Raw genomic sequence first — 55,624 nt, forward strand, 5'->3', positions numbered from 1 at the left:
TGGTTATGCGCGCCCGGCAGGCCCTTGATGGGGCGCAGGTCGATGCTGCCCGCCTGCCGACCCTTGCGATATTCCGACAAGAAGCCCTTGCGCGCGAAGACCTGCCAGCCGGGGCCGGTGAGCTTTTCCGCCACGGAGACGCGAATGACGCGGTCATCCGCCGCACCCTCGCTGAGCTGACCGGCGAGGAAGCGGCCCTCGGGCTCGTCCACGCCGATGATCGCACGGTCCGGCCCGCCCTCGGCGAAAAGGCGGCGCTTGGCCGCGAAATAGCCGCCGAAGCCCGCATGCCGGTCCAGATGGTCGGGCGTGAGATTGGTGAAGACCGCGATATCGGGCGTGAGCGCGCGCGCGAGTTCGGTCTGATAGCTCGACAGCTCCAGCACCACGGCGCCGCCATCCTCGGGCGGCTCGATATCGAGCACGCCGCGGCCGATATTGCCTGCAAGCTGGCTCGGGCGCCCCGCCTCGGTCAGGATGTGATGAATGAGCGCCGAGGTGGTCGATTTGCCGTTCGAGCCGGTGACCGCGATGACGCGCGGCGGCTGGTCGTGCTCGGCCCAGTCCGATCCGGCGAGCGAGCGGAAGAAGAGCCCGATATCGTTGTCCACCGGCACGCCCGCCGCCTGCGCCGCCGCGACGACGCGGTTCGGCGCGGGGTAGAGATGCGGAATGCCGGGGCTGACGACGAGGCAGGCGATGCCGTGAAAGGCGCCGTCGCGCGCAAGGTCCAGCACTTCCAGCCCGTATTCCTCGGCCTTGGCGCGCGCGGCCTCGTTGTCGTCCCAGCAGACCGGATGCGCGCCCCCGGCCTCGAGGCTGCGCGCCGCCGAGAGGCCCGAGCGGCCGAGGCCCAGAACGGCGACGCGCGCGCCTTCGAAACCGCGGGTGGGGATCATGGCCTAGCGCACCTTCAGCGTCGCGAGACCGATCATCGCGAGGATGAGCGCGATGATCCAGAAGCGGATGACGATCTGCGGCTCGGCCCAGCCCTTTTTCTCGTAATGATGGTGGATGGGCGCCATCAGGAAGACGCGCTTGCCCGTGCGCTTGAAGTAGAGCACCTGAATGATGACCGAGAGCGCCTCGACCACGAAGAGGCCGCCGACGATCGCCAGCACGATCTCGTGCTTCGTCGCCACGGCGATCGCGCCCAATGCGCCGCCGAGCGCGAGCGAGCCGGTATCGCCCATGAAGACCGCGGCGGGCGGGGCGTTATACCACAAAAAGCCCAGCCCCCCGCCGATGAGGCCCGCAACGAAGATCAGGATCTCGCCCGTGCCGTCGACGTAATGCACCTCGAGATATTCGGTGAAATCGACGCGGCCCACGACATAGGCGATCACGCCCAGCGTGGCGGCGGCAATCATCACCGGCATGATGGCGAGCCCGTCAAGCCCGTCGGTCAGGTTCACCGCATTTGCGGCCCCCACGATCACGATCATCGAGAAGGGCACGAAGAAGATGCCGAGATTGATGAGCAGATCCTTGAAAACCGGCAGGGCGAGCTGGTTCTGCAACTCGGCGGGATGATAGGCCGCCGCCCAATAGGCCGCGATCCCGGCGATCAGGAAACCGAGCGCGAGACGCAGCTTGCCCGGCACGCCCTTGTGGTTCTGCTTGGAGACCTTGGCGTAGTCATCGGCAAAGCCGATGGCGCCGAAGGCCATCGTCACGAAAAGGACGATCCAGACGAACGCATTGTCGAGCCGCGCCCAGAGGAGGGTCGAGGTCAGCAGCGCGCCCACGATCAGCAAGCCGCCCATCGTCGGCGTTCCGGCCTTCGAAAGATGCCCCTCGGGGCCGTCCGAGCGGATCGGCTGGCCCTTGCCCTGCCGTTTGCGCAGCACGTTGATGAGCGGCGGGCCGAAGAGGAAGCCGAAGATCAGCGCCGTCAGGAACGCGCCGCCGGTGCGAAAGGTGATGTAGCGGAACAGATTGAAGAAATCGCCGCCATCGGACAGGGCGGTCAGCCAGTAGAACATTCAATCATCCCTATTCTGCGGGCGGACGCTCCGCCCCGATTTGCGCAGCGCATCGACGATGACGCTCACCTTGCTGCCCTTCGATCCCTTGACCAGCAGCACGTCGCCCGCGTCTATCATGCCATGCACCTTGTGCGCCAGATCCTCGGCGCGCTCGGCCCACTGGCCGCGCTGCGCGCGCGGCAGCGCTTCCCAGAGCGCCTTCATGCGCCGCCCGACGCAATGCACAGTGGTCACGCCCGCCATATGCGGCAGCTCTACCAGCGCGCGGTGCATCTCGATCTCGTCCTCGCCGAGCTCCAGCATGTCGCCCAGGATGGCGATGCGCCGTCCCTTGGCGACGCGCCCTATATTGTCGCGCGGCGTGCTCGCGGCCAGCACCTCGAGGGCGGCGGCCATGGAGGTGGGGTTGGCGTTGAACGCGTCGTCGATCAGATCGAGCGTCCAGTCCTCGTCGCCGCTGTCGAGGATCAGCACCTCGCGCGTGCCGCGCCCCGCCGGCGGCTGCCAAAGCGCCAGATCCGGCGCGGCAAGACCGGTATCGGCGCCCAGCGCCTCGCAGGCCGCCAGAACGGCAAGGCCGTTCATCGCGAAATGGCGCCCGGCGGAGCTGATCTTGAAGATGACCGGAGTGCCGCCCAGATCGGCGCGCACGATCGTGCTGTCATTGGCGAGGCTCACACCGTCGAGCCGGTAGAGATCGCTCGCGGTGCCGAAGGGCACGATGCGCGCGCCCGCGCGCTTCGCCGCCTCGACGAGGATGGGCGTCGTCGGCAGATCCGCGTTGAGAATGGCCGTCCCGCCCGGCTCCAGCCCCTCGAAGATCGACGCCTTTTCATGCGCGATGCCCTCGATGCTCTCGAAGGCCTCGAGATGCGCCGCCGCGACGGTAGTGACCATGGCGACATGCGGGCGCGCCATCCGCGCGAGCGGGGCGATCTCGCCGGGGTGGTTCATGCCGATCTCGATCACGGCGAATTCGGTGTCGCGCGGCATCCGCGCCAGCGTGAGCGGCACGCCCCAGTGATTGTTGTAGCTTGCCTCGGCGGCGTGGGTGCGGCCCTGACCCGAGAGAACGACCTTCAGCATTTCCTTGGTCGATGTCTTGCCGACCGAGCCGGTGACGGCGACGACACGCGCGCCCGTGCGCGCCCGCGCCGCGCGGCCGAGCGCGCCCAGCGCCTCGAGAACGTCCTCTACAACCAGAAGCGGCGCATCGGGCGCGACGCCCTCGGGAATGCGGCTCACCAGCGCGGCGGCGGCGCCCGCCGCGAGCGCTGCGGCCACGAAGTCGTGCCCGTCGCGCGCCGCGCTCAGCGCAACGAACAGATCGCCCGGCGCCAGCGTGCGCGTGTCGATGGAGACGCCGCTCGCCATCCAATCCCCTTGCGCTTTGCCGCCGGTCGCGGCGGCGGCCTCGGCGGCGGTCCAGAGGCTCACGCCCCTTCCCCCGCCTCGGCGGCGTCGAGCGCCATGACCGCGACGCTCGCCTGTTCGGCATCGTCGAAGGGAAGCACATCGCTGCCGATGGTCTGCCCGGTCTCGTGCCCCTTGCCCAGAACCAGAAGCGCGTCCCCCGGCCCAAGCGCGGCGACGCCCCGCAGGATCGCCTCGGCGCGGTCACCCACGTTCGAGGCATCGGGGCAGCCTTCCATCACCGCCTCGCGGATCGCGGCCGGATCTTCGCTGCGCGGGTTGTCGTCGGTGACGATCACCAGATCCGCATGCGCGGCGGCGGCCTGCCCCATGAGCGGCCGTTTCTTCGTGTCCCGGTCACCGCCCGCGCCGATGATGGCGACGAGGCGGCCCATCACATGCGGGCGGAGCGCCTCGATCGCGGTCGAGATCGCATCGGGCGTATGGGCGAAATCGACGAAGACGGCGGCGCCGTTCCGGCGCGTCGCGGCAAGCTGCATGCGCCCGCGCACCGTCTCCATTTCGGGCAGGAGCTGGAACACGCGCTCGGCATCCGCGCCCGCGCCGATCACCAGCCCCGCCGCGACGAGGAGATTCTCGGCCTGAAAGCCGCCGATCAGCGGCAGATCGACCTGGTGCACATCGCCCAGCCAGGAAAACCGCAGGCTCTGCCCGGTGGGATTGAAACGCTGGTCGAGCAGGCGCAGCTGCGCGGCCTCGCTGCGCCCGACGCGCAGCACGTCCTGCCCGCGCCCCTCGGCCAGCGCCGCCATCTGCGGCCCCTTGGGATCGTCCATGTTGATGACGGCGACGCCGCCCTCGGGCAGAACGCGGGTGAAGAGCGCGGCCTTGGCCTCGAAATAGGCCTCGAACGTCTCGTGATAGTCGAGATGGTCTTGACTGAAATTGGTGAAGCCCGCCGCGACGAGCTGCACCCCGTCGAGGCGGCGCTGGTCGAGCCCGTGGCTCGACGCCTCCATCGCGGCATGGCTCACGCCCGCGCGGGCGGCCTCGGCCAGCACCTTGTGGAGCGTGATCGCATCGGGCGTCGTATGCGCGAGCGGCGCGGCGAAGCTGCCCTCGACGCCCGTCGTGCCGACATTGATCGCCTCGTGCCCCATCGCCAGCCAGATCTGCCGCGCGAAACTCGCGACGGAGGTCTTGCCGTTGGTGCCGGTCACCGCGACCATCGTCTCGGGCTGCGCGCCGAACCAGAGCGCGGCGGCGCAGGAGAGGGCGGCGCGCGCATCCTCGGTCACCACGAGCGCGGCATCGCTGCCCGAGAGCGCGTCACGCGCGATGCGCGCCCCCTCGGCATCGGTCAGGATCGCGGCGGCGCCGTCGGCCAGCGCCTTTTCGATGAAGGACGCGCCATGGACCCGCGTGCCGGGCAGCGCGGCGAAAAGCATGCCCTCGCGCACCTCGCGGCTGTCGATGGTAAGCCCCGTCACCTTCGCCTGCGCGCCGCGCGTCGGCGCGAGGCCAAGCTGCGCCAATGTCCTTGCCTGCCCGCCGCTCATGCCGTGCCTCGCCCCAGTCCCAATTCGTTCAGTCGCCATCCGCAGATGTGAGCGTTATATCAGCCAGCGGCGTCTGTTCAATCTCGGGACGCAGGCCCAGAAGGGGCGCCACGCGCGCGACGATCTCGGAGGAGACGGGCACCGCCGTCCAGCCCGCCGTGCGGCGCGGCTTGTCGCCCGATGTCTCGACCGGCTCGTCCAGCGTCACGATCAGCACGTATTTCGGATCGTCTGCCGGGAACATGGAGGCGAAGGTCGCGATCACCTTGTCCTCGTAGTACCCGCCACCATTGGCCTTCGGCTTGTCCGCCGTGCCGGTCTTGCCGCCCACCTTGTAGCCGGGCACCTCACCCATGGAGGCGGTGCCGCTGGTGACGACCTCGCGCAGCATCTTGCGCGAGTCGGCGGCGACGGCGGCGGACATGACGCGCACACCCTCCTGCGGGCCGCTTTGCTTGAGCAGCGTCGGCCTGACATAGCGCCCGCCATTGGCGATGGCCGCATACCCGGCTGCGAGGTGCAGCGGCGAGGACGACAGGCCATGCCCGTAGGAGATCGTCACGGTCGAAAGCTCGGTCCAGCGCTTGGGCATCAGCGGCTGGCCGCCCGACGCCTCGATCATCTCGAAATCCACCGGCTTGAAGAAGCCGAGCGCCTTGAGGAATTCCTGCTGCCGCTCGGCGCCGATCCCGAGCGCGATGCGCCCGGTGCCCCGGTTCGAGCTGTGCACGATCACGTCCGAGACGCTGATCTTGCCGTAATTCTTGCGGTTGAACTCGCCGATGGGAAAGCCCCCCACCCGCATGGGCGGCGAGGCGTCGATGATGGTCGAGGCGCTGACCAGCCCCAGCTCCATCGCTTGCGCGGTCGTGAAGATCTTGAAGGTCGAGCCAAGCTCGTAGACCCCCTGCACCGCGCGGTTGAACAGCGGGCTGTCGGCGGCATTGCCCTGCGCCAGGGGGCGCGGGCGATCGTTCGGGTCGAAATCGGGGAGCGACGCGATCGAGAGGACCTCGCCCGTCTGCACGTCCATCAGAACGGCGGCGGCGCCCTTGGCATTCATGATGCTCATCCCGCCCGCCAGAACGCGCTCGACAGCGGCCTGCACTGGCAGATCGAGCGAGAGCGTCAGCGGCTCGTGGTTCTGCGCCGGATCGCGCAGACGCTCGTCGAAATATTTCTCGATGCCCGCGACGCCGATCACCTCGGCGGCGTGCACCCCCTCGCGGCCGAAGCCCGCGCCGCCCAGCACATGCGCGGCCAGCGTGCCGTTGGGATAGAGCCGCATCTCGCGCGGCCCGAACAGAAGCCCAGGCTCGCCGATATCATGCACGGCCTGCATCTGCTCGGGGCTGATTTTTTTCTTGATCCAGAGGAACTTGCGTTTGCCCGAGAAATCCTTGAGCAGACGCTCCTCCTTCAGGTCCGGGAAAATCTGCACGAGCGCTTTGGCGGCCTTCTCGGGCTCGATCATCTGCTGGGGCTGCGCATAGAGGCTGTGCGTGTCGAAATTCGTGGCGAGGATGCGCCCGTTGCGATCCACGATATCGGCCCGCTGCGCGAGAATGCCCGCGCCCGCCGCGCTCGTGCGCGGCTCGGCGGGTTCGGTCTGGGCGAGGATGCCCATGCGAAGCCCGATCACGGCGAAGGCGCAGAAGAACGTGGCGCCCAGCACCAGAAGGCGGCCCTCGGCGCGGCGACGGTCCTTGTCGCGCATCGCCTCGTGGCGCAGGCGGATGTTCTCGCGCTCGATCGCGTCGGGGTTCTCGCCCTTGGCGCGGGCGGGCAGGATGCGCGCCAGCGGGCGCAGCGGCGTGCGGATCATTGTGCCACCTCTTCGGAGGGCTGGTTGGCGACCTCGACCGAGCCGGTGAAATCGATGCGCAGATCCACTTCGGGCGGGTAGCCCACATCGTCGATCTTGCCGAATTGCTGCGCCTCGAGCGGCATGAGCTTCAGCCGGTCGAAATTGATGTCCGCAAGCTCGCGCAGGCGCGAGGGGCGGTTGAGATAGGCCCATTCGGCATTAAGCACGCGCAGACGCTGGCGCGCGGTGGCGATCTGCCCCTCCAGACGCTCGGCATGGCTGATCGCGGCCTGCGTGCGGTAATTCTCGTGATAGGCCCAATAGGCGAGGCCGATCACGGCCAAGGCGCTCACGACATAGAAAAAGCTTCGCATCACTTGCCCCCCTTGAGCAACGGCATTCCCAGTGCCTTGCGGTCCGTCACGCCCGGCGCGGCATCGGTGCGGATCGCGACCCGCAGCTTGGCGCTCCGGCTGCGCGGATTCGCGGCCAGCTCGGCCTTGCCTGCGGTGATCGCCTTGCGGCTCGCCTGCGTGAACTGGCGCGGGCGCTCGGCCTCGGCGGGCGCGTGGCGGCTGCCGCCCCCGCCCCCGTCAGAGCGGTCCTGCAGAAAACGTTTGACCATGCGGTCCTCGATCGAATGAAAGGTCACCACAGCCAGCGCGCCGCCAGGGCGCAGCGCGCGCTCCGCCGCCTCCAGACCGCCGATCAGCTCGCCGTATTCGTCGTTCACCGCGATGCGGATGGCCTGAAAGCTGCGCGTCGCGGGATGCGCCTGGCCGGGTTTCGGGCGCGGCAGGCAGCCTTCGACGATGGACGCGAGCTGCCCCGTGGTGGTGATCGGCGCCGCCTCGCGGGCGCGGATGATGGCCCGGGCGATGCGGCGGCTCGCCCGCTCCTCGCCATAGAGATAAAGGATATCGGCCAGCGCGCCCTCCTCCGCGCTGTTGACCAGATCCGCCGCCGAGGGGCCATGCTGGCTCATCCGCATGTCGAGCGGGCCGTCGCGCATGAAGGAAAACCCGCGCTCCGCCTGATCGAGCTGCATCGAGCTGACCCCGAGATCCAGCACGACCCCGTCCAGATCCTCTGCGTAATCGTCCAGTTTCGAGAAGACCCCCTCGACAAGCTCGACCCGCTCGCCATAGGGCGCGGCCCAGTCCTCGGCCATCCGAAGCGCCGCCGGATCGCGGTCCACGCCGATGACCTTGGCCGCCCCGGCCTCGAGCAGCGCGCGCGTATAGCCGCCCGCGCCCAGCGTCCCGTCGAGCCAGACGCCTTCAATGGGAGATGCGGCCGCGATGAGCGGCTCGATCAGGACGGGAATATGAGGGGCATCGTCGGGATGGGCAGCACCGGACATCGCCTATTCTCCCCTGGCGCCATCCAGGAGGATCAACGGATCGAAGTCCTCGGGCTGCTCGTCCAGCCATTCCTCGGTCTCGGCGGCCTCTTCGGTCTCATAGGTCTCGGGGTTCCAGATCTGGAACGTATCGCCCGCGGCGATGAAGAACGCCTCGTTCTCCAGCCCGATCTTGGCGCGCAGCTTGGCGGGCAGCACGAGCCGCCCGGTGTCGTCGATCGTCGTCGGGAAGGACTGGCCGTGAAAGAGGCGCTGCAGGATCTTGCGATCCTTCGAGCCGCGCGGGAGCGCGTCGATCTTGGCATCGACCTCTTCGATGGCCTCGATGGTGTAGCATTCGAGATAATTGCGGCGATGATCGCCGTAGACGATGACCAGTTCGGGCGCGAGACCCTCTTTCCAGTTGGGGTCCGAGGCTTCGATCACACGGCGGAAAAGGGCCGGGATCGAGACCCTGCCCTTCGCATCCACCTTGTGATGGCTTTCGCCTCTGAACCTGCGTGCCACGCTGGCGCCTCTCGCCCTGCCTCGTTCGTCGTCTCTGCCGCTCAAACGAAAACGACGGATCGAGCTGCTGCCACTGCTCGATCCGCCGCCCTCGTCCCGCATCTGCGGGGTGTCCAGCTACGCGCGCCACCTGGGGGGATGTCTGCTCGCTGCGCGCCGGATCTCTTCGTTTCGGATGAAGGCGGATGCCTGTATGAAACCTGACTTTGGTTGTTTTATGCGGGATCGTTCGATGTCCCTTGTCGTCGTCCCGTCCTCATCACCCTTATAGGGATGGCATGGGAATTCATGGGAAGCAATAAAAAAATCGCGCCTCCAGCCACAGGATATAGTTATCCACAAGGGTACAAAACAAGATCATGTGACACGGAAACGTGAGGCGACGCTTTACCTAGATGGCAAGATAGGCAAATACACCATATTTAGCGTCACACCTTGTGACCCATATTTTTCCCACGAAATCCCGATTTTTTTACCGCCCGCCGCAAATCCGCCCGGTTTTCTCCCAATCCGGCCCTGTCGGACACTGCGCCGACACGATCGAGACAGGTTGATTCCTCAGGATTCGCGTGAATCAGCACCGACCAGAGGCACACGCCTCACGCCGTTTCCCCAGCCGGTCCCATGAAATCCCGTCCCGCCTATGAATTCCCATCCCGCACGCGATCTCGCGCCTCAGGCGATGTCATCCGGCATGGCGAAGAGGTCCGATGGCGCGGTGCGCGCGCCCGCGGCGGTCAGCATGGCGTGGATCTGGCCACGGTGATGGGTCTGGTGATTGAAGAAATGCGCGATGCAGAGCCCGATCGGGCGCGTCACCTGCCGCTCCAGGGCGCCCGAGTACCAAACGAGATCGCCCGCCAGAGCTTGCTGGCCGAGACCGTTTGCCCAGCCCAGGATGCGCTGATCCGTTTCGTCCCGTGCGGTGACGAACTGGTCCCAATCGGTAGAGTAGTGCGCGCTCTCCGCGATTCCGCACTCGGGCGCCGTGCCGCCGTCGAACCGGCTCATCCACATCAGATCACCCCAGAGCAGATGGCTGAACGTGCCTTGAAGCGAGCCGAAGAAGGCGCCACGCTCCCGGCGGCGTTCCGCATCGCCCAGATCACCGGCCGCGCGGATCGCCACGCCATTTTGCCAGCGATTGTAGCGCGCCATCATCTTGCAATATTCCGGTGTCACCACGCGCCGCGCCCCCCGCTTCATCTTGGCATAAATACTCGTCTGCGCCTCAGCGCGGATCGTCCTCGGGATGGGGCGCATCGGGATCCGCCTGTCCGATCCCGAGGAAGACGAATTTGAGAGGCACCATCCAGGCGAAGCCGAGGATCACGTAGACGAAGAACTCGACCCATCCGGGCAGCTCCGGCAGCCATGCGACGAGGCTGACGGCGGCGACGATATAGGCCGGCAGCCCGATCAGCAGGATCACCAGCGACCAGCGTCGCCGCGCCTTGTAGCTCAAACGTGTCTCGGCCATGCCGCCTCCTCAGATCAATCCGCGAAGGGGTCGGTCACGAGGATCGTGTCCTCCCGTTCGGGCGAGGTAGAGAGTAGGGCGACGGGGCAGTCGATCAATTCCTCGACGCGGCGCACGTATTTGATCGCGCCCGCGGGCAGATCGGCCCAGCTGCGCGCGCCCTCGGTCGACTCGGACCATCCGGGCATCTCCTCGTAGATCGGCTTGCAGCGGCTCTGCTGATCGGCGGCGGTCGGCAGGTAGTCCAGCGTCTTGCCGTCAAGCTCGTAGCCCGTGCAGATGCGCAGCGTCTCGAACCCGTCGAGCACGTCGAGCTTCGTGAGCGCGATGCCCTTGACGCCCGACGTGGCGCAGGTCTGGCGCACGAGCGCGGCGTCGAACCAGCCGCAGCGCCGCTTGCGCCCCGTGACGGTGCCGAATTCATGGCCCCGCTCGCCGAGGCGCTGGCCGTTCTCGTCATCGAGCTCGGTCGGGAACGGCCCCTCGCCCACGCGGGTCGTGTAGGCCTTGACGATGCCGAGCACGTAATTGATGGCCCCCGGCCCCACGCCGACGCCCGTCGCCGCCTGACCCGCGATCACGTTGGACGAGGTGACGAAGGGATAGGTGCCGAAATCGATGTCGAGAAGCGCGCCCTGCGCCCCTTCGAAAAGGATGCGCTTGCCGGCCTTGCGCTGATCGTTCAGCACCTTCCAGACCGGCGCGGCATATTCGAGGATCGCCGGCGCGATTTCCTGCAGTTGCGCGATCAGCGCGTCGCGGTCCACCGGCTCGATCCCGAGACCCTTGCGCAGCGGATCGTGATGCTGGAGCGCGCGGTCCACCCGCGCCTCGAGCGTCGCCGCGTCCGCCAGATCCGCCACCCGGACCGACCGGCGCCCCACCTTGTCCTCATAGGCCGGCCCGATGCCGCGCCCGGTGGTACCGATCTTCGTCCCCTTGCTGGCCGCTTCCTCGCGGGCGCGGTCGAGCTCGCCATGGATCGGCAGGATCAGCGGCGTGTTCTCGGCGATCATCAGCGTGGCGGGACTGATCTCGACGCCCTGCTCGCGGATCTTCTCGATCTCGGCCACGAGGTGCCACGGATCGAGCACGACGCCGTTGCCGATCACGCTGAGCTTGCCGCCCCGCACCACGCCCGAGGGCAGCGCGTTCAGTTTGTAGACCTTGCCATCCACGACCAGCGTGTGCCCGGCATTGTGCCCGCCCTGAAAGCGCGCGATGACATCGGCGCGCTCGCTGAGCCAATCGACGATCTTGCCTTTGCCTTCGTCGCCCCACTGGGCGCCCACGACGACCACGTTTGCCATGCCGGACCTCTCTGCCTGCTTCGGTGAAACCCGCGCCGGTATAACGGCGCGCCGGGGCGGGCGAAACCTCTAAATCGGGGGCGCCGCCGCGGGCCGGTCGCCGGACTTGCGCGGGCCCCGCACTGGACAGGGCGGGCGCATCATGCCCCTATCGCCCGCGCTGCATATGCAAGGAGAAAGGCCCTTGGGATTCGCGCTGCGCTGGCTGATCGCCTTCGCACTGCTCGCACTCACCTTCAACCCGACGCCCTGGAACTACGTCCGCTGGGCGCTGGCCAACCACACCGAGCAATTGCCGCTCGTGGTTCTCGCGGGGCTGATCCTCTCGGTCGTCTATATCGTCTATCTGCGCGCGACGCTGCGCTCCATCGGGGCGTTCGGCATGGCGATGGTGCTGGCGATCACGGCGGCTTGTCTCTGGGTGCTTCATGATTATGGCCTGCTCACGCTGCGCGGCAGCTCGCACCTGATCTGGCTCGCCATTCTCGCGCTCTCGCTGATGCTCGGGATCGGGCTGAGCTGGAGCCACCTGCGCCGGCGCCTGTCCGGGCAGTCGGACATGGATGACGTGAGCGAATGAGCCGCCGGGTGCGCCCCCCGTGCCGTCATGGGGCGCCGTATACGAGCCGCGCCGATGGCGGGTTGCGGCAGGTGCGGAAATTCCATAGATAGCGAGGCAGATTTTCAGATTTCCCCATCCGTCAGGCCGCCTCCATGGAAAACGTCGTTCTCATCATCCACCTCCTGCTCGCGCTGTCGCTGATCGGCGTCGTGCTGCTGCAACGCTCCGAAGGGGGCGGGCTCGGCATGGGCGGTGGCGGCGCGGCGGGCGGCCGCGTGGCGGGCCGCTCCTCGGGGACCGCGATGGGCAAGCTGACCTGGATCCTCGCGGGCGCCTTCATCTGCACCTCGATGGTCCTCACGGTGATCGCCGCCAGCAACTCGGCCGGCTCCTCGGTTCTCGACCGTCTGACCGACGCGCCCGCGCGCGAGGAGGCGCCGCTATCGGACGATCTGACAGCGCCGCTCGCGCCCGCCGCGGACGACACCGCGCCGGTCCTTCCCAGCGCCGACTGACCCGACATGATGATCCGGGCGCCAAGGCGCCCGCAAGATGCTGCGGCGCGGTTGCGCGCCGCGTCCGAATCCTCTATGGCTCAAGTCCCGTGGTGCAGCGGTTTCTTGAGACCTGACTCGCACGATTTCCGGCCCGCGATTCGAGGCCCAAAACACGGGGGACCGCCGCCCAATGGCTCGTTACATCTTCATCACCGGCGGCGTCGTCTCCTCGCTCGGCAAGGGGCTCGCCTCGGCCGCGCTCGGCGCGCTCCTGCAGGCGCGCGGCTTCTCGGTGCGGCTGCGCAAGCTCGACCCCTATCTCAACGTCGATCCCGGAACGATGAGCCCCTTCGAGCATGGCGAGGTCTTCGTCACCGATGACGGCGCCGAGACCGATCTCGATCTGGGACATTACGAGCGCTTCACCGGCGTGCCCGCCCGCATGACGGATTCGGTCAGCTCCGGGCGCATCTATTCCAACGTGCTCGAGAAGGAGCGGCGCGGCGACTATCTCGGCAAGACGATCCAGGTGGTTCCGCATGTCACGAACGAGATCAAGGACTTCCTCCATATCGGCGAGGACGAGGTCGACTTCATGCTCTGCGAGATCGGCGGCACGGTGGGCGATATCGAGGGCCTGCCCTTTTTCGAGGCGATCCGCCAGTTCAGCCACGACCAGCCGCGCGGGCAATGCATCTTCATGCACCTGACCCTCCTGCCCTATCTGGCGGCGTCCGGCGAGCTCAAGACCAAGCCGACGCAGCACAGCGTCAAGGAATTGCAGTCGATCGGCATCGCGCCCGACATCCTCGTCTGCCGGTCCGAGCATCCGATCCCCGAAAAGGAGCGCGAGAAGATCGCCCTTTTCTGCAACGTGCGCAAGGAAGCGGTAGTCGCCGCCTACGATCTGAGCTCGATCTACGAGGCCCCGCTCGCCTATCACCGCGAGGGGCTGGATCAGGCCGTGCTCGACGCGTTCCAGATCGCGCCCGCGCCGCGTCCCGATCTGGGTATCTGGCAGGACGTCTCGGACCGCATCCACAACACCGACGGCGCGGTCAGCATCGCCATCGTCGGCAAATACACCCAGCTCGAGGATGCCTATAAATCCATCAAGGAGGCGCTCACCCATGGCGGCATGGCCAACCGCGTCAAGGTGAAGGTCGAGTGGGTCGACGCCGAGGTCTTCGACACCGAGGAGCCGGCCCTTCATCTCGAGGGCTTCCACGCCATCCTCGTGCCCGGCGGCTTCGGCGAGCGCGGCACGGAAGGCAAGATCAAGGCCGCGCAATTCGCGCGCGAGCGCAAGATCCCCTATATGGGTATCTGCCTCGGCATGCAGCTCGCGGTGATCGAGGCCGCGCGCAATGTCGCGGGGATCAAGACCGCGGGCTCGGAGGAATTCGATCACGAGGCCGGCGCGCGCCGCTTCGAGCCGGTGATCTATCACCTCAAGGAATGGGTGCAGGGCAACGAGAAGGTCAAGCGGAAGGTCACCGACGACAAGGGCGGCACGATGCGCCTCGGCGCCTATGACGCGAGCCTGAAGGAAGGCAGCCGCGTCGCCGAGATCTACGGCGCCACCGCCATCGAGGAACGCCACCGCCACCGCTACGAGGTCGATATCAAGTATCGCGATCAGCTCGAGGAATGCGGCCTGCGCTTTTCGGGCATGTCCCCCGATGGCCGCCTGCCCGAGATCGTCGAATGGGCGGACCATCCGTGGTTCATCGGCGTTCAGTTCCACCCCGAGCTGAAATCCAAGCCCTTCGCGCCGCATCCCCTGTTCAGCGATTTCGTGCGCGCCGCCGTCGAGACCTCGCGCCTCGTCTGAGGCGCGGCGCTTGGGGCGATCGGCGGGATCGGAGTATTTTCGCCAAGATGAAGCCGGGCGCGCGCGCCCTTTCTTCTTGCCGGAAATATCCCCGCCGGAGGCTCCCGCCCTCTCGGCGCGCGCCACGTCTCGCGCGGCTCAGCCCGCCATCAACGCCTCGGCTGCGGCGCGCGCGGCCGGCGTGATCGTATCGCCCGAGAGCATCCGCGCGATCTCGTCCACGCGCTGATCGGGGCCGAGCGGCGTCACGGTCGAGAGGGTCATGCCGTCCTCGACGCGCTTTTCCACGCGCCAATGATGCGCCGCGAGCGCCGCCACTTGCGGGCTGTGCGTGACCACCAGCACCTGGCCGCCCGACGCGAGGCTGGCGAGGCGGCGGCCCACCGCATCGGCGGTCGCGCCGCCCACGCCCCGGTCGATCTCGTCGAAGATCATCGTGAGGCCCGGCTGCGCACCGGTGAGGCACACTTTCAGCGCCAGAAGAAAGCGGCTGAGCTCGCCGCCCGAGGCGATCTTGGCGAGGGGGCCAGAAGGCGCGCCGGGGTTCGTCGCGACGCGAAAGGCCACCTCGTCGATGCCGTCGGGGCCGGGAGGGATCTCGCTCATCTCGGTCTCGAAGACCGCGCGCTCCATCTTGAGCGGCGCAAGCTCGGCCATGACGGCGGCGTCGAGCCGCCCCGCCGCCTCGGCCCGCGCGGCGCTGAGCGCGCTGGCCGCGTCGTCATAGAGCTTGCCCGCATGTTTCAGGGCGGCGCGCAGGCCCTTGAGTTCGGCATCCCCGGCATCGAGCGCGGCGAGGCGCGTCTCGAGCCCTTCGGCGAAGCTGCCGAGCTCGTCGGGCATCACGTCATGCTTGCGGGCGAGCGCGCGGATCGCGAAGAGCCGCTCTTCGACCTCCTCGAGTTCCGATGGGTTGAAGGCCAGCACCTCGAGACATTCCTCGGCGCCGCGCGCGGCCTCATCGAGTTCGATCATGGCGCGGTTCAGCGCGGCGATCACCGGCTCGAGCTGGCCGTCGAGCTGCGCGCCCGCATCCTCGAGCCAGCGCAGCGCGTCACCCGCCGCCCCCTCGGCGCCGTCGCCGCCCAGGGCCTGCGCGGCCTTTGCGATGTCGGCGCGCACGCGCTCGGACGCCTGCATCATGCGCCGCCGCGCATCGAGCGCCGCATCCTCGCCCGGCTCGGGCGCTAGGGCGCGCATCTCGGCGACGGCGTGGCGCAGATACTCCTCCTCGCTGCGCACGGCCTCGAGCGCCGCCTCGGCGCGCTCCAGCGCCTTCTGCGCCGCCTGCCGCCCGCTCCAGGCGCTGCGCAGCTCGGCGCGCAGATCGGCGAGCCGGCCGTACTCGTCCAGAAGCATCCGGTGTCCGCGCGGGTTGAGAAGGCCGCGATCGTCATGCTGACCGTGAAGCTCGACCAGCGTGTCGCTGAGGCTGCGCAGCACCTCGCCCGAGCAGCGGCGGTCGTTGACCCACGCGGTCTTGCGCCCATCGGCGCTGTTGACGCGGCGCAGGATCAACTCGTCCGTCGCGGGCAGCCCCGCCTCCTCGAGCACGGCATGCGCGGCATGGCCCTCGGGCAGATCGAACACCGCCGTCACCTCGCCCTGCTCGGCGCCGCTGCGCACCAGCTCGGCGCGCCCGCGCCAGCCGAGGACGAAGCCGAGGCTGTCGAGCAGGATCGACTTGCCCGCTCCTGTCTCGCCGGTGAGCGCATTGAGGCCAGGCTGGAAGGCGAGTTCCAGCCGGTCGATGATCAGCATGTCGCGAATGTCCAGACTGCGCAGCATCGCCTCAAACCCGCCGGGAGGGCATACGCCCCCCGCCCCGTGTTACAGCCACTCGCCCTTGATCATCTGGCGATAGACCTGCGCGAGCCAATTGTCGCCCCGCGCCTCGAGCGCGAGACCCCGGCGGGTGAGCAGCTCGTAGCTGTCCTCGTACCAGCTGGTCGAGCGGAAATTGTAGCCGAGGATCGCGCCCGCCGTCTGCGCCTCGTCCGTGAGGCCGAGCGACAGATACGCCTCGACGAGGCGGTGAAGCGCCTCGGCGGTATGCGAGGTGGTCTGGAAATCCTCGACCACGACGCGGAAGCGGTTGATCGCAGAGGTGAAGTGATCGCGGCGCAGATAGTAGCGCCCCACTTCCATTTCCTTGGCGGCCAGATGGTCGAAGGCAAGATCGAATTTCAGCATCGAGGTGCGGGCGTATTCGCTCTCGGGATAGACCTCGATCACGCGGCGCAGCGATTGCAGCGCCTGGAAGGTCAGCCCCTGGTCGCGGCCCACCTCGTCGATCTGGTCATAATAGCTGAGCGCGAGCAGGTATTGCGCGTAGGCCGCATCCTCGTCGGTCGGGTAGAAGTCGATATAGCGCTGCGCGGCGCTGCGGCTGGCCTCGTAATCGGCGTCGCGGTGATAGGCGTAGGCCTGCATGATGACCGCGCGCTTGGTGAGGTCCGAATAGGGATAGAGCCGCTCGATCTCGGCGAAGCTCTGCGCCGCGAGGGCGGGCCGGTTCGACGCAAGGTCGTACTCACCCCGCTCGAAGATCTGCTGCGCGGTGAAATTCTCGTAATCCACATCGCCGCGCTCGACCTGGCCGTTGACGCCGGTACAGGCCGCGACGGCCGCTGTCAGAAGAAGGGCGCCTGCCGTCTTGATGGTCAGAACCCGCGCCTGTTTTGCCGCCAGTCTTGCGCGCCGTGTTGCGCCCTGTCTGCCAAACGTCATGCTAGATAAGCCCTTCTTCGCCTCTGATCGGTTTGTAGCCCAATCACCACGCCGGTGCCAGCACGGAATCCGGCGCGCGGGGGCGCTGCGGCGGCGCAAATCCATGCATGAGGGGAGGGTCAGGCGACCTGCGGAATCTCGGCCCAATGCACACCTGCGCCGGGAAGCTTGGCGGCGAGGGACGCGTCGCACGTGACCCATTCGAGCGCGCCGGGCTGATCGAAAAGCGCGTGCAGCAGATCGTTGGTGAGCGCGTGGCCCGCCTTGTGGCCCCGGTAATGGGCCAGAAGCGGCGCACCGGCGAGCGCAAGATCGCCGAGCGCGTCGAGCATCTTGTGGCGCACCGCCTCGTCGCGGTGACGCAGACCGCCGGGGCTGAGCACCTGCGCGCCATCCACCACCACCGCGTTCTCGAGCGAGCCGCCGAGCGCGAGACCATTGGCGCGCATCAGGTCCACATCGGCCTTGCGGCAGAAGGTGCGGCTGTTGCTCAGCTCGCGCACGAAGCTGCCATTGGCCATGTTCAGCACCTTTTTCTGGGTGCCGATCGCGGCGTCGTCGAAGGCGATGTCGAACTCGATGGTGAGCGTATCGCTCGGGCTGAGGCTCGCCCAAGCATCGCCGCGCTGGACGCGCACGTCGCGCAGCACGCGGAGCGCGCGCACCGGCGCGGACTGGCGGCGAAGACCGGCGGCGAGAATGCCGCGCACGAAACCGATGGAGCTGCCGTCGAGAATGGGCACTTCGGGCCCGTCCACCGTCACCAGCGCGTTATGCACGCCGCAGCCCATGAGGGCCGCCATGACATGCTCGACCGTCGACAGCTCGAGCCCGCCTTCGCCGCGCAGCCGGGTGCAGAGCGGCGACTGGTGCACGAGGTTCCAGCGCGCGGGGATATCGGCCGCGGTACCGGCGCTGCCGCCATCCGTATCGAGCCGGCGGAAGGTGATCCCGCTGCCTTCCTCCGCCGGATGGATGACCAGCCGCGCGGGACGGCCGGAATGCAGTCCGACGCCGTCGAAGGTGATGGGGCTGGAGACGGTATGTTGCAACGCGAAGTCCTTGGATCGGGAAGCCGGATCGCTCCGGCGAAGATGCAGATGGACAGTTTGGGGCCATCCGCGGAAGTTAACGGAGGGTTTAAGCGCCACGTTCCTCCGCCTCAACTCAATCTTTGCAACGGATTGAAACATGCCGTTGCCCGCATTGGGCAGCTATCCGCCGAGCCGGGATTCCACCATTTTCGTCAATGGGTTGAAGACAGGATTTCAGGCGCATTTTCACAAAAAAAGACCGCCCTCGGGGCGGTCTTTTCATCTCATTGCGTCAGTTTCGTGACGGCCGCTCAGTTCGCCTGGCGGCGCAGGAAGGCCGGAATCTCGATCTGCTCGTCGCGCTCTTCCTCAGGCTCGTGGCGCGCGGAGGTCTGCGGCGCGTGCTGTGCCGAAGGCTGGCCCTGGACGCTGGGCTGCTGGCGCGGCTGGCGGGGCGCCTCGGCCTCCTGGCCGTGGCCGGTCATGCGATTGAGGAGCGAATTGATCCCGAAGCGCGGACGCTCGGCGGGGCGCTCGGCCTGGGGCTGCTGCTCGCGCGGCTGGGGCTGCGCTGCGCGCGACTGGGGCGCGGGCGCGCCGCCCGGACGGCGCGAGGCGGCGTTGCCGACCGCACTGTGAAGGCGGGCCAGCGCCTCGGGCGACGGCGTGCCGGGCGCCGGAGCGCGCGGCGCGACATAGGCGTCGAGATCCTCTTCCTCCTCGTCCATCGCGCGGGGGCGATAGGCGGGGGGCGGCAGGTCGTCATCGGCGCGCGCGGCAGGGCGCGGCGCGGGCGCACCTTCCTCGCGCGGCTCGAAGATGTCTTCCATCTGGTCCTCGGCGGCGGCGCGCTCGGCCTCGACCTGGCTGAAGAGCGACGGCTCGGAGGCTTCCTCGGCGCGGGCCTGAACGGGCTCGGCCTTGGGCGCCGGTGCGGGGGCCGCGGGCTTGGCCGCCACCTCTTCGCGCTCTTCCTCGATGCTCGAGATCTGGCGCAGCGGCTCGGCCAGCGAGCGGCGCGGCACCGGGATGTCGTTCACCGCGGGCGATGCGTCGATGCCCGTCGCGACGACGCTGACGCGCATCATGCCTTCCATCGAGGGGTCCATGGTCGAGCCGACGATGATATTCGCCTCGGCGTCCACTTCTTCGCGGATCCGGTTAGCGGCCTCGTCCAGCTCGAAGAGGGTCAGATCGTGCCCGCCGGTGATGTTGATGAGAACGCCCTTGGCGCCCTTGAGGCTGATCTCGTCCAGAAGCGGGTTGGCGATCGCCTTCTCGGCGGCCTGGATCGCGCGATCCTCGCCCTCGGCCTCGCCGGTGCCCATCATGGCCTTGCCCATCTCGTCCATGACGGCGCGCACATCCGCGAAGTCAAGGTTGATGAGGCCCGGACGGACCATCAGATCGGTCACGCCCTTCACGCCCTGATACAGGACATCGTCGGCCATCGAGAAGGCCTCGGTGAAGGTCGTCTTCTCGTTGGCGAGGCGGAAGAGGTTCTGGTTCGGAATTATGATGAGCGTATCGACGACCTTCTGGAGCGCCTCGACGCCCTCCTCGGCCTGTTTCATGCGCTTGGCGCCTTCGAACTGGAAGGGCTTGGTCACGACGCCGACGGTCAGAACGCCCAGCTCGCGCGCGGCCTGCGCGATGATCGGCGCGGCGCCCGTGCCGGTGCCGCCGCCCATGCCGGCGGTGATGAAGCACATATGCGCGCCCGCCAGGTGATCGACGATCTGCTCGATGCTCTCTTCGGCGGCGGCGGCCCCGACCGAGGCGCGGGCACCCGCACCCAGACCCTCGGTGACCTTGACGCCCAACTGAACGCGGCTTTCGGCGTTCGATTGCTGGAGCGCTTGGGCGTCCGTGTTCGCAACGACGAAATCGACCCCATCCAGCTGCTTTTCGATCATGTTGTTGACCGCGTTGCCGCCTGCTCCGCCGACACCGAAAACGGTGATGCGGGGCTTGAGCTCTTCGCGTCCGGGCATGGTGAGATTCAATGTCATTGCTCTGTCCGCCTGTGTTTTTAGCTTGCGCTTGCGCCCACATTCGCGGGCCATTTTTCTGCCTTAATCGCCATTATTACCGAGCCGCGCCCGGATCGTCACCTAAAAAACGCCTTTTTGCCACCAAATATAGTCACTTTTTCATCCCTTTTCGCGGGATTTCGCCGATGACACCCGATATTGCGGTCACCAATTGTCCTTGAACCATTTCACCGCCCGCTTGAGCGACCGCTGCGGGTAGCGATCGACCGGCAATTCGAAGTCCCACCACTCGTCCTGCGGATTGGCCGCGAAGAGGCACATGCCCACGGCGCTCGCGAAGCCCGCGCCCGTCGCGGCCTGAGGCAGGCCATGCACGCGCAGGGGCCGCCCGAGGCGCACCTGCTGGCCGAGAATGCGCGAGGCGAGCCCGTCGAGACCGGGGATCTGGCTGCCGCCGCCCGTCAACACGATCTGCTGGCTGGGCAGGCAATCGAAGCCCGCCGCATCGAGCCGCGCGCGCACCTCCTCGAGAATTTCCTCGACGCGCGGGCGCATGATGCCGATGAGCTCGGCGCGGCTGACGCTGCGGCGGTCGTGATCCCAATCGCCGGTATCGCCGTGGATCTCAATCATCTCGCGGTCGTCCATGCCCGTGGCGACGACGCCGCCGTAGAAAGTCTTGATCCGCTCGGCCGTGGCCGTGGGCACCGAAAGGCCCATGGAAATGTCGGAGGTCACATGCTCGCCGCCCATGCGCACGCTGTCGCAGTAGATCATGTGCTTCTTGATGAAGATCGAGATGCCGGCCGTGCCGCCGCCCAGATCGATGCAGGCCGCGCCCAGCTCCTGCTCGTCCTCGACGAGGCTCGAGATGCCCGACACATAGGCCGAGCTGGCGACGCCCGCCAGTTCCAGATCGCAGCGCTTGACGCAATGGGCGAGGTTCTGGATCGCCGCGCCATCGACGGTCAGCATGTGCAGATCGGTGCTGAGCGTGTTGCCGATCTGGCCGCGCGGGTCGATCAGACCCGAGCGGTGATCGAGCGCGAAATTGACGGGCTGGGCATGCAGCACCTCGCGGCCCTCGCCGAAATCGGGAACCTCGCAGGAGGACAGAACGCGGCTCACATCCTGCTCGGAGACCATGTGCCCCTCGAGCTCGACCTGGCCGGCCAGACCATAGCTGCGCGGCGCCGCGCCCGAGAAACAGGCGATGACGTGATCGACGCGCATGTTGGCCATCTTCTGCGCGGCCTGAACCGAGGTGCGGATCGCGCGCTCGGTCTCGGCCATCGCGTCGATCTCGCCGAAGCGGACCCCGCGCGAGCGGGTGGTGGCCGCGCCGATCACCCGGAACCCCGCCTGCCCCGCCATCGCGCCGATACCGTCGTCGCGGCGCGGGCTGGTGCCGTCGAAGCGCAGCACGAGGCATGCGATCTTGGACGTGCCCACGTCCAGAACCGCCACCACGCCCCGCTGCATCGCCGCGCGGCGCATGTTGCGCATCGCGCGCTGGGATTCATAAAGTTCGATCATTCTGCGCTCGTCCCCACCTGTTCGTTCCTCACGCGCCACCATTCGGCGTTCGCGCTTTCCTTCATCCGCAGCGTCGGGCGATCCGACAGCCGCATGTCCACCACCGCGATATCGCGCTCCAGCATGTCCTGCGCCTCGTTCAGCACGATCACGCGCTCGAGCGCGCGCACCGGCTCGTCTTCGGGCAGCATGATGCGCTGATCGCGGTCCAGCACGACGTCCCAGCGCCGCTCGCCCATCCGCACGAGGCCCCGCAGCCGCCCCGCGAGCGGCGCTGCGGCGGCGCGCACGGCCAGCGCCTCGCTCACCGCGTTCTCGGCGCCCGCGCCGGTCAGCACCGGAAGATGCGGACGCTCGCCGCGATGGGCGGCGGCGTCGATCGCGACGCCCGCCTCATCCACCACGATCAGCCCGCCCGGCACGCGGATCATCGCGGCGGGCTGGCGCTCGCTGATGCGTATCTCGAGAACGCCGCCCTGCCGCACGCGCACGGCGGCGGCGGCCACGGCGGGAATGTCCTCGACCGCGGCGCGCACCGCGTCGAGATCCATGTCGAAGGAGCTGGCGGGCAGCGTATAGGTGAAGCTGTCGCGCACCTCCTCGGCCACGCGGTCGCTCGCGCCCTCGACGGCCAGGAGCTTGACCATGAATTCCGGGCGCGTCTGGATCTGGTGGCGGATCTCGGTGACGGCCACCTGGAGGCGCTGCTGAACCGCCGGATCGGACAGGTACCACGTCCCGATGCCGAAGCTGACGCAGAAGGGAATGCCGAAGCGCAGAAGACGCCGGTAGAGCGGCGTCAGCAACACGCGCTGCATGCGGTAGGACCAGCGCGACGGCGCTGGATCGGATTTCATGCCTACCTGTCGCATGATGCATCCTCCACCATCCAGCGGCAGAGAGCGCCGAAGCTCATGCCCGCCGCCTGCGCCTGCTCGGGGCTGAGCGAGGTGGGCGTCATGCCCGGCTGCGTGTTCGTCTCGAGCAGGATGAGGCCCTCCGTCCCCTTGCTCTCGTCCCAACGGAAATCGGTGCGGCTCACGCCCCGGCAGCCGAGCACCTCATGCGCGCGGAGCGCGTAGTCCATGCACAGATCGAAGATGTCTTGCGGGATCTCGGCCGGCACGACATGGCGCGAGCCGCCGATTTCGTATTTCGCCGAATAGTCATACCAACCATCGGTGAGTATATCCGTCACCGTCAGCGCGCGGTCGCCGACAACCGTGGTCGTGAGCTCGCGGCCCGGCGCATACGCCTCGACCATCACCCGCTCGGGCATGTCGTCCGAAAGCTGCGCGGGCCCGTTGGCGGCCTCGTGCACGATATAGACGCCGACCGAAGAGCCTTCGTTGTAAGGCTTCACGACATAGGGCGGCGCCATCGGATGGGCCGCGCGCACATCGTCGCGGCGCGCGATGATGCTGGGCACCACGGGCAGCCCTGCGGCGCGGTAGGCGGCCTTGGTCGCCTCCTTGTCCATGGCGAGCGCCGAGGACAAAACGCCCGAGTGCGTGTAGGGGATGCGCAGCCATTCCAGGAGGCCCTGCACGCAGCCATCTTCGCCCAAGCGGCCATGCAGGGCGTTGAAGGCGATGTCTGGGGAGATGTCGGACAGCTTTTGCGCGAGGTCCGCGCCAGCGTCCACCTCGACGACGTCATAGCCCTCGTCCCGCAGCGCGGCGGCGCATTCGCGCCCGCTCGAGAGGGACACGTCGCGCTCCGCCGACATGCCGCCCATCAGTACCGCAACCTTGGGGTTTGTTCTGCTCGAACGAACCACCGATCTGCCTCAATGTCCCGGGCCTTTTGCGACCCTGCTTGTTATTACGAACCTTTAAGATTCTGTTTTACTGGTCTTTTTTTCGTATCCGTCGCGGGGGCCTGACCCGCGGGGGCCGGCTCGCCGACCCTCATGATTTCCCACTCTAACTCTATTGCGCTGGTTTGAAAAACCTTTTTTCTGACATCTTCGCCCAGCCCCTCGAGATCGGCCGCTGTCGCGCCCCCGGTATTCACGAGAAAGTTCGAATGCATCGGGCTCATCTGCGCGCCGCCGCGCCGCGCGCCGCGCATGCCGGCCTCGTCGATCACCTTCCAGGCCTTGAGATCGTGCACATCGTCCGCCTGCCCCGTGCTGCTGTATCCGGCCGGATTGCGGAAGGTGCTTCCGGCGGTGCGCTCCTTGGTGGGCTGCGTCTCGTCGCGCTTCTCGATCTGCGCGTCCATCTTGGCGGCGAGCGCCTCGGGATCGCACTCAGGGCCGGTGAAGGTGCCGGAAATCAGGACCCAGCCTTCCGGCAGATCGGTCTGGCGGTAGCGAAAGTTCAGATCCTCCGCGCTCAGCGTGACGATCTCGCCCCGGCGTGTGACGGCGCGGGCCGAGACGAAGGCATCCGCCGTGTAGGTGCCATAGCAGCCCGCATTCATGCGCAGCGCGCCGCCGATGGCGCCTGGAATGGTGCGCAGGAACGTGAGGTCGATCCCCGCCTCGGCGGCCCGGCGCGCCACATGCGCATCGAGCGCGGCGGCGCCCGCCGTCACTTCGCGCCCATCGATTTCAATGGCGTTGAAGCCTCGGCCCAGCCGGATCACCACCGCGCGCAGCCCCCCGTCCCGCACGATGAGATTGCTGCCCACGCCCATGGGAAAAACCGGAATGGACGGATCGAGATCCGCGAGGAACGCGGCCAGATCCGCCTCGTCGGCGGGCTGAAAGAGCCAATCGGCAGGCCCGCCCACGCGTAGCCAGGTCAGATCCGCAAGGCTGCGCTGCGGCGTGAGGCGCCCGCGCGTTTTGGGCATCGCACCGCTCATTTGCGCGCCGCGCGCCGGATCAGCCCGACGATCAGCCCGAGAAGGCCGCCCGCGAGCCAGATCGGCAGGATGAGCCCGGTGAAGATCGCCGCCGCCCGCCCCGCGTCGATGCTGAACGCGGCCCAGGCCAGCGCCATGATGGCGAGGCCGCAAACGCCCCAGCCGATCAGCACCGCGTGGCTGCTGCGGCGCATCGCGACCCCGTGAAAGACGCCCGCGCCGACGCAGAAGGCCGCGATCGCGCCGAACGCGAGAACGGGAGGCAGTCCGAGAAGGAGTGCCGTTCCGACATATGCCGTGCCGCCGGTCACTTCTCGGCCAGTTCGGGGGTCATCTCGGGCGTCATTTCGGACGCGGCGCCGCCCGCCTTGTCGCCCCGCAGCCAGCGCCACAGATAGACCACCGGCCAGCGCAGGATCGAGACCGCCGCCAAGAGGCAGATGAAGCCCATGAAAGGCCCGGTCTGCCACGTCACGTAGCCGACGATGGGAATGCCTACCGCGATCAGCCCGTAAGCCGCGCGCCAATGCCGGTCACGGCTCGGGGTCATCGCCAGGATGTTGGCGGAAAGAGCCCAGAGGCAGGCCAGTATCAGCGACGTGGGCATGGGGCTATCCTTCCTGCATTTCCGTCTCTCTGAGCGCGTCTGGCAGGCGATTGGCCCAGCCGCTGATGGTGCCCGCCCCGAGGCAGACCACCATGTCGCCCGGCCGCGCACGGGCGCGCACGAGACGGGCCAGATCCTCCTCGCCCTCGATGGCATGCGCATCGCGGTGGCCACGGTCTCTGAGGCCCGCCACCAGATCCTCGCGCGTCGCGCCCTCGATCGGGTCCTCTCCCGCCGCATAGACGGGCGCGATGGCCACGACGTCGGCCTCGTTGAAGCAGGCGCAGAATTCCTCGAAATGATGGTGCAGGCGCGTGAAGCGATGCGGCTGATGCACGGCGATCACGCGGCCCTCGGTCGCGTGGCGCGCGGCCTTCAGCACCGCCGAAATCTCGGTCGGGTGGTGGCCGTAATCGTCGATGATGGTCACGCCGTCCACCTCGCCCACGCGGGTGAAGCGGCGATTGACGCCGCCGAAGCTGGCCAGCGCATCGCGGATCTCGGCGGTCTTCATGCCCAGATGACGCGCGACGGCCACGGCGCTCAGCGCGTTCGAGACATTGTGATCGCCCGGCATGGGCAGGGTGCAGCCCTCGATCATCTTGCCCTCGGCCTGAAGCGCGATGTCGAAATGCGCGATCCCGCGGGCATAGCGCAGGTTCACCGCACGCACGTCGGCCTGCGCATTGAAGCCGTAGGTCACGACGCGCCGGTCGGTGATCTTGCCCACCAGCGTCTGCACATCGACATCGTCGGTGCAGCAGACCGCGAGGCCGTAGAAGGGGATATTGCTGACGAAATCCTCGAACCCCTTGTGGAGCGCGGCGACGGTGCCCCAATGCTCCATATGCTCGGGGTCGATATTGGTCACGATGGCGATGGTCGCGGGCAGCCGGTTGAAGGTGCCGTCGCTCTCGTCGGCCTCGACCACCATCCACTCGCCGCCACCGACGCGCGCATTGCTGCCATAGGCGTGGATCACGCCGCCATTCACGACCGTGGGATCGAATTGCCCGTGATCGAGCAGCGCGGCGACCATCGTGGTCGTCGTCGTCTTGCCATGCGTTCCGGCCACGGCGATGTTCGACTTGAGGCGCATCAGCTCGGCCAGCATCTCGGCGCGGCGCACAACGGGAAGACCCCGGCGGCGCGCCTCGTCCAGTTCGGGATTGCCCGGCTTGATCGCCGAGGAAATCACGACGACCTCCGCATCCTCGAGATTTTCCGCGCGCTGGCCTTCGAAGATCAGCGCGCCATTGGCCTCGAGCCGGTCGGTCAACGGCGTGCGCTTGAGATCGGAGCCCTGCACGACATAGCCGTGATTCAGAAGCACCTCCGCGATGCCCGACATGCCGATGCCGCCGATGCCGACGAAATGAATGGGGCCGACATCGCCGGGAAGTTTCGTGGCTGCGTTCATTTAGCCTTTGCCTTTCTGAGCGATGTGTTCGACCAGCTGCGCAAGCTGGAGGGTCGCGTCCGGAATGCCGCATCCGAGGGCCGCCTGCGCCATCTGGGCCGCGCCGTCGGGATGGGTCATCACCGTTTCGATCTGCTGCGCGAGCGCGGTGTGATCGAGACGGCTCTCGGGCACGATAATGGCCGCGCCCGCCTCTTTCAAACCCTTGGCATTGGCGGTCTGATGATCGCCCGCCGCCGCGGCATAGGGGATGAGGATCGACGGGCGCCCGATGACCGACAGATCGGCGATGCTCGACGCGCCGGCGCGGCTGATGACGAGCTGCGCCTCGCTCATCCGGGCGGGCACGTCGCGGAAGAATTCCTGAACGTCGGCGTCGATGCCGTTCTCCGCGTAATAGGCGCCGACGCGCTCGAGATCCTCGGCGCGGGCCTGATGCGACACGCGGATGTTGCGCAGGATCGCCATCGGCAGGCTGGCGATGGCGGGCGGCACCACGTCCGACAGGATGCGCGCGCCCTGGCTGCCGCCGATCACGAGGATCGACATGGGGTAGTCGCCCGGCGGGATATAGCCTGCGCCCGCGCGCTCGGCCACGGCGCCGCGCACCGGATTGCCGACGTGATAGCCCTCGATCCCTTCGGGCAGATCGGTGGGCCAGGTGCCGCAGGCCACGGCATCGACGCGGGAAGCGAAGGCGCGGTTCACGCGTCCCAGAACGCCGTTCTGCTCGTGCACGGCGCGCGGAATGCGCAGGATCCACGCCGCCGCGAGAGCCGGGATCGTCGGATAGCCGCCGAAGCCGATCACCACATCGGGCCGGTCGCGGATCATGCGCCACATGGCCGCGATCACGCCGCCCGCGATGCGCAAGGGGGCCGCGATCTTGGCCACAACACCGCCCCGCGCGAAGCTGGCGCTGGCGATCTGCTCGATCCGGGTCGTATGGGGAAAACCGCCGGTGTAGCGCGCGCCGCGCGCATCGGTGCTCAGCTTGACGCGCCAGCCCTCGCGCAGCATGTGCTCGGCCAGCGATTGCGCTGGGAACATGTGCCCGCCGGTGCCGCCGGCGGCCATCACGATGAGAGGCTGGCGACGGCTCATCGCGCGCGCCCTCGCAGGATGTCTCCGATCTCGCCCTGGGGGCGCGAGCGGGTGAAGGCGAAAAGCATGCCGACAGCGATGCCCCCCGCGATCAGCGACGAGCCGCCATAGCTGACGAAGGGCAGCGTCATGCCCTTGGCAGGCAGCAGGCGCACCGCGACGCCCATGTTGATCATGGCCTGAACGCCGAAGATGCAGGCAAGGCCGGTGCCGGCGAGGCGGATGAAGGGATCGCGCTCGCGCATCAACCGCAGGAGCGAGCGCACGACCACCGTGCCGTAGAGCGCGAGGATGCACAGCACCAGAACAAGGCCGTATTCCTCGGCGGCGACGGCGATAATGAAATCGGTATGCGCGTCGGGCAGCGACCATTTCACGGTCCCCTCGCCCACACCGACCCCGAAGAAGCCGCCCTCCTGAATGGCGTTGGTGGCGAAGCCGAGCTGCGTCGTCGGGTCCACGTCCGGCGACAGGAACCCGTCGATGCGGCGCGCGAAATGCTCGGAGTTGGAATAGGCGAGCGTGCCAACCATCACGACCGCGCCGGCCATGAGACCGAGCAGCAGGATCGGCGCGCCCGCGATGAAATACATCACGCCCCAGGCGAAGAGAACGAGCGAGGCCTGCCCGAAATCGGGCTGAAGCGCGAGAAAGGCGACGATGATGATCGTGAGGATGAAGGACCAGCTCAGACCCGGAGGCCCGCCGATCTCTCGGCTCGCCGCCATCATCCATGCGGCGACGACGACGAAACCGGGCTTGAGGAATTCCGAAGGCTGGATCGACGCGAAGCCGAGCGAATACCAGCGCACCGCGCCCTTGCCGAAATCCGTGCCGAGGACGGGCAGCATCATCAGCGCCAGAAGCGAGACAAGAAAGCCGATGACGGCGAGACGGCGCACCAGAAGCGGCGACATCATGGATGTCAGCAGCATCGCCACCATCGCCAGCCCGCCGAAGAACATCTGCCGCTGGACGTAATGGAAAGGGGCGAAGCCGTTCTTCTCGGCCAAAGGCGGCGAGGCCGCAAAGCCGAGCAGAAGGCCGATGCAGAAGAGCATCAGCACGCATGACATCGACCATTTGTCGATCGTCCGCCACCACTTGGGAAGGATCGGCTCGACATCCCGCACGGGTGCCGATCCGTAGACCATCTCTGTCATCTGAGCTGCCGCCTCGTGCCTCGAACATCGCCCCTTTACGGGGTCTATCCGCCTAGTCTAGCAGCAATGCGGTCTTGAGGAAAGCCTCGTTTGAGCCGGCCCGCCAAGGCTGCGGGCCGGCGCGGCGTTCAGGCGGCGGCATGCGTGCCGCGGATCGGATAGCCCTTCTCGCGCACGAAGGCGAGGCCCTTGGCGAGGCCGCCCAGATCGGGCCGCGCGAAAGGCGCGTTCGAGATATCGACGATCTGGAGCCTGCCCTCAGCATTGACCACGAAAAGGCCCGGCTCGGGGAAGGGCCTGTCCGTCTCCTCGGGACTGCGCGGGTCCGACACGAAAAGGCCGAGAGCGCGCATCTGCGCGATGTCGAGACCGTAGCCCATCGGAACGCTCGAGCCGGTCTCTTCGGCCATCGCGAGCGCCTTCTCCTCGGGATCGCCCGAGACGGTCACCACATCGACGCCGATCTCGTGAAACGCGCCTTTCACCTCTTCGAGCTTTTTCAGATAGCTCTTGCAGATCGGGCAATGGAGCCCGCGATAGACCACGATCATCTGCCAGTCCCGGCCCTCTGCCGGCGCCCCGAGCGTGAGCGTGTCGCCGCCGAGCCGTGCGACCTGCTGACGTGGAAATTCCTGTCCTGCATCGAGCGTCTTCATGTCGTCTCTCCTTTCGCGTTCGCATCCTCGCCGACACCTGGTCCCGCCCTGCCCCGGACCACAAGCCGCAGCGCCGCGCCCTCACGCGATCTTGACCGCGCCGCATTCCTCGGGCAGGGCACGCGGCATGCAATTCGATACGCTGATCCTCGGCGCCGGGGCCGCCGGCATGATGTGCGCGGCGCGGGCGGCGGGCCGAACGCTCGTGATCGACCATGCCAAGGCGCCGGGCGAGAAGATCCGCATCTCTGGCGGCGGGCGCTGCAACTTCACCAATATACACACCGAGCCCGCGAATTTCCTCTCCGGCAATCCGCATTTCTGCAAATCCGCGCTCGGGCGCTATTCGCCCTGGGATTTCGTCGCGCTGGTAGATGCGCACAACATCGCATGGCACGAAAAGACGCTGGGCCAGCTCTTCTGCGACGTGACCGCCAAGGACATCATCACCATGCTGCGCGCCGAGATGACCCGCGCGGGCTCGGAGCTGTGGCTGCGCACCGAGATCGGCGAGATTTCGCATGATGGAAGCGCTTTTCGCGTGACGCTCTCGCGCGAAGGGCGGACGCAGGACATTACGGCGCGCAACCTCGTTCTGGCGACGGGCGGCAAGTCGATCCCCAAGATGGGCGCGACCGGCATCGCCTACGACATCGCGCGCCGGTTCGGCCTGAAGGTGACGCCGACCCGCGCGGGCCTCGTGCCCTTCACCTTCCCCGAGGGCCGTTTCGCCGCACTTTCGGGCACCGCCCTGCCCGTGCGCGCGGCGGCGGGCGGCGCGACCTTCGACGAGGCGATGCTCTTCACCCATCGTGGCCTTTCGGGGCCCGCGATGCTCCAGATCTCCTCCTATTGGAGCGAGGGCACGCCCATCGCGCTCGATCTCGACCCCGAGGGCCGCCTTTACGAGACGCTGCGCGCGCAGCGCACCGCCTCGGGCCGCCACAAGCTGACGACCGAACTTGCGCGCCATCTGCCCGCGCGCCTCGTCGCCGCCCTGCCCGAGCAGCTCGGCATGCCCCTTGAGGGCAATCTCGCCGATCAGAACGACGCGCGGCTGGCCACGCTATGCGCCGCGCTGCGCGACTGGCAATTGACGCCGGGCGGCACCGAGGGCTACCGCACCGCCGAGGTGACGCTGGGCGGGATCGACACGGACGGCATCGCCTCGAAGACGATGGAGGCGCGCAGCCAGCCGGGGCTCTACGCCATCGGCGAGGCGCTCGACGTCACGGGCTGGCTCGGGGGCTACAATTTTCAATGGGCCTGGGCCTCGGGCGTCGCCGCCGGCCAGGCGATCAGCGCGCGCCTCGGTGCGCCGCGCCCGTCTTCATCTTGGTGAAAATACTCGGCGGCGGACCGCTCAGCTCCAGGCGTCCGGCTGCGTCGGATGAAAGCGCCCGCCTGGCGAGAGGGTGAAGATCTCGGCGCCATCGGCGGTGACGCCCACCGAGTGCTCGAACTGGGCCGAGAGCGACTTGTCGCGCGTGACGGCAGTCCAGTCGTCCGACAGCGTCTCCGTCTGGTAGTTTCCGAGGTTGAGCATCGGCTCGATGGTGAAGAACATGCCTTCCTCGAGTTTCGGCCCTGATCCGGGCGTTCCGAAATGCACCACATTGGGCGGCGCGTGAAAGACGCGCCCGAGGCCGTGACCGCAGAAGTCGCGCACCACCGACATGCGATGCGCTTCGGCATAGGCCTGAATGGCGTGGCCGATATCGCCGAACGTGTTACCGGGGCGCACCGCCTCGATCCCCTTCATCAGCGCATCATGCGTGACCTGGATCAGGCGCTGCGCGCGCGGCTTGGCGCGGCCCGCGACATACATCCGGCTCGTGTCGCCGAACCAGCCGTCCACGACGACCGTCACATCCACGTTGAGGATATCGCCGTCCTTGAGCGTGTCGTCCTTGCGCCGCTTCTCCAGATCCTTGCTGACCGTGGTCAGCTTGGGGATCGGCGCGCCGGGAATGCCGTGGCAGACGACGTGATTGACGCTGATGCAGCTCGCATGGCGATAGCCCTTGTAGCCGATCGTGGCCGAGGTCGCGCCCGCCTCGCTCACCATGTCCTCGATCATCGCGTCGATCGCGCCCGTGCCCTGGCCCGGAACCACGTGCGGTGCGATCTCATCGAGGATGCGCGCGGCGAGCGCGCCCGCCTTGCGCATGCCGTCGAAATCGGCCGCCTCATGGATGCGGATGCCGTGCCGGGTCGTGCGTCCGCTGTGCTTCGTCTGCATGTCGGGGCCTCGTGAAATTCCCTTGGTCGCGCCCTACTTAGTGCTATCGCGCCGAAAGGGCCAGAGCCGGGGGCCGGATCAATCGCCCGAGAGCAGCACCGCCTCCACGCGCCGGTTGCGCTCGCGCCCGGCGGCTTGCGTATTGGGCGCGACGGGGGCGAGATAGGCGATGCCCTCTGCTTCCATCTGCGCGGCGGGCACGCCGTGGATCTCGCGCAGGCGTTGCATGACCGCCTCGGCGCGGCGGCGCGAGAGCGCGAGATTGCCCTCGTAGCCGCCCACCGTGTCGGTATGGCCCACCAGCGCGATGCGCCGCGTGGGATCGGCCCCCAGAAAGTCCGCAAGCGCCGCGAGCGAGGCGAAAGGCCCCTCACCCAGCGCCGCCGCGCCGGTGGCGAAATCGAGATCGGGCAGCACGACATGCCCCTCGCTCCGCAGCCGCGCGATGAGCGCATCGGGCGCGGCGGCGCCCTCCTCGCCCGTCTCGGGCGCGGGGTCGGGCGGCGCGATCTGCGGCGGAGCGGCCTCGCCGTTTTCCTTCGCTTCCTCGGGTGTGCCTTCGCCGAGGCCGATCCGCGTGATCTGCACATAGCTCGCCGCGCCCGAGCGGCTGACGAGGAGCGTCACGTAGCGCGCCGCGTCCCCGCTGCCCATGCGCGCCGACAGGAAGCGGTAATCGAAGAGATCGACGAACATCTCGGGCGGCGGCAGCACCGGCAGGGCGAAGCGGAAATCGAAACCGCCGCAGGCCGCATCCTCGCAGCGAAAGAGCGTCTCGAACCCCTGTTCGGCCAATTGCCCGGCCAACTGGTTCATCAGCTGCAGCGTCGTGAGGGACGTGCCGCTCACCCGCCATGCCTGCCGCGTCAGACCGCCCTCGGCGGGCTGCGTCTCGATCCGGCCATCCTTCCAGGGGCCGACCGGCACGGCGAAGGTGCCGCGATCGTCATGAAGCTCGCGCGCCATTTCGGCGGTGGTCGGCAGGCGCAGCTCCTGCGCGCCGAGCGGGGCGCCGAGGCCCAGCAGAGCCGCCGCCATCAGCGCGCGCGCCCTCATGAGGCCGAGCCTCGATGCTGGCGGTAATGGTAGCGGCCCAGATGCGCCATGCCGATCCCGGAATAAAGCGCATTGGCGGCGGCATTCGCGGCGGTGCAGATCACCGAAAGCGTCTCGGCCCCTTCTGCGCGCGCCCAGCGGGCGGCCTCGGCCATGAGCGTGCGGCCCACGCCGCGCCTCTGCGCCTCGGGCAAGACTTCGAGCGCATGCACCATCGCCGTGCCCTCGTGGATCGCGGCAAAGCCCGTTGCCACCGCGCGACCGTCCAGACGGCCCAGAAGCGCCGTCTTGGGTCCGGCGGCGCGGCGCATCACCTCGATCCGCGCGGGGCCGATGCCGCCCGCGGCCCAGATGTCGCACTGGATCGCCAGCGGTTCCCACAGATGAAAGGCGGCAAGGCGCTCGGGCGCGGGCAGATGCAGGTCCGCGAGCCGGATGGCGTGGATATTGACCGGATCGACGACAGCATAGCCCGCGCCCGCCAGCAGCGCGTCGAGCGCCTCCTCGCCCGCGCGGAGCATGAAAAGCGGCGCTTGCCCCATCTTGCGCATGGCGGCCTCGGCCACGGGCAGATCCGACTTGGCGACATCTCCATTCGCGGTCGCGGCCGAGACGCGCTTGCCCCCGCCCTGCCCGTCGCGGAGCGTCCACGCCCCTTCGGTCCAGCGGGCGGCGGGCGGCCATGTCGCCTCGATCACCTCGTAGAGCCGTGCCGCATCCGGCAAGGGGCGTGTCATCCGAAACGCTCCTGCATCTCGGCCAGCGCGGCATCGAGCGCCGCCACGTCCTGCCCGCGCGCGACGATGTTGCTGCCATAGGCGCCCTGCCGCTGGAAGGGATAGGAGCCGAAACTGAGCGTGGGATAGCGCGCCGCAAGTTCCGCGAGGGGCGCCGCGATGTCGCCCTCCCCGCGATGCACATCGAGACTGCGCGACAGCATCGGCGCGCCGCCGGTCAGCGTGGGGACGACCGAGGCGACCATCGCCTTGAAAATGCTGGGAACGCCCGCCATCACATGCACGTTTCCGAGGACAAAGCCGGGCGCCGCGCTGACCGGGTTATCGATCAGCGTCGCGCCATCGGGGATGCGGGCCATGCGCAGCCGCGCTTCGTTCAGCTCGATCCCCGCCTTCTGGTAATGCGCCTCGAGAAGCGCGCGCGCATCCGCGCGCACGTCGATGCTGCGGCCCATGGCCTGCGCGACCGCATCGGCGGTGATATCGTCATGCGTGGGACCGATGCCGCCCGAGGTGAAGACATGATCGTAACGCCCCGCCAGCGTCTGGATCGCCGAGACGATGGTGGGGGCATGATCGCCCACGACGCGCGCCTCGCGCAGGTCGATCCCCGCCTTGGTCAGAACGCCCGCAAGATAATGCGTGTTGCTGTCATGCGTGCGGCCGGACAGGATCTCGTCTCCGATGACGAGCATCGCGGCGGTGGGATTGGGCATCTGGTCTCCTCGGATCGGCTGGCGCGGCTCTGCGTGAGTGGCTTGTCGGACCACAGCGGTGCCGGGCCCTCATGCCTTGGTATAGGCCCCGCTCCGCGCGGTTTCAAACACCGCTTTCGCCGCCTTGCGCGTCTTCGCCGTCCGATGAGGCGTCAGCGCCGCTCCTTCCATATCAGCCAGCCCACGAACAGCAGGCCCGCGCCCGCGAGCGCGAGGAAATAGCCGACAGGGACCAGCCATGTCGGCAGGCCGAGCGCGGTGCCGACGAATTTCAGGGCGAAGCCAAGCACGATCATGCAGATCGCCGCCCATGCCATGCGCGATCTTGTCAGGTAACTCGGGGCCATGCGTCACTCCTTCTCGTGGTTGAACCCGGCCTTCGCGCCCCGTTCGGGGCGGGGCGCGTCGCCCTCGTCCAGAAGCAAACGCGCGGCATCGCCTTCCAGATCCTCGTACTGGCCGTGCCGCAGCGTCCAGATGCAGGCGCCGAGGCCAAGCGCGCCCAGAAAGACCGAGACGGGAATGAGAACGATCAGGATATTCATCGGCGCACCGCATTCATGACGACTGTGATGGAAGAGATCGACATCGCCATCGCCGCGGCGAGCGGCGAGGCGAAGCCCGCCAGCGCGATCGGGATGACGATGACATTGTAGCCCGCCGAGATCACGAGATTCTGGCGGATGCGCGACAATGCGATGCGCGCGGCCCGCAAGGCCTCCGGGATCGAGCCGAGATCGCTGGCGAGGATCAGCCCGTCCGATGCCACCCGCGCTGCATCGAGCGCCGAGGCCGGGGCGAGCGAGACATGCGCCGCCGCCAGCGCGGCGGTGTCGTTGAGCCCGTCGCCCACCATCAGAACGCGGCGCCCTTCGGCGCTCAGCTCCTCGACGAGGGCGGCCTTGCCTTCGGGGCGCATGGCGGCATGGACATGAGTGATGCCAAGCGTGCGCGCCAGCGCCTCGGCCGCCTCGGGCCGGTCGCCCGACAGCATACGCACCTCGTAACCCGCAGCGCCCAGCGCCGCGACCATCTCGGCCGCGCCGGGGCGCAGCGCCTCGGTCATGGGCAGCGGAATGATGTCGCCGCCGAGCCTCAGCTCGGTGCCGCCCTCGCCGCGCGAAAGCGATACCGGTGCGCCTTTCCATGTGCCGCGCACGCCCTCGCCCGCGATCTCGCGAATATCCTCGACCTCGGCCGCCTCGCGCCCCCTCAGCGCGGCCGCGATGGCGCGCGATACGGGATGGTCCGAGCCGCGCGCGAGCGCCAGCGCGACGCCCGCCGCGTGGTCGGACAATTCGGGCAGCGCGGGCGTGCCCTGGGTCAGCGTGCCGGTCTTGTCGAGAAGCACGCAATCGACATCGGCCAGCCGCTCGAGCGCGGTTTCGGACTTGAGCAGAACGCCGCCGCGAAAGAGCCGCCCGGTCATCGACGCGGTGACGGCGGGCACGGCGAGACCCAGCGCACAGGGGCAGGTGATGATGAGAACCGCCGTCGCGATCCCGACCGAGAGATGCATGTCGCCCGTCGCATAATACCAACCCGCGAAGGCGACCGCTGCGAGGCCATGGACCAGCGGCGCATATAGGCGCGCGGCGCGGTCGGCGATGCCCGAATAGCGGTGGCGCCCGGTCTCGGCCACTTCGACCAGCGCGGCGAGGCGGCGCAGCGCGCTGTCCTCGGCGCGGGCCGTGGCACGCAGGGTGACGGGCGCGTCCAGAATGCTCTCGCCCGCGCAGATCGGCTCGCCCGCCGCGATGCGGACCGGGGCCGACTCGCCCGTGAGGGCCGAGCGGTCGAGCGTGGCGGCGCCCTCGGCGATGCCGTCGACCGGCGCGCGCGCGCCCGCCGAGAGCGCGATGAGATCGCCGGGCGCGATCTCGGCCACGGCGATGGAGCGGCGGCTGGCGCCCTCGATCAGCGTGGCGCGCGCGACTTCGAGCGCGGTCAGCTCGGCCGCGGCCGAGCGCGCGGTGGCGCGGGCGCGGTGCTCGAGATAACGGCCCGCCAGCAGGAAGAACGTGAGCGACAGCGCCGCTTCGAACCAGGTGTCGGCGCCCGCGCTATAGATCGTCTCGTGCAGCGAGGTGACGCAGGCAAGGAGGATGGCGATGGCGATGGGCACGTCCATGTTGACGCGCCCCACCTTCAGGGCCGAGGCCGCCGAGGCAAAGAAGGGCACCGCCGAGAAGGCCAGCGCCGGCAGCGAGATCGCCGCCGAAATCCAGTGGAACATCGCCTCGGTCGTGGCGCTCGCACCCGACCAGACGGCGACCGAGAGGGCCATGACGTTCATCATGGCGAAACCCGAGACGGCGATGCGCGCCAGAAGCGCGCGTCCGGGATCGTCCGTGTCGCGCGCGATCACCGCATCGTCGAGCTCATGCGCCTCGAAGCCGGCGGCTTCGAGCGCGGCCATCGCCGGGGCTGCGCCGACGCCCGGCGCGGTCACGATGCGCACCCGGCGGCGGCCCAGATTGACCCGCGCGGCGCGCAGGCCCGGCACGCCCGACAGCGTGCGCTCGACCCCGGCGATGCAGGCGGCGCAGGTGATGCCCGGCAGGGACAGGTGCAGCACCTCCCCCGAGGCATCCTGGGCCGTCTGCGCCGCCGAGGGGGCGACGTTGCAGGCCGGGCAGGCGGCGAGAGAGGTCATCTCGGCACCACGAGCGGAATGCGGCGGCGGAACGCCGTGCCGTCCTCGGCCAGAAGCTCGACGCGCAGGTTCCAGTTGCCGGGCGCGAGATCGACCGGCGCGGCGAGCGCGCTGCCGGTCCACGCGAAATCGGGCGTGCGGTCCTCCGCGACGCTGGTGGCGCGTCCCAACGTGGCCGAGACGATCTCGGGCCGGACGGGCGCACCCTCGGGGCCGATGATGTCCAGCACGAGCATCCCGTCCTGGAGCGCGAGGCCCACATCCCAGCCCAGCGCATCCTGCGCCGCGCGGTCGTCATCGAAGGTCTGGCTCGCCACGTAGGAGCTCTCGGTCTCGAGCCCGGGGAAGGTGCGCACCGCGCTGAAGGCCAGCAGCAGGTTGACCGAAATGATGATGCTGAAGCCGCCGACGAACATCGCCAGCACGTGCCAGCCCTTCAATCGACGCCCGGTTTCGATGTCCACTGCGCTCATCACATGCTCTCCTTGCCGTTGAAAATGGTGTCACGATAGGCCCGCTCGCCCGAGGCCGTATCCTCGACCCAGAAGCGGAATTCACTGCGCTCGGCCTCCGCCGCCGGATCGTCCGGACCGGCGAGCACATAGACGCGTTGCAGCATCGTCGCATCGGCGGGCACTTCGACGGTCGTCCCGTCGAGCCCCTCCAGTTGAAGCGCGAGGCCGCCCGCCTCGCTCAGCGACAGTTGGAAATCGCGCGCCTCGCCATGCTTGTTGCGCAGGCGGATATCGTAGGCGTTGCGGATCGTGCCGTCCGACATGGTCACGAAGGTCGGATTGCGCACGGGCGCGACCGTCAGCTCCACATCCGAGCGGATGAAGAGCGCGAAAAGGAGCCCGAAGCCGATCAGCGCCCAGAGGAAGGTGTAGACCATCGTGCGCGGGCGCAGGATGTGCTTCCAGACGGGCTTGGGCCGCCAGTCGCGGCTGTGCGGCGTGATGAAGGGCGCATCGGCGGCGTTCGGCGCGGGCGCGGCGGCGCCGGCCACGGAGGCGGTCGCCGTGCCGTCCGAGGACAGATCGCCCCGCGCGGCGGCTGTCGGCGCGGGAACGCCGGTCTCGGCGCCCTCGTCCAAGGCCTCGCTGCCCATCTCGCGCACCGGCGCATGCTCGCCCGGCAGGACCGGCGGGCGGTCATCGAGCGCGAGATAGTCGATCAGGCCGCGCGGGCGGCCGATCTTGGCCATCACCTCGTCGCAGGCGTCGATGCAGAGCGCGCAGGTGATGCATTCCATCTGCTGTCCCTCGCGGATGTCGATGCCCATCGGGCAGACGTTCACGCAGGCCATGCAGTCGATGCAATCGCCCAGCTCCTCGCCGGTGCGCGACAGGCGCGGTGCGGCGTGGTCCTTGTCCATCTCGTCGATCTTGGCCGCGCCCTTGCCGTAGCGCACCTTCTGGGCGCCGCCGACGGACTCGGCCACGGCCTGACGCTTGGCGCCGCCCTTGCCGCGCGGCTCTCCGCGCCAGTCGCGGTAGCCCACGGTCAGCGTGCCCTCGTCCATCATCGCGCCCTGGATGCGCGGCCAGGGGCACATGTAGATGCAGACCTGCTCGCGCATGAAGCCGCCGAAGACGAAGGTCGTCGCGGTCAGGATGCCGATGGTGATGTAGGCGACGGCCGGCGCCTCGAAGGAGACCAGCGCGCGCGCCAGCGTCGGCGCGTCGGCGAAGTAGAAGACCCAAGCGCCGCCCGTGGCGACCGCGATCAGCAGCCAGACGATCCATTTCGTCAGCCTCAAGCGCCATTTGGTGAAACCCCAGGGCGCCTTCCAGAGGCGAAGGCGCGCGTTGCGGTCGCCCTCGATCCAGCGCTCGACCAGCAGGAAAAGATCGGTCCAGACGGTCTGCGGACAGGCGTAGCCGCACCAGACGCGGCCCAGCGCGGAGGTGAAGAGGAAAAGGCCCAGCCCCGCCATGATGAGAAGGCCCGCGACGAAATAGAATTCGTGGGGCCAGATCTCGATCCAGAAGAAATAGAAGCGCCGCGAGGCCAGATCGACCAGCACCGCCTGATCGGGCAGGTTCGGGCCACGGTCCCAGCGGATCCACGGAACGAGGTAATAGATGCCCAGCGTGACCGCCATGATCCACCACTTGAGACGGCGGAAGAAGCCGGACACTCGGCGCGGAAAGATCGGCTCCTGTGCGGCGAAAAGCGGGGGATTGTCGGACATGGGTATTGCCTTTGATTCTCGTGCCTTGCCGCTCTTTTCGGCCAGCGCGCGATGCGCCGCCTTGAGATGGATCAACCGCCGCGCGCCGATTGACGGGCGCGCGGCGGTCGGCCTTTGCATGCAGGGTCCGGCGCCGGGACGCCGGGCCGCGTCATTCCGTCGCGGCCTCGGGATCGCCCTCGGCCTCGACCGCGGGCTCGCCCGCTTCGGTCGGCGTCTCCTCGGCGGAGGCCGGATAGCTCGCCTCGGGGACCGATGCGGCCTCTTCGGCCTCGGCCTCGCTCATGGTGTCGGCCACCTGATCCTCGCCGCCGCCGCGGCTGTGGACGTAAGCTGCGACCGCGCGCACATCCTCTTCGCCGAGGCGCTCGCCCCAGGGCGGCATCACGCCGAAGCGCGAGTGGGTGATCGTCTCGGTCACCGCCTCTTCGGTGCCGCCATAGAGCCAGATGGCATCCGTCAGGTTGGGCGCGCCCATCTCGCGCATGCCCATGCCGTTATCGCCATGGCAGGACGCGCAATTGTCGAGATAAAGCTGCTCGCCCTCCTCGCTGCCCTCGGCAAGGCCCGAATAGCTGCGCACATGAGCGGTGAGCGCCGCGATCTCGTCCTTCTCGAGCAGATCGCCGAAGGCCGGCATCTGCGACCAGCGCGCATCGGGATCGTCCTCGTTGCGGATGCCGTGGCGCACCGTGTAGGCGATGTCGGTCAGCGTGCCGCCCCAGAGCCAATCGTCGTCCAGAAGGTTCGGATAACCCGCCGCCTGCACGCCCGCCGCGCCTGCCCCGTGGCATTGCGAGCAGTTGTTGGCGAAGACCGAGGCACCCGCCGAGATGGCATAGCGGTGGAGGTTCTCGTTCTCGGGTAGAACGCCCAGATCGACATTCACGAGGCTCTCGTTCAGCTCGGCATTGGCGAGATTCACCGCCTCGATCTGCTCGGCCACGAGGCTGCGCGTCGACCATTCGAGCACGCCGCGCGTGGTGCCCGAAACAAGCGGCCACGCGGGATAGAGGATCGTGTAGATGATCCCCCAGACGATCGTGGCGTAGAAGGTCCAGAGCCACCAGCGCGGCAGGGGCGTGTTCAGCTCCTCGATGCCGTCCCAGCTGTGGCCCGTCGTTTCGGTGCCCGTTTCCTGGTCTATGCGCTTGTCATCAGACATGACCATTTCCTTTCTCGGATTGCGCCGCAGCCATGGCGGGCGCGTTTCTGTGCTGTCCGGGCCGGGCGTCGTCATTGCGGAAGGGCACCGCTGCCGCGTCGTCGTGCAGGGGCCGCGAGCCGGGCCGGAAGGCCCAGAAGATGACGCCGAGGAAGATCAGCGTCAGGATCAAGAGCACCCAGCTATCGGCGAGCTGGCGCAGGAAGGTGTAGGTTTCCATCGCTCGTCTCCTCTCAGCGGCTTGCGTCGGGCGTGAAGGTCGAGAAATCGACCAGCGTGCCGAGCATCTGAAGATAGGCGATCAGCGCATCCATCTCGGACGTGCCGGGCTGGCCGTCGAAATTGCGCACCTGCGCGCCCGGATAGCGCTCGACCATCGCGTCCCAATCGCCATCGGGATCGGTCTGCACATGGAAGTCCGCGGAGGCCATCTCGACCATCTCGTCGGTATAGGGCACGCCCACCATGCGGTGCGTGGCGACCAGGTCCTCGATATGCTCGCCCTCGAGCCGCGTCGCGGCCAGGAAGGCGTATTTCGGCATCACGCTTTCGGGCACGACCGATTGCGGGTCCATCAGGTGGTCGACATGCCACTCGTCGCTGTAGCGCCCGCCGACGCGCGCGAGATCTGGCCCCGTGCGCTTCGAGCCCCACTGGAACGGATGGTCGTACATCGATTCCGCCGCCAGGCTGTAATGACCGTAGCGCTCGACCTCGTCCCGCATGGGGCGGATCATCTGGCTGTGGCACACGTAGCAGCCTTCTCGGATGTAGATTTCGCGCCCGGCCAGCTCGAGCGGGGAATAGGGGCGCATGCCCTCCACTTCCTCGATCGTGTTCTCGAGCCAGAAGAGCGGCGCGATCTCGACGATGCCGCCGACCGTGACCACGGCGAAGCTCGCCGCCAGCAGCAGGGTCGCGTTGCGCTCGAGCCGCTGGTGGAAGGTGATCGTCTGCGTCTCCGGCGGAAGCTCGTTCGGGATGTCGCCCGGAATGTCGCCCGCGGTTGCGACCTTGGGGTCGTCCTTGGGGTCGTAGCCGGGGCTCTTGGGATCTTTTGTCATTGCTTTACTCCGCAGGCGTTGCGACGGCGACGGGGCGCGGTTCGCGTATTGTCATCCACATGTTCCACACCATCAGCACACCGCCGGCGACGTAGAAGACCCCGCCCAGCGCACGCACCACGTACATCGGGAACTTGGCATCCACCGTGTCGGCGAAGGAGTTGACGAGGAACCCGTTGGCGTCGACTTCGCGCCACATCAGGCCTTCCATGATGCCCGACACCCACATCGAGGACGCGTAGAGAACGATGCCGATGGTCGCGAGCCAGAAATGGGCGTTGATCGCGGACATCGAATACATCTCCTTGCGGCCCCAGAGCTTGGGCGTCAGGAAGTAGAGCGCGCCGAAGGTGATGAGGCCGTTCCAGCCGAGCGCACCGGAATGCACGTGGCCGATGGTCCAGTCGGTGTAGTGCGACAGCGAGTTGACCGCGCGGATCGACATCATCGGGCCCTCGAAGGTCGACATGCCGTAGAAGGCGAGCGAGGCCACGAACATCCGGATGATCGGATCGGTGCGGATCTTGTCCCAGGCGCCTTGCAGCGTCATCAGGCCGTTGATCATGCCGCCCCAGCTCGGCATCCAGAGGATGATCGAGAACACCATACCCAGCGTCGCGGCCCAGTCGGGAAGCGCGGTGTAGTGCAGATGGTGCGGACCGGCCCAGATATAGAGGAAGATCAGCGCCCAGAAGTGGATGATCGACAGCTTGTAGGAATAGACCGGACGGCCCGCCTGCTTGGGCACGAAATAGTACATCATCCCGAGGAAGCCCGCCGTCAGGAAGAAGCCCACGGCGTTATGGCCGTACCACCACTGCGTCATCGCATCCTGCACGCCGGCGAAGACCTGCACGGATTTCGATCCCCAGATCGAGACCGGGATCGCGAGGTTGTTGACCACGTGCAGCATCGCGACCGTCACGATGAAGGCGAGGAAGAACCAGTTGGCGACGTAGATGTGCCGCTCCTGCCGCTTGAGGATCGTGCCCATGAAGACGGCGAGATAGGCGACCCAGACGATGGTCAGCCAGATATCGACGTACCATTCCGGCTCGGCGTATTCCTTGGACTGGGTCGCGCCCAGCAGGTAGCCCGTCGCGGCCAGCACGATGAAGAGATTGTAGCCCCAGAAGACGAACCACGCGAGGTTGCCGCCCCAAAGCCGGGCAGAGCAGGTGCGCTGAACCACGTAGAAGGACGTCGCGATCAGCGCGTTGCCCCCGAAGGCGAAAATCACCGCCGAAGTGTGCAGCGGGCGAAGGCGTCCGAAATTGGCATAGGGTTGCGCCCAATCGAGGTTGAGCGCCGGAAAGGCGAGCTGGAACGCGATATAGGTCCCTGCGAGGAACCCGACGACACCCCAGAAGGCGGTCGCGATCACGCCCCAGCGGATCGGGCCGTCCATATAGGCCAGCTCGCGCTCGGCCAGGGCGGCGGCGCTCGGCGCCTCGTCGATGCGGCGCAGCTGCCACACGAACATTCCGCCCGCGATGCCCATGATGAGCAGCGCGTGCACCATATAGGCCAGATCGCGCGCGAAATTCGCGGCGATGGCCGCGAATAGCGCGATGAGGCCGAATCCAATCAGCTTGATATAGTCAGACATCGCCCGTCCCTTTTCGGTCGTTTCAAGGGGGGAATGCCCGACGCCGTCGCGCGGCTCTTTGATTTAGGTCAAGTGACGCGCCCTGATGCCGAAATGTCGCGGATTTTCGGGTGGATGATCTCGCAGAGCGCGGGCGCGATCACGCGAGCGGCAGGCCGTCCTCGTCGTCGCCCGCTTCGGTCAGCAGCGCCGACAGGTCCGCGCAGGTGATTCCGCGGTGGCCCTGCATCTCGATCACGCCTTCCTTGCGCAGCGCGGTCATCTGGCGGCTCACCGTCTCGATGGTGAGGCCGAGATAGGAGGCCATCGCATCGCGCGTCAGCGGCAGCTCGGCGCGCAAAGGATGCCCCGAGGAGGCCGCGCGCCGAAGGATGTTCGCAAGAAGCGTCGCCACCTTCTCGCGCGCCGTCTTGCGGCCCAGAAGGATCATCCAGTCCCGCGCCGCGTCGAGCTCGTCCAGCGACATCTGGAGCATCCGCTCCATCACATGGGGCGTCTCGACGAGCATCTGGCGGAACTCCGCACGCTTGAAGAGGCAGAAGGTCACATCCGTGGCCGCGACCACTTCGTACGCGGCGGTTTCGCGGTCATGCCGGCCGACGAAATCGGACGGGAGCAGCAGGCCCACCATCTGGATGCGGCCGTCCTCCATCGAGCGCGTCAGGGTTGCACAGCCCGACACGACCGATCCGACGAACGGAAGCTGCGCCCCCTCGAGAAGGATCGTCTCGCCCGCCTTCCATGTGCGGTAGGACTTCATGCCCGACAGGCGGTCGAGCTCCTCCGGCTCGCAGGTCGCGCAGATGGCGCGATGACGAATCGGACAGGCCGAGCACCCGGATTTGGCGATTTGCAGATCGATGCGAGTCATATGTCATACTTGCCACCTCACTTGACCTCGATCAAGGCGCGAGAGGCGAAACGCGGCCTAATCGGCGCCATGACACATCTCGATCCCCGCCTGACCCAGCGCGCCCTCGGCGCCCGCGCGCCGCGCTACACCAGCTATCCGCCGGCGACGGAATTCGGCCCGATGATCGGGCCGGACCTCATGCTGGATTGGCTGGGCGATGTGGCGCCGGGCGAGCGGATATCGCTTTATGCCCATATTCCCTTCTGTCGGCGGCTTTGCTGGTTCTGCGCCTGCCGCACCCAAGCCAGCAGCGGCACCGCCCCTCTCGAGCCTTACATCGAGGGGCTGGAGGCCGAGGCCGCGCTCTTCGCGGGGGCGCTGCCGGACGATGTCACTGTGTCGCACCTGCATCTTGGCGGCGGCACGCCGACTTTCCTTCCGCCCGAGCTTCTGACGCGGCTCTTCGCGTCGCTCGAGTCGCGGTTTCCTCGCGCGCCCGGCGCCGAAATCTCGATCGAGGTCGATCCGACCGAGATCGACGCGGCGCGGCTCGATGCGCTCGCGGCGGCGGGCGTGACGCGCGCGAGCCTCGGGGTGCAGGATTTCGACCCCGAGGTCCAGGCCGCGATCGGACGGCGGCAGAGCTTCGAGGAGACCGAGGCGGCGGCGCGCGGCCTGCGGGCGCGCGGGATCGACGCGATCAGCCTCGATCTGATCTACGGCCTGCCCCATCAAAGCCATGCCAGCCTGACCCGCACCATAGATCAGGCGCTCTCGCTCGAGCCGGGCCGCATCGCGCTCTACGGCTATGCGCATGTGCCTTGGGCGTCGAAACGTCAGGTCATGATTCGCGACGAGGACCTTCCATCGCCGCGCTCGCGGCTCGATCTGTCGCAGGAGGCCGCCGAGCGCATCGTCGCGGCGGGCTACGAGCGCGTCGGGATCGATCATTTCGCAAGGCCCGACGACAAGCTGGCCATCGCCGCCCGGACCAGCACGCTGAGGCGCAATTTCCAAGGCTACACGACCGACACGGCCACCACATTGATCGGGCTCGGCGCCTCGTCGATTTCGCGGCTGCCGCGCGGCTATGCACAGAACGCGCCCGCGACGGCGGCGTGGAAGGCGCGGATCGAGGCCGGGCGCCTTGCCACGATCCGGGGCCATGCGGACGCCGGCGACGACGCGCTCCGCCGCGCGGTGATCGAGCGGCTCATGTGCGATTTCCTTGTCGATCCAGAGATGTTCAGCGATCCGGCCACCGTGCGCGGCTGGTGCTGGACCGTCGCCGCCGCGTGGGAGGGCGCGGCGGCGCTCGACGCGCGCGGCGCGCTCAGGATCCGCCCCGAGGCACGACATCTCACCCGCATGATCGCCGCGGAATTCGACGCCTACGCCATCCACGGCAGCCGCCACAGCGCGGCGATCTGACCGCCGGCGCGGCGCGGCGGCATTTTCGCGCTTCGATTTCGCGATTTTCCAGTTATAAGAACGGCAAATATTTCACCCAAGGGCTTGCCGATGGATCTTATCGGCGCGCGGGGTCGTTATCCGTGCTGACTCCCGCAGCCGATCAGAAGGATCAATTTGCCATGCTGACCAGACGCCATTTCGTCATCACGGGCGCCGCGCTCTTCTCGGCTCCGCTGCCCGCGCTCGCGCAGAACCGGCCGACATCCAACCCGGCGAACTGGGCGCGCTGGGACGCGCAGGTGACGCCCGCCAATTACGATCCGGCGACGTCGAACCCCTGGGGTCTCGATCCGCGCTTTCTGCCGCAGATGGTCGAGGCCAATGACGGGCTGAGGGTCGGCGACATCCATGTTGATGCGATCGCACGCTACATCTATCACATCCGCGAGGGCGGCAAGGCGATGCGTTATGGCGTCGCCATCGCGCGCGGCAATCTCTACGAGCCGGGCACCTACACCATCCGCCGCAAGGCGAAATGGCCCACATGGACGCCGACCAAGGCCATGATCGCGCGCGATCCCGAGATCTACGCGCAGCATGCCGACGGCATGGACGGCGGGCCGCAGAACCCGCTCGGATCGCGCGCGCTCTATCTTTTTCAGGGCAACCGCGACACCTATCTGCGCATCCACGGCTCGCCGCAGCCGCGCTCGATCGGCGGGCGGGCAAGCTCGGGCTGCGTGCGCATGGTGATGGCGCATATCATCGACCTCTACGAGCATGTCGAGCCGGGCGTGACCGCCTATCTCTACCCGACCGAGGACACGGTCACCGCCTCGAGCTGATCGAGGCGGCGCAGGCTCAGCTCGCCGGGGTCGCGGCGCGCTGGCAGATCGGGCGCCCGTCGGGCGTGCGCAGGGGCAACATCGTCGTCTCGACCGGGCCCGCATAGCGATAAAGATAGCAGCCGTTCGACGGATCGACCGTCACCGCGTTCAGATCCTGATGCTTGGCCGCCATCGCGGCCACGGCTTCGGGCGCGGGGCCGGGCTTGCCGTTCATGGCGCCGCCGGAATTCGGCATCTCCTCGCAGCCTGCGGCCAGAAGCAGCGTCGCGGCGGATATCCAGACAATTGATCTCATTCTTCGTGTCTCCATGAGGCTTTGCGGCAGGATGGGCGATTTCGCGCCGCGCGGCCAGCGCTTTCCTGCCTTGCGCGAGGGTCCGCCCTTGCGATCAGAGCCGCCGCAGATAAGCGTAGGAGACGTATCCCTCAAGCCCGCGCGCCTCGTCGAGCGCGGCCTTGCACCAACGCGTGCCGCCCGTCCGCTCGCAGCTTTGAACGCGAAGCTGCGTGCCGTTCGGCAGTCCGGTGATGACGCGAAAGCCGGTGCCCGGCCCCGCGCGCAGCTTGAGCATGTCGCCCTCCTCGACGCCCGCCACCTCGTAGCTGCCAGCCGGGCCCGACATCTCGGAAAGATTGCCGGCGACGGGCGCGCAGGCGGCCAGACCGCCGAAGAGCATGGCGCAGAGGGATGCGGTAAGGGTTTTGTGCATGGGTCTTCCTTTCCTTCCAACCGGGCGGGCAAGGCACGCACCCTGCCCGCCCGGACGCGATCAGATATCGAGAACGGTCGAGCCGGTCGTCTTGCGCGCCTCGAGCGCCTCATGCGCCCGGGCGACGTCGCGCAGCGCGAATCTTTGCCCGATATTGATCTTCACATCGCCCGCCAGCACCTTCTCGGCCAGATGCGCGGCCATCTTCTGGCAGGTGTCGTGATCCGCGATATGGGTGAACAACGTCGGGCGCGTGATCTTGAGCGAACCCTTCTTGCCAAGAATGCCGATATCGAGCGGCGGCACCGGCCCCGAGGCATTGCCGAAGGAAATCATCATCCCGAGCGGGCGCAGCGACGAGAGCGAGCCGTCGAACGTGTCCTTGCCGACCGCGTCCATCACGACATCGACGCCCTTGCCGTCCGTCAGCTCGCGCACCGTCGCGGCCCAGTCGCCCGAGCGGTAGTTGATGCAATGCGCCGCGCCATGATCGAGCGCGAGTTGGCATTTCTCGTCCGTGCCGGCGGTCCCGATCAGCGTGATGCCCTCCGAACGCGCCCATTGGCACGCCAGCAGGCCGACGCCGCCCGCCGCCGCGTGGAAAAGCACCGTGTCGCCGGATGCGAGCGGCGTCGTGCGGTGAAAGAGATACTCGGTCGTCATGCCCTTCAGCATCATCGCCGCGCCTTCTTCGAAGGAAATCCCCTCGGGCAGCGGGCAGACCTGCGCCGCGGGCATCACGCGGGCTTCGGCATAGGCGCCGGGCGGGTTCGACGCGTAGGCGGCGCGGTCGCCCGCCTTGAGGTGCGTCACGCCCTCACCCACCGCCTCGATCACGCCCGCGGCCTCCATGCCCATCGCGTGGGGCAGGTCCATCGGGTAAAGGCCCGTGCGCTGATAGACGTCGATGAAGTTGAGGCCCACCGCCTTGTGCGCGATGCGCACCTCGCCCGGTCCCGGCTCGCCGACCTCGCGCTCGACCAGCTTGAACGTCTCCGGTCCGCCATGTTCTTCGATGATTGCCGTCAATGCCATGGATCGCTCCTTTGATTGCTTCGGGCGCAGAATGACGACAGATCGCCTGGAATGTCGATTGCTTCTTTGCGGCCGAGCGGGCCTGGCGCGGGGCTGGCCCGTCTGCCCCGCGCCCAAGCCTCTCGGGCGCCCGTCAGTCGATCTTCGGCAGAAGCGCGCTGACCGACGCCTTGGCGTCGCCGTAGAACATGCGCGTGTTGTCCTTGTAGAAGAGCGGATTCTCGATCCCGGAATAGCCGGTGCCCTGCCCGCGCTTCGACACGAAGACCTGCCGCGCCTCCCAGACGCGCAGCACCGGCATGCCCGCGATGGGCGAATTCGGATCATCCTGCGCGGCGGGATTCACGATGTCGTTCGAGCCGATGACGATCACCACATCGGTATCCGCCAGATCGTCGTTGATCTCGTCCATCTCGAGCACGATGTCGTAAGGCACCTTTGCCTCGGCCAGAAGCACGTTCATATGGCCCGGAAGGCGCCCCGCGACGGGATGGATGGCGAAGCGCACATTCTTGCCCTTGGCGCGCAGCTTGGCCACCAGATCGGAGACCGCGCCCTGCGCCTGCGCCACGGCCATCCCGTAACCCGGCACGATCACGATGCTGTCCGCCTCGTTGAGCGCGGTCGCCACGCCGTCGGCATCGATCGCCACCTGCTCGCCCTCGACCGCCATCGCCGGGCCGGTGCTGTTGCCGAAGCCGCCGAGAATGACCGAGACGAATGAGCGGTTCATCGCCTTGCACATGATGTAGCTGAGGATCGCCCCCGAGGAGCCGACCAGCGCGCCGGTCACGATCAGAAGGTCGTTTCCGAGGCTGAAGCCGATCGCCGCCGCCGCCCAGCCCGAATAGGAGTTGAGCATCGAGACGACCACCGGCATGTCGGCCCCGCCAATCCCCATGATGAGGTGATAGCCGATGAAGAGCGCCGCCAGCGTCATGAGCGCGAGCGGCAGCATCCCGCCCGATGCGACATACCACACAAGGCACAAGAGCGAGAGGCCCGCCGCAGCCGCGTTGAGCGCATGCCCGCCCGGCAATTGGCGCGCCGCGCTGTCCACGCGCCCCGCAAGCTTGCCATAGGCGACGACCGAGCCGGTGAAGGTCACCGCGCCGATGAACACCCCGAGGAAAAGCTCGATCTGAAGGATCGTGATCTCCGCGGATGTCTTCTTGGCGACGAGGGCGGCGAAGCCGTCGAGGCTCTTGATGAGCGCCGCACGATCGGCGAGCGCGCCCGCTCCGATATCCGACGCGATTTCCGGAAAGCTCTGCCCCGCCTCGGCGAAGATGGCCGCGACGCGCACGATCTCGATATGGGCGTTCAGACCCACGAAGATCGCCGCGAGGCCCACCAGACTGTGCATGGCGGCCACAAGCTCGGGCATCTGGGTCATCTGCACCCGCGTGGCGAGCTGCCAGCCGATCACACCACCCGCCGCGATGAGGATCACCGACAGCAGCCAAAGGCCCGAACCCGGTCCTGCCAGCGTGGCCAGAACGGCGAGGGTCATGCCCGCGATGCCGTACCAGACCGCGCGTTTCGCGCTTTCCTGACCGGAGAGTCCCCCGAGGCTCAGAATGAAGAGAACAGCCGCGACGACATAGGCCGCGATGGTGAATCCATAATCCATCCCAGGCGCCTTTCTTCAGGATTTACGGAACATGGCAAGCATGCGCCGCGTGACGAGGAAGCCGCCGAAGATGTTCACCCCGGCCATGAATACCGCAAGGGATGATAGCAGGATCACGAGATAGGACCCGGATCCGATCTGCATCAGCGCACCGAGGATGATGATCGAGGAAATCGCGTTGGTGACCGCCATCAGAGGCGTGTGCAGACTGTGCGCGACACCCCAGATCACCTGGAAGCCCACGAAGATCGCCAGCACGAACACGATGAAATGTTGAAGGAAGCTGACCGGCGCGACCGCGCCCACGATCAGCATCGCCGCCGCGCTCGCGCCCAGAAGCGTGACCTGCCGCTTGGTCTGGGCTTTGAAGGCGGCGGCCTCCTGCGCCCGCACTTCCTCAGCGGTGGGTGCCGCCGCGCTCTGTTTCGGCTTGGCAGCGATGGCCTGCACCTTGGGCGGCGGCGGCGGATAGGTGATCTCGCCCTTGTGCACGATGGTGGCGCCGCGGATGACGTCGTCCTCCATGTCGTGCCGGACCTCGCCGTCCTTCTCGGGGGTCAGATCGGACAGAAGATGACGGATGTTCGTGGCGTAGAGGCTCGAAGCCTGCGCGGCCATGCGGCTCGGAAAATCGGTATAGCCGACGATGGTCACGCCGTTCTCGGTAACGATCTTCTCGTCCTTGACCGTCAGCTTGCAATTCCCGCCCTTCTCGGCGGCGAGGTCCACGATGACCGAGCCCGATTTCATCGCCTTGACCATGTCCTCGGTCCAAAGCTCGGGCGCCTCGCGGTTCGGAATGAGGGCCGTCGTGATGACGATGTCGATATCGGGCGCGAGCTCGCGGAACTTGGCGAGCTGCGCCTCGCGGAACTCGGGGCTCGAGACCGACGCGTAGCCGCCCGTCGCCGCGCCGTCCTGCGCGTCCTCGGAAAAATCGAGATAGACGAACTCCGCTCCCATGCTCTCGACCTGCTCGGCCACTTCGGGGCGCACGTCGAACGCCAGCGTCACCGCGCCCAGCGAGGTGGACGTGCCGATCGCGGCGAGACCGGCCACGCCCGCGCCGATGACGAGCACGCGCGCGGGCGGCACCTTGCCCGCCGCCGTGATCTGACCGGTGAAGAACCGCCCGAAATTGTTGCCCGCCTCGATCACCGCGCGATAGCCCGCGATATTGGCCATCGACGACAGCGCGTCCATCTTCTGCGCGCGGCTGATGCGGGGGATCATCTCCATCGCGATCACGCTCGCGCCGGACTTGCGCGCGCGCTCCATCGCGGCATCGTTGCCCACCGGGCCGAAGAAGGAAATGAGGGTCTGCCCCTCTTGCAGGCGCTTCAGCTCCGTGTCGTTCGGCTGGCGCACCTTGGCGACGATATCGCTGCCCTTCCAGAGCGCCGCGGCGGTCTTGACCACCTCGACACCAGCGGCCGCGTAATCGGCATCCGCGAACCCGGCCCGCGCGCCCGCTCCGGCCTCGATCAGGCAGGAATGGCCCAGTTTCTGCAATTGCACCGCGCTTTCGGGGGTGATGGCGACACGCGCCTCACCCTCAAGAACCTCTCGAGGAACACCAATTCTCACGTCTGTCCACCATCCCGTTTCTTCGGCATCCCGGCGCCCGGTCGGGGGCGCAGGGCTGCGATCCGTCGCGCATCCGCCCGTCGCTGACGCGGCCGGCCCGAACGCTTTTGCGGGCGAAATCCCCGCCCCTTCCTGACGCAAGGTTATGCGTTTTCAGTTTGCAGGCGCAAGCGCCGCGTCGATCGGCGCGGCGCGGGCGGCTCGAAGGACCGCTCGAGAGCCGCCCCTCACCCGCATTTCGAATAGCCGCAGCTCGCGCAGGTCATGCAGCCTTCGACCATGCGCATGGCGAAATCACCGCAGCTCGGGCAGGCGCCGCCGCGCCCGCCGGGCAGATTGACGACTTCGGCGGTCGGATCGGCCTTGAGGCCGAGGCCCTCGCCCGCGAGAAATCCGGTCTTGACCATGTGCTGCTCGAGAATGCCGCCGATGGCCGCGAGGATCGAGGGCACGTATTTGCCCTGCATCCACGCCCCGCCGCGCGGATCGAACACGGCCTTCAGCTCCTCGACCACGAAACTCACGTCGCCGCCGCGCCGGAACACCGCCGAGATCATGCGCGTCAGCGCGACGGTCCAAGCGAAATGCTCCATGTTCTTCGAGTTGATGAAGACCTCGAAGGGGCGCCGGTGCCCGCCGAGGATCACGTCGTTGACGGTGATGTAGATGGCGTGGCTGCTGTCGGGCCATTTCAGCTTGTAGGTCATCCCCTCGAGCTCGGTCGGCCGATCGAGCGGCTCGGACATGTAGACGATCTCGGCGCCCTCGCCGCTTTGGCCGCCCGATTGCGCGGGCGCTTCGCCGGGGGCGACATCCGCGCTCTCGCTGACGCTGAGAACGCTGCCGGTGACATCGTTGGGGCGGTAGGTGGTGCAGCCCTTGCAGCCGCTCTGCCAGGCCTGCATGTAGACGTCCTTGAACGCCTCGAAGCCGATATCCTCGGGGCAGTTGATCGTCTTCGAGATGCTGCTGTCGACCCATTTCTGCGCCGCCGCCTGCATCTTGACATGCTCGGAAGGGGCCAGCGTCTGGGCGTTGACGAAATAATCGGGCAAGGGCGCGTCGCCGAAGCGGTCGCGCCACATCTGCACCGCGTAATCGACGACTTCCTCCTCGGTGCGCGTGCCGTCCTTCTGAAGCACCTTGCGGGTATAGCTGTAGGCGAAGACCGGCTCGATCCCGCTCGAGACGTTGCCCGCGTAAAGACTGATCGTGCCGGTCGGCGCGATGGAGGTCAGCAGGGCGTTGCGGATGCCGTGCTCGGCCACGGCGGCGCGCACATCCGCATCCATGCCCTGCATCGTGCCGCTGGCGAGAAACGCCTCGGAATCGAAGAGCGGAAAGGCGCCCTTCTCCTTCGCCAGATCGACCGAGGCGAGATAGGCCGCCCGCGCGATCGCCCGTAGCCATGCCTCCGTCTGCGCCGCCGCCTCGTCCGAGCCATAGCGCAGCCCGACCATCAGCAGCGCGTCGGCGAGGCCCGTCACGCCGAGGCCGATACGGCGCTTGGCCTCGGCCTCGGCCGCCTGCTCGGGCAGCGGGAACTGGCTGGCATCGACGACATTGTCCATCATCCGCACGGCCACCGCCACGAGGTCCGACAATGCGCCGTCATCGAGCGCCGCTCCCGGCCCGAAGGGATCCCGCACCAGCCGCGCGAGATTGATCGAGCCCAGAAGGCAGGCGCCGTAGGGCGGCAGGGGCTGCTCGCCGCAGGGATTGGTGGCGGCGATGGTCTCGCAATAGGCCAGGTTGTTCGCCTGGTTGATGCGGTCGATGAAGATCACGCCCGGCTCGGCGTAATCGTAGGTGGCCTGCATGATGCGGTTCCACAGATCGCGCGCTTGGACAGTATGATAGACCTTGCCCCCGAATTCGAGATCCCACGGCCCGTCCGCCTCGACGGCGGCCATGAAGGGATCGGTCACCAGAACGCTGAGGTTGAAATTGCGCAGGCGGGCCGGATCGCTCTTGGCGGCTATGAAATCCTCGATATCGGGATGATCGCAGCGCATCGTGGCCATCATCGCGCCCCGGCGGCTGCCCGCGCTCATGATCGTGCGGCACATCGCATCCCACACATCCATGAAGCTGAGCGGCCCGCTCGCATCGGCGCCCACGCCCTTCACCACGGCGCCGCGCGGGCGGATGGTCGAGAAATCATAGCCGATCCCGCCGCCCTGCTGCATCGTCAGCGCCGCCTCGCGCAGCGCATCGAAGATGCCGCCCATATCGTCCGGCACCGTGCCCATGACGAAGCAGTTGAAAAGCGTGACCTTGCGCTCGGTCCCCGCGCCCGCCGCGATGCGGCCTGCGGGCAGGAACTTGAAATCCTCGAGCGCGGAATAGAACCGATCCTCCCATGCCGCAGGCTCGGCCTCGGGCGCGGCGAGAGCGCGCGCGACGCGCCGCCAGCTGTCCTCGACCGACGCGTCCCCCGCGCCGTCCACCGGCTGGAAGCGGTATTTCATGTTCCAGATCTGTTCTGAAATGGGGGCGGCGAAACGGCTCATCGAAAGAACTCCGGCAGGACGGCATTGCATGGGGAAATCGGGCGGAGGTCCACATTACGCATGGCGCCGCGCCCGGTCAACGCCGCGCCCTGCTTCATCTTGGCGAAAATACTCATTCCGGCGGCGAGGACCATCGCGCTGCACGCTCTGCGTGTGTGCGCTCGCAGCCATTGAACATCCCGCCCCGCGCCATAGAATAGCGGCATGACACCCGCCCCCCTCAATCTCGTCAAGCTCAGCGTCGGATCGGACAGCGTGGAGAGCATGGCCGCGTGGCAGGCCTCGCGCCGCGCGCAGGGCGAGGACGGCCTTCCGCGCCACGTGACGCGCATGTGGCCCAAGCGCGAGGCCGAGCTTCTCGAGGGCGGCGGCTCGATCTACTGGATCATCCAGGGCGTGCTTCAATGCCGCCAGCGCATCCTGCGCCTCGACGAGGTGATCGGCGGCGACGGCATCCGGCGCTGCGCCATAGTGCTCGACCCCGAGATCGTGCGCACCGGCACTGCGCAGAAGCGTCCGTTCCAGGGCTGGCGCTATCTGCCCGGCACCGACGCGCCCGCCGATCTTCCCGCGCAGCGACGCGACGAGGACGCTCTGCCGGCCGATCTCAGCGCCGCGCTCGCGGAGATCGGTGTGCTCTGAGCGCAACACAAGCGCCCCTCCGCGCAGGGGGAGCCTCACGACTCATCACGAAATCCGGCGCAAATCTGCCTATCAGAAAACGCCTGCAAACCCCTGATTTACGGGGCATTTCAAACAACGGCCCACCCTCTGCCCCGCACAACTTCTGAACTCGGCAGTTTACCGCCGACAAAAATCACAGTTTCTTGAAACCAACCGGCCCTGACGCCAGTTGCATCCCGTAAGCCGATCCTAAATAGGGGCTTATGAGGCGCGCTTCCGGAGCCACCGGACGCGTCGGAACACAGAAAGGATTTGAACATGAAGTACCTGCTCTCCGCAGCCGCTGCATCGGCCCTGATGGCCGGCACCGCCTTCGCCGGCAACCTCGAGCCGGCACCCGCCGAGCCCGTCATCGCACCGGCACCGGCGCCGACCTTCACCTCGCCGAACTGGACCGGCTTCTACGCGGGTGGCCAGTTGGGCTACGCTGACGTCGACACCGATCTCGCAGGCGTCGATGGCGACGGCTTCATCGGTGGTCTGACCGCTGGTTACGACTACGATCTGGGCGACTGGGTCATCGGTGCCGGTCTCGACTACGACTGGACCGACGTCACGCTGAGCGGCGCCAACCTGGACGTCGACAACGTGTTCCGCGCCAAGCTGCGCGGCGGCTACAAGCTCGGCAACGGCCTGCTCTATGCAACCGGTGGTTACGCGAATGTCGACGTCGAGACCCTCGGCGACGAAGACGGCTACTTCGTCGGCGCAGGCTACGAGCACATGGTCACCGAGAACATCTCGCTCGGCGGCGAAGTTCTGTATCACCAGTTCGACGGCCTGCCCGCTGGCGGTGTCGACACCGATCCCGAAGCGACCACCGCGCAGGTCCGCGCGACGTTCCGCTTCTGATCAGGCGTGCCAGGCCGCAACGCCCGGCAACCGCCAAAACGAAACGCGCGGCCCGTTCGGGTCGCGCGTTTTTCTTTGTCCGGCACGTGGGTCCCAAGGCGCTCAGTCGACGCCCAGCTTGACGATCAGATCGGCCATGACGCCCCTCTCGGCGTCGCTCAGCGCGGCCCGGCGCGCGCGGAAAAGAGTCGCCTGACTGCGCAGGATCACTCCGTCCTCGAGCAATTTCAGATGGTTGGCGCGCAGCGTGTCCCCGGTCGACGTGATATCCGCGATCGCCTCGGCGGTCTCGTTCTTGACCGTGCCCTCGGTCGCGCCCTGGCTGTCGACGAGCCGGTAGTCGGCGACGCCGTTCTCGCGCAGGAATTCGCGCACCAGCCGGTGATACTTGGTCGCGATGCGCAGACGGTGGCCATGCACCTCGCGGAACGCCGCCGCGACCGCATCGAGATCGTCGAGCGTGCCCACATCGACCCAGGCCTGCGGCACCGCCAGCACGAGATCGGCATGCCCGAAGCCGAGTTCCGCAAGTGGCTCCACCCGGTCCTGCCAGGCGGCGAGGTTCTCGCGCACGAGATCGGTGCCCGTCACGCCCAGATGGATGCGCCCCGCCGCCAGCTCGCGAGGGATTTCCCCGGCCGAGAGGAGCACGAGTTCCACATCGCCCGCGCCCTCGACCACGCCCGCGTATTCGCGCTCGGACCCGGTCCGGCCCAGC

General features: G+C 67.6%; 54 protein-coding genes (2 of these 54 only partly in view). 8 read left to right on the plus strand and 46 right to left on the minus strand.

From position 1 onward, the window contains the following. The 11 genes from murD to ACGRVM_RS05085 all read right to left on the minus strand — a co-directional run. Window positions 1-899, minus strand: the 5' portion of a protein-coding gene (gene murD / locus ACGRVM_RS05035) for a UDP-N-acetylmuramoyl-L-alanine--D-glutamate ligase (protein WP_377168062.1). It extends 523 nt beyond the left edge of the window; the window shows 899 of its 1,422 coding nt (coding positions 1-899); the start codon lies at window positions 897-899; its stop codon lies beyond the left edge, outside the window. Between the two features lie 3 nt (window positions 900-902). Beyond that, window positions 903-1,985: a phospho-N-acetylmuramoyl-pentapeptide-transferase gene (gene mraY, locus ACGRVM_RS05040; protein WP_377168060.1), complete on the minus strand. Its 1,083-nt coding sequence runs from the start codon at window positions 1,983-1,985 to the stop codon at window positions 903-905. Then, window positions 1,986-3,425 carry a UDP-N-acetylmuramoylalanyl-D-glutamyl-2,6-diaminopimelate--D-alanyl-D-alanine ligase gene (locus ACGRVM_RS05045; protein ID WP_377168058.1) on the minus strand — a complete coding sequence of 480 codons (1,440 nt, stop codon included), beginning with the start codon at window positions 3,423-3,425 and terminating at the stop codon, window positions 1,986-1,988. Beyond that, entirely contained in the window at window positions 3,422-4,921 is a 1,500-nt protein-coding gene (locus ACGRVM_RS05050) for a UDP-N-acetylmuramoyl-L-alanyl-D-glutamate--2,6-diaminopimelate ligase (RefSeq protein ID WP_377168056.1), read from the minus strand. The genes ACGRVM_RS05045 and ACGRVM_RS05050 overlap by 4 nt, the downstream gene beginning before the upstream one ends. Before the next feature lie 28 nt (window positions 4,922-4,949). Next, the gene (locus ACGRVM_RS05055; protein ID WP_377168054.1) at window positions 4,950-6,746 is read right to left on the minus strand and encodes a peptidoglycan D,D-transpeptidase FtsI family protein; all 1,797 of its coding nucleotides are present in this window, start codon (window positions 6,744-6,746) and stop codon (window positions 4,950-4,952) included. Further along, window positions 6,743-7,102: a cell division protein FtsL gene (ftsL, locus tag ACGRVM_RS05060; RefSeq protein WP_377168052.1), complete on the minus strand. Its 360-nt coding sequence runs from the start codon at window positions 7,100-7,102 to the stop codon at window positions 6,743-6,745. The genes ACGRVM_RS05055 and ftsL overlap by 4 nt, the downstream gene beginning before the upstream one ends. Next, the gene (gene rsmH, locus ACGRVM_RS05065) at window positions 7,102-8,091 is read right to left on the minus strand and encodes a 16S rRNA (cytosine(1402)-N(4))-methyltransferase RsmH (RefSeq protein ID WP_377168050.1); all 990 of its coding nucleotides are present in this window, start codon (window positions 8,089-8,091) and stop codon (window positions 7,102-7,104) included. Before rsmH ends, ftsL begins: the two co-directional genes overlap by 1 nt. Before the next feature lie 3 nt (window positions 8,092-8,094). After that, window positions 8,095-8,598, minus strand: a complete 504-nt coding sequence (gene mraZ, locus ACGRVM_RS05070) for a division/cell wall cluster transcriptional repressor MraZ (RefSeq protein WP_377168048.1) — start codon at window positions 8,596-8,598, stop codon at window positions 8,095-8,097. A 675-nt stretch (window positions 8,599-9,273) separates the two neighbouring features. Continuing rightward, window positions 9,274-9,780 carry a DinB family protein gene (locus ACGRVM_RS05075; RefSeq protein WP_377168046.1) on the minus strand — a complete coding sequence of 169 codons (507 nt, stop codon included), beginning with the start codon at window positions 9,778-9,780 and terminating at the stop codon, window positions 9,274-9,276. A gap of 49 nt (window positions 9,781-9,829) precedes the next feature. Next, window positions 9,830-10,078, minus strand: coding sequence for a DUF2842 domain-containing protein (locus ACGRVM_RS05080; RefSeq protein ID WP_377168044.1), 249 nt, complete (start codon window positions 10,076-10,078; stop codon window positions 9,830-9,832). A gap of 14 nt (window positions 10,079-10,092) precedes the next feature. Continuing rightward, window positions 10,093-11,388: an adenylosuccinate synthase gene (locus ACGRVM_RS05085; protein ID WP_377168042.1), complete on the minus strand. Its 1,296-nt coding sequence runs from the start codon at window positions 11,386-11,388 to the stop codon at window positions 10,093-10,095. Window positions 11,389-11,572: 184 nt separating this feature from the next. Between ACGRVM_RS05085 and ACGRVM_RS05090 the strand changes: the two genes are divergently transcribed. The 3 genes from ACGRVM_RS05090 to ACGRVM_RS05100 all read left to right on the plus strand — a co-directional run bounded on the left by ACGRVM_RS05090 (window position 11,573) and on the right by ACGRVM_RS05100 (window position 14,281). Further along, window positions 11,573-11,968, plus strand: a complete 396-nt coding sequence (locus ACGRVM_RS05090) for a DUF6524 family protein (protein ID WP_377168040.1) — start codon at window positions 11,573-11,575, stop codon at window positions 11,966-11,968. 134 nt (window positions 11,969-12,102) lie between these two features. Further along, on the plus strand, window positions 12,103-12,465 hold the full coding sequence (secG, locus tag ACGRVM_RS05095) for a preprotein translocase subunit SecG (RefSeq protein ID WP_377168038.1): 363 nt from the start codon (window positions 12,103-12,105) through the stop codon (window positions 12,463-12,465). A gap of 172 nt (window positions 12,466-12,637) precedes the next feature. Next, complete coding sequence (locus ACGRVM_RS05100; RefSeq protein WP_377168036.1) at window positions 12,638-14,281, plus strand: CTP synthase; 1,644 nt, start codon at window positions 12,638-12,640, stop codon at window positions 14,279-14,281. A gap of 138 nt (window positions 14,282-14,419) precedes the next feature. Here ACGRVM_RS05100 and recN read toward each other — a convergent pair whose 3' ends face one another. The 14 genes from recN to ACGRVM_RS05170 form a co-directional block, all read right to left on the minus strand. Next, window positions 14,420-16,069 carry a DNA repair protein RecN gene (gene recN / locus ACGRVM_RS05105; protein ID WP_377168034.1) on the minus strand — a complete coding sequence of 550 codons (1,650 nt, stop codon included), beginning with the start codon at window positions 16,067-16,069 and terminating at the stop codon, window positions 14,420-14,422. Between the two features lie 42 nt (window positions 16,070-16,111). After that, window positions 16,112-17,011, minus strand: coding sequence for an outer membrane protein assembly factor BamD (locus ACGRVM_RS05110; RefSeq protein WP_377168032.1), 900 nt, complete (start codon window positions 17,009-17,011; stop codon window positions 16,112-16,114). A gap of 119 nt (window positions 17,012-17,130) precedes the next feature. Continuing rightward, complete coding sequence (gene lpxC, locus ACGRVM_RS05115) at window positions 17,131-18,063, minus strand: UDP-3-O-acyl-N-acetylglucosamine deacetylase (RefSeq protein WP_377168030.1); 933 nt, start codon at window positions 18,061-18,063, stop codon at window positions 17,131-17,133. Window positions 18,064-18,356: 293 nt separating this feature from the next. Then, window positions 18,357-20,057 carry a cell division protein FtsZ gene (gene ftsZ / locus ACGRVM_RS05120; RefSeq protein ID WP_377168028.1) on the minus strand — a complete coding sequence of 567 codons (1,701 nt, stop codon included), beginning with the start codon at window positions 20,055-20,057 and terminating at the stop codon, window positions 18,357-18,359. A gap of 186 nt (window positions 20,058-20,243) precedes the next feature. Further along, entirely contained in the window at window positions 20,244-21,575 is a 1,332-nt protein-coding gene (gene ftsA, locus ACGRVM_RS05125; protein ID WP_377168026.1) for a cell division protein FtsA, read from the minus strand. After that, window positions 21,572-22,432, minus strand: coding sequence for a cell division protein FtsQ/DivIB (locus tag ACGRVM_RS05130; RefSeq protein ID WP_377168024.1), 861 nt, complete (start codon window positions 22,430-22,432; stop codon window positions 21,572-21,574). The genes ftsA and ACGRVM_RS05130 overlap by 4 nt, the downstream gene beginning before the upstream one ends. A 2-nt stretch (window positions 22,433-22,434) precedes the next feature. Further along, entirely contained in the window at window positions 22,435-23,355 is a 921-nt protein-coding gene (locus ACGRVM_RS05135) for a D-alanine--D-alanine ligase (RefSeq protein ID WP_377168022.1), read from the minus strand. 44 nt (window positions 23,356-23,399) lie between these two features. Beyond that, window positions 23,400-24,377, minus strand: a complete 978-nt coding sequence (murB, locus tag ACGRVM_RS05140) for a UDP-N-acetylmuramate dehydrogenase (RefSeq protein WP_377168020.1) — start codon at window positions 24,375-24,377, stop codon at window positions 23,400-23,402. Window positions 24,378-24,385: 8 nt separating this feature from the next. Further along, window positions 24,386-24,700 (minus strand): hypothetical protein, encoded by a 315-nt coding sequence (locus ACGRVM_RS05145; RefSeq protein WP_377168018.1) that lies wholly within the window; start codon window positions 24,698-24,700, stop codon window positions 24,386-24,388. Beyond that, the gene (locus tag ACGRVM_RS05150; protein ID WP_377168016.1) at window positions 24,697-24,996 is read right to left on the minus strand and encodes a DUF2484 family protein; all 300 of its coding nucleotides are present in this window, start codon (window positions 24,994-24,996) and stop codon (window positions 24,697-24,699) included. Before ACGRVM_RS05150 ends, ACGRVM_RS05145 begins: the two co-directional genes overlap by 4 nt. A gap of 4 nt (window positions 24,997-25,000) precedes the next feature. After that, window positions 25,001-26,416 (minus strand): UDP-N-acetylmuramate--L-alanine ligase, encoded by a 1,416-nt coding sequence (murC, locus tag ACGRVM_RS05155; protein ID WP_377168014.1) that lies wholly within the window; start codon window positions 26,414-26,416, stop codon window positions 25,001-25,003. Then, the gene (locus tag ACGRVM_RS05160) at window positions 26,417-27,520 is read right to left on the minus strand and encodes a UDP-N-acetylglucosamine--N-acetylmuramyl-(pentapeptide) pyrophosphoryl-undecaprenol N-acetylglucosamine transferase (RefSeq protein ID WP_377168012.1); all 1,104 of its coding nucleotides are present in this window, start codon (window positions 27,518-27,520) and stop codon (window positions 26,417-26,419) included. Next, window positions 27,517-28,683, minus strand: coding sequence for a putative lipid II flippase FtsW (gene ftsW / locus ACGRVM_RS05165; protein ID WP_377168010.1), 1,167 nt, complete (start codon window positions 28,681-28,683; stop codon window positions 27,517-27,519). Before ftsW ends, ACGRVM_RS05160 begins: the two co-directional genes overlap by 4 nt. A 128-nt stretch (window positions 28,684-28,811) precedes the next feature. Beyond that, the gene (locus ACGRVM_RS05170; RefSeq protein WP_377168008.1) at window positions 28,812-29,339 is read right to left on the minus strand and encodes a redoxin domain-containing protein; all 528 of its coding nucleotides are present in this window, start codon (window positions 29,337-29,339) and stop codon (window positions 28,812-28,814) included. A 127-nt stretch (window positions 29,340-29,466) separates the two neighbouring features. Between ACGRVM_RS05170 and ACGRVM_RS05175 the strand changes: the two genes are divergently transcribed. After that, window positions 29,467-30,681 carry a BaiN/RdsA family NAD(P)/FAD-dependent oxidoreductase gene (locus tag ACGRVM_RS05175; protein ID WP_377168006.1) on the plus strand — a complete coding sequence of 405 codons (1,215 nt, stop codon included), beginning with the start codon at window positions 29,467-29,469 and terminating at the stop codon, window positions 30,679-30,681. A gap of 21 nt (window positions 30,682-30,702) precedes the next feature. Here the strand turns inward: ACGRVM_RS05175 and map are convergent, their stop codons facing one another. The 14 genes from map to fnrL all read right to left on the minus strand — a co-directional run bounded on the left by map (window position 30,703) and on the right by fnrL (window position 43,649). After that, complete coding sequence (gene map / locus ACGRVM_RS05180; RefSeq protein ID WP_377168004.1) at window positions 30,703-31,581, minus strand: type I methionyl aminopeptidase; 879 nt, start codon at window positions 31,579-31,581, stop codon at window positions 30,703-30,705. Between the two features lie 78 nt (window positions 31,582-31,659). Continuing rightward, entirely contained in the window at window positions 31,660-32,637 is a 978-nt protein-coding gene (locus tag ACGRVM_RS05185) for an OmpA family protein (RefSeq protein WP_377168002.1), read from the minus strand. Beyond that, a complete protein-coding gene (locus tag ACGRVM_RS05190) occupies window positions 32,634-33,374 on the minus strand; it encodes a GNAT family N-acetyltransferase (RefSeq protein WP_377168000.1) in 741 nt (246 codons plus the stop codon). Before ACGRVM_RS05190 ends, ACGRVM_RS05185 begins: the two co-directional genes overlap by 4 nt. Continuing rightward, a complete protein-coding gene (locus tag ACGRVM_RS05195) occupies window positions 33,371-34,090 on the minus strand; it encodes a competence/damage-inducible protein A (protein WP_377167998.1) in 720 nt (239 codons plus the stop codon). The genes ACGRVM_RS05190 and ACGRVM_RS05195 overlap by 4 nt, the downstream gene beginning before the upstream one ends. Before the next feature lie 152 nt (window positions 34,091-34,242). Then, the gene (locus ACGRVM_RS05200) at window positions 34,243-34,437 is read right to left on the minus strand and encodes a hypothetical protein (protein ID WP_377167996.1); all 195 of its coding nucleotides are present in this window, start codon (window positions 34,435-34,437) and stop codon (window positions 34,243-34,245) included. A gap of 3 nt (window positions 34,438-34,440) precedes the next feature. Further along, complete coding sequence (ccoS, locus tag ACGRVM_RS05205; RefSeq protein ID WP_377167994.1) at window positions 34,441-34,635, minus strand: cbb3-type cytochrome oxidase assembly protein CcoS; 195 nt, start codon at window positions 34,633-34,635, stop codon at window positions 34,441-34,443. After that, the gene (locus ACGRVM_RS05210) at window positions 34,632-36,746 is read right to left on the minus strand and encodes a heavy metal translocating P-type ATPase (protein WP_377167992.1); all 2,115 of its coding nucleotides are present in this window, start codon (window positions 36,744-36,746) and stop codon (window positions 34,632-34,634) included. Before ACGRVM_RS05210 ends, ccoS begins: the two co-directional genes overlap by 4 nt. Then, window positions 36,743-37,219: a FixH family protein gene (locus ACGRVM_RS05215; protein ID WP_377167990.1), complete on the minus strand. Its 477-nt coding sequence runs from the start codon at window positions 37,217-37,219 to the stop codon at window positions 36,743-36,745. The genes ACGRVM_RS05210 and ACGRVM_RS05215 overlap by 4 nt, the downstream gene beginning before the upstream one ends. Further along, window positions 37,219-38,940 (minus strand): cytochrome c oxidase accessory protein CcoG, encoded by a 1,722-nt coding sequence (gene ccoG / locus ACGRVM_RS05220; protein ID WP_377167988.1) that lies wholly within the window; start codon window positions 38,938-38,940, stop codon window positions 37,219-37,221. The genes ACGRVM_RS05215 and ccoG overlap by 1 nt, the downstream gene beginning before the upstream one ends. Window positions 38,941-39,091: 151 nt before the next feature. Then, complete coding sequence (gene ccoP / locus ACGRVM_RS05225) at window positions 39,092-40,105, minus strand: cytochrome-c oxidase, cbb3-type subunit III (protein WP_377167986.1); 1,014 nt, start codon at window positions 40,103-40,105, stop codon at window positions 39,092-39,094. Further along, a complete protein-coding gene (locus ACGRVM_RS05230; RefSeq protein ID WP_377167984.1) occupies window positions 40,098-40,325 on the minus strand; it encodes a cbb3-type cytochrome c oxidase subunit 3 in 228 nt (75 codons plus the stop codon). Before ACGRVM_RS05230 ends, ccoP begins: the two co-directional genes overlap by 8 nt. Window positions 40,326-40,338: 13 nt before the next feature. Then, window positions 40,339-41,169 carry a cytochrome-c oxidase, cbb3-type subunit II gene (gene ccoO / locus ACGRVM_RS05235; RefSeq protein ID WP_377167982.1) on the minus strand — a complete coding sequence of 277 codons (831 nt, stop codon included), beginning with the start codon at window positions 41,167-41,169 and terminating at the stop codon, window positions 40,339-40,341. Window positions 41,170-41,173: 4 nt separating this feature from the next. Continuing rightward, a complete protein-coding gene (gene ccoN / locus ACGRVM_RS05240) occupies window positions 41,174-42,778 on the minus strand; it encodes a cytochrome-c oxidase, cbb3-type subunit I (RefSeq protein WP_377167980.1) in 1,605 nt (534 codons plus the stop codon). A gap of 139 nt (window positions 42,779-42,917) precedes the next feature. Beyond that, complete coding sequence (fnrL, locus tag ACGRVM_RS05245; protein ID WP_377167978.1) at window positions 42,918-43,649, minus strand: transcriptional regulator FnrL; 732 nt, start codon at window positions 43,647-43,649, stop codon at window positions 42,918-42,920. Between the two features lie 69 nt (window positions 43,650-43,718). On the opposite strand from fnrL, the gene hemN reads away from it, so the two are divergent. Both hemN and ACGRVM_RS05255 read left to right on the plus strand, forming a co-directional pair. Beyond that, entirely contained in the window at window positions 43,719-45,062 is a 1,344-nt protein-coding gene (hemN, locus tag ACGRVM_RS05250) for an oxygen-independent coproporphyrinogen III oxidase (protein WP_377167976.1), read from the plus strand. 161 nt (window positions 45,063-45,223) lie between these two features. Next, window positions 45,224-45,889 (plus strand): L,D-transpeptidase, encoded by a 666-nt coding sequence (locus tag ACGRVM_RS05255; RefSeq protein WP_377167974.1) that lies wholly within the window; start codon window positions 45,224-45,226, stop codon window positions 45,887-45,889. A gap of 16 nt (window positions 45,890-45,905) precedes the next feature. Here ACGRVM_RS05255 and ACGRVM_RS05260 read toward each other — a convergent pair whose 3' ends face one another. The 6 genes from ACGRVM_RS05260 to ACGRVM_RS05285 all read right to left on the minus strand — a co-directional run bounded on the left by ACGRVM_RS05260 (window position 45,906) and on the right by ACGRVM_RS05285 (window position 53,370). Continuing rightward, window positions 45,906-46,187, minus strand: a complete 282-nt coding sequence (locus tag ACGRVM_RS05260) for a hypothetical protein (RefSeq protein ID WP_377167972.1) — start codon at window positions 46,185-46,187, stop codon at window positions 45,906-45,908. A 94-nt stretch (window positions 46,188-46,281) separates the two neighbouring features. Further along, window positions 46,282-46,602, minus strand: a complete 321-nt coding sequence (locus tag ACGRVM_RS05265; protein WP_377167970.1) for an SH3 domain-containing protein — start codon at window positions 46,600-46,602, stop codon at window positions 46,282-46,284. Window positions 46,603-46,662: 60 nt separating this feature from the next. Then, window positions 46,663-47,637, minus strand: coding sequence for a quinone oxidoreductase family protein (locus ACGRVM_RS05270; protein ID WP_377167968.1), 975 nt, complete (start codon window positions 47,635-47,637; stop codon window positions 46,663-46,665). A 133-nt stretch (window positions 47,638-47,770) separates the two neighbouring features. Beyond that, window positions 47,771-49,270 carry an NAD(P)(+) transhydrogenase (Re/Si-specific) subunit beta gene (locus ACGRVM_RS05275; RefSeq protein WP_377167966.1) on the minus strand — a complete coding sequence of 500 codons (1,500 nt, stop codon included), beginning with the start codon at window positions 49,268-49,270 and terminating at the stop codon, window positions 47,771-47,773. A 15-nt stretch (window positions 49,271-49,285) separates the two neighbouring features. After that, window positions 49,286-50,857 (minus strand): Re/Si-specific NAD(P)(+) transhydrogenase subunit alpha, encoded by a 1,572-nt coding sequence (locus tag ACGRVM_RS05280; RefSeq protein ID WP_377167964.1) that lies wholly within the window; start codon window positions 50,855-50,857, stop codon window positions 49,286-49,288. A 227-nt stretch (window positions 50,858-51,084) separates the two neighbouring features. Then, complete coding sequence (locus ACGRVM_RS05285) at window positions 51,085-53,370, minus strand: adenosylcobalamin-dependent ribonucleoside-diphosphate reductase (protein WP_377167962.1); 2,286 nt, start codon at window positions 53,368-53,370, stop codon at window positions 51,085-51,087. A 204-nt stretch (window positions 53,371-53,574) separates the two neighbouring features. Between ACGRVM_RS05285 and ACGRVM_RS05290 the strand changes: the two genes are divergently transcribed. Next, a complete protein-coding gene (locus ACGRVM_RS05290; RefSeq protein ID WP_377167958.1) occupies window positions 53,575-54,012 on the plus strand; it encodes a DUF1489 family protein in 438 nt (145 codons plus the stop codon). A 300-nt stretch (window positions 54,013-54,312) separates the two neighbouring features. Beyond that, window positions 54,313-54,906 carry an outer membrane protein gene (locus ACGRVM_RS05295; protein ID WP_377167956.1) on the plus strand — a complete coding sequence of 198 codons (594 nt, stop codon included), beginning with the start codon at window positions 54,313-54,315 and terminating at the stop codon, window positions 54,904-54,906. A 102-nt stretch (window positions 54,907-55,008) separates the two neighbouring features. Here the strand turns inward: ACGRVM_RS05295 and hisG are convergent, their stop codons facing one another. Beyond that, window positions 55,009-55,624: the 3' portion of an ATP phosphoribosyltransferase gene (gene hisG / locus ACGRVM_RS05300; RefSeq protein WP_377167954.1), read on the minus strand. 80 nt of this gene lie beyond the right edge of the window; only the last 616 of its 696 coding nucleotides appear in the window; the start codon falls outside the window, past its right edge; its stop codon occupies window positions 55,009-55,011.

Origin of the sequence: Roseovarius aquimarinus (assembly GCF_043661195.1) — a bacterium.
Lineage (GTDB): Bacteria > Pseudomonadota > Alphaproteobacteria > Rhodobacterales > Rhodobacteraceae > Roseovarius > Roseovarius aquimarinus.

What these genes read in the sequence shown, in the direction of transcription:
- mraY (WP_377168060.1), bottom strand. Translation starts at nt 1,985, where the DNA reads ATGTTCTACTGGCTGACCGCCCTGTCCGATGGCGGCGATTTCTTCAAT.
- ACGRVM_RS05050 (WP_377168056.1), bottom strand. Translation starts at nt 4,921, where the DNA reads ATGAGCGGCGGGCAGGCAAGGACATTGGCGCAGCTTGGCCTCGCGCCG.
- ACGRVM_RS05055 (WP_377168054.1), bottom strand. Translation starts at nt 6,746, where the DNA reads ATGATCCGCACGCCGCTGCGCCCGCTGGCGCGCATCCTGCCCGCCCGC.
- ftsL (WP_377168052.1), bottom strand. Translation starts at nt 7,102, where the DNA reads ATGCGAAGCTTTTTCTATGTCGTGAGCGCCTTGGCCGTGATCGGCCTC.
- rsmH (WP_377168050.1), bottom strand. Translation starts at nt 8,091, where the DNA reads ATGTCCGGTGCTGCCCATCCCGACGATGCCCCTCATATTCCCGTCCTG.
- ACGRVM_RS05080 (WP_377168044.1), bottom strand. Translation starts at nt 10,078, where the DNA reads ATGGCCGAGACACGTTTGAGCTACAAGGCGCGGCGACGCTGGTCGCTG.
- ACGRVM_RS05085 (WP_377168042.1), bottom strand. Translation starts at nt 11,388, where the DNA reads ATGGCAAACGTGGTCGTCGTGGGCGCCCAGTGGGGCGACGAAGGCAAA.
- secG (WP_377168038.1), top strand. Translation starts at nt 12,103, where the DNA reads ATGGAAAACGTCGTTCTCATCATCCACCTCCTGCTCGCGCTGTCGCTG.
- ACGRVM_RS05100 (WP_377168036.1), top strand. Translation starts at nt 12,638, where the DNA reads ATGGCTCGTTACATCTTCATCACCGGCGGCGTCGTCTCCTCGCTCGGC.
- recN (WP_377168034.1), bottom strand. Translation starts at nt 16,069, where the DNA reads ATGCTGCGCAGTCTGGACATTCGCGACATGCTGATCATCGACCGGCTG.
- ACGRVM_RS05110 (WP_377168032.1), bottom strand. Translation starts at nt 17,011, where the DNA reads ATGACGTTTGGCAGACAGGGCGCAACACGGCGCGCAAGACTGGCGGCA.
- ftsZ (WP_377168028.1), bottom strand. Translation starts at nt 20,057, where the DNA reads ATGACATTGAATCTCACCATGCCCGGACGCGAAGAGCTCAAGCCCCGC.
- ftsA (WP_377168026.1), bottom strand. Translation starts at nt 21,575, where the DNA reads ATGATCGAACTTTATGAATCCCAGCGCGCGATGCGCAACATGCGCCGC.
- ACGRVM_RS05130 (WP_377168024.1), bottom strand. Translation starts at nt 22,432, where the DNA reads ATGAAATCCGATCCAGCGCCGTCGCGCTGGTCCTACCGCATGCAGCGC.
- murB (WP_377168020.1), bottom strand. Translation starts at nt 24,377, where the DNA reads ATGCCCAAAACGCGCGGGCGCCTCACGCCGCAGCGCAGCCTTGCGGAT.
- ACGRVM_RS05150 (WP_377168016.1), bottom strand. Translation starts at nt 24,996, where the DNA reads ATGCCCACGTCGCTGATACTGGCCTGCCTCTGGGCTCTTTCCGCCAAC.
- murC (WP_377168014.1), bottom strand. Translation starts at nt 26,416, where the DNA reads ATGAACGCAGCCACGAAACTTCCCGGCGATGTCGGCCCCATTCATTTC.
- ACGRVM_RS05160 (WP_377168012.1), bottom strand. Translation starts at nt 27,520, where the DNA reads ATGAGCCGTCGCCAGCCTCTCATCGTGATGGCCGCCGGCGGCACCGGC.
- ftsW (WP_377168010.1), bottom strand. Translation starts at nt 28,683, where the DNA reads ATGACAGAGATGGTCTACGGATCGGCACCCGTGCGGGATGTCGAGCCG.
- ACGRVM_RS05170 (WP_377168008.1), bottom strand. Translation starts at nt 29,339, where the DNA reads ATGAAGACGCTCGATGCAGGACAGGAATTTCCACGTCAGCAGGTCGCA.
- ACGRVM_RS05175 (WP_377168006.1), top strand. Translation starts at nt 29,467, where the DNA reads ATGCAATTCGATACGCTGATCCTCGGCGCCGGGGCCGCCGGCATGATG.
- map (WP_377168004.1), bottom strand. Translation starts at nt 31,581, where the DNA reads ATGCAGACGAAGCACAGCGGACGCACGACCCGGCACGGCATCCGCATC.
- ACGRVM_RS05185 (WP_377168002.1), bottom strand. Translation starts at nt 32,637, where the DNA reads ATGAGGGCGCGCGCGCTGATGGCGGCGGCTCTGCTGGGCCTCGGCGCC.
- ACGRVM_RS05190 (WP_377168000.1), bottom strand. Translation starts at nt 33,374, where the DNA reads ATGACACGCCCCTTGCCGGATGCGGCACGGCTCTACGAGGTGATCGAG.
- ACGRVM_RS05195 (WP_377167998.1), bottom strand. Translation starts at nt 34,090, where the DNA reads ATGCCCAATCCCACCGCCGCGATGCTCGTCATCGGAGACGAGATCCTG.
- ACGRVM_RS05200 (WP_377167996.1), bottom strand. Translation starts at nt 34,437, where the DNA reads ATGGCCCCGAGTTACCTGACAAGATCGCGCATGGCATGGGCGGCGATC.
- ccoS (WP_377167994.1), bottom strand. Translation starts at nt 34,635, where the DNA reads ATGAATATCCTGATCGTTCTCATTCCCGTCTCGGTCTTTCTGGGCGCG.
- ACGRVM_RS05210 (WP_377167992.1), bottom strand. Translation starts at nt 36,746, where the DNA reads ATGACCTCTCTCGCCGCCTGCCCGGCCTGCAACGTCGCCCCCTCGGCG.
- ACGRVM_RS05215 (WP_377167990.1), bottom strand. Translation starts at nt 37,219, where the DNA reads ATGAGCGCAGTGGACATCGAAACCGGGCGTCGATTGAAGGGCTGGCAC.
- ccoG (WP_377167988.1), bottom strand. Translation starts at nt 38,940, where the DNA reads ATGTCCGACAATCCCCCGCTTTTCGCCGCACAGGAGCCGATCTTTCCG.
- ccoP (WP_377167986.1), bottom strand. Translation starts at nt 40,105, where the DNA reads ATGTCTGATGACAAGCGCATAGACCAGGAAACGGGCACCGAAACGACG.
- ACGRVM_RS05230 (WP_377167984.1), bottom strand. Translation starts at nt 40,325, where the DNA reads ATGGAAACCTACACCTTCCTGCGCCAGCTCGCCGATAGCTGGGTGCTC.
- ccoO (WP_377167982.1), bottom strand. Translation starts at nt 41,169, where the DNA reads ATGACAAAAGATCCCAAGAGCCCCGGCTACGACCCCAAGGACGACCCC.
- ccoN (WP_377167980.1), bottom strand. Translation starts at nt 42,778, where the DNA reads ATGTCTGACTATATCAAGCTGATTGGATTCGGCCTCATCGCGCTATTC.
- fnrL (WP_377167978.1), bottom strand. Translation starts at nt 43,649, where the DNA reads ATGACTCGCATCGATCTGCAAATCGCCAAATCCGGGTGCTCGGCCTGT.
- hemN (WP_377167976.1), top strand. Translation starts at nt 43,719, where the DNA reads ATGACACATCTCGATCCCCGCCTGACCCAGCGCGCCCTCGGCGCCCGC.
- ACGRVM_RS05255 (WP_377167974.1), top strand. Translation starts at nt 45,224, where the DNA reads ATGCTGACCAGACGCCATTTCGTCATCACGGGCGCCGCGCTCTTCTCG.
- ACGRVM_RS05260 (WP_377167972.1), bottom strand. Translation starts at nt 46,187, where the DNA reads ATGAGATCAATTGTCTGGATATCCGCCGCGACGCTGCTTCTGGCCGCA.
- ACGRVM_RS05265 (WP_377167970.1), bottom strand. Translation starts at nt 46,602, where the DNA reads ATGCACAAAACCCTTACCGCATCCCTCTGCGCCATGCTCTTCGGCGGT.
- ACGRVM_RS05270 (WP_377167968.1), bottom strand. Translation starts at nt 47,637, where the DNA reads ATGGCATTGACGGCAATCATCGAAGAACATGGCGGACCGGAGACGTTC.
- ACGRVM_RS05275 (WP_377167966.1), bottom strand. Translation starts at nt 49,270, where the DNA reads ATGGATTATGGATTCACCATCGCGGCCTATGTCGTCGCGGCTGTTCTC.
- ACGRVM_RS05285 (WP_377167962.1), bottom strand. Translation starts at nt 53,370, where the DNA reads ATGAGCCGTTTCGCCGCCCCCATTTCAGAACAGATCTGGAACATGAAA.
- ACGRVM_RS05290 (WP_377167958.1), top strand. Translation starts at nt 53,575, where the DNA reads ATGACACCCGCCCCCCTCAATCTCGTCAAGCTCAGCGTCGGATCGGAC.
- ACGRVM_RS05295 (WP_377167956.1), top strand. Translation starts at nt 54,313, where the DNA reads ATGAAGTACCTGCTCTCCGCAGCCGCTGCATCGGCCCTGATGGCCGGC.